The following is a 56,914-nucleotide window of genomic DNA, read 5'->3' as shown; positions in this document are numbered from 1 at the left end:
CGCAGAGCTGCCGGAAGTGAGGGCGATGGATGCGATTGTGCTGGCAGATGATTCCGGACTGGAAATCGATTATCTGAATAAAGAACCGGGAATCTATTCTGCACGCTATGCAGGAACCGATACTTCGTATGATATCAAGAACAGCCTCCTGCTCTCAAGAATGAAAGGCGTACCGGATAAGCAGCGTACAGCAAGGTTTGTCTGTGCGGTGGCAGCAGTATTTCCGAACGGGGACAAAGAGGTTGTCCGTGGAACGATGGAAGGATGTATTGGTTACGAAATCGCCGGAGCAAATGGATTTGGCTACGATCCGATCTTTTTCCTGCCGGAATACGGTTGTACCTCGGCAGAGCTTGCACCGGAAAAGAAGAATGAACTCAGCCACAGAGGAGAAGCGCTTCGGATGATGAGACAGATCATGGAGAAAAAGTTATGAGAGTATTGATTATTAGTGATACACATGGAAGACATACTGCATTTGACCGGGCAATCATGGAAGCTGGAAAGATTGATTATCTGGTGCATCTCGGGGATACAGAGGGCGGAGAAGATTATATTGAGGCATTCTGCGGATGTCCGGCGTATATACTGGCTGGGAATAATGATTTCTTCTCACGCAATCTTCGGGAGATGGAGATTTATTTTGGCAAGAAAAAAGCATTTATGGCACATGGACACCAGTATTCGGTGTCTCTTGGTGTAGAGCGAATCCTGGATGAGGGAAGATCGAGAAATGCAGATATCGTGATGTTTGGTCACACACACAGACCGTATCTGAAAAAGTTTGGTGATATTACAGTGCTGAATCCGGGCAGTCTGTCATTTCCACGGCAGGAAGGCAGAAAAGGCAGTTATATTATTATGGAGATGGATCGGGACGGGAATACGGAGTTTACGATTCATTATCTGGATTAGAGTAGGTGGCACGTATTTCTGCTAAAAAAGGGCAAAAATGCGTGTCTTTTACAAGAAAAAGAAAAATAAAAATTTCTTTAAAAAAATTCTTTAAAAAAATTTAAAAAACATGTTGACTTTTTGAAAACCTTGTAATATAATAACTTTTGTCGTCACGGAGATGACAAACAGATAAACAACGGGGTGTGGCTCAGCTTGGCTAGAGCGCCTGGTTTGGGACCAGGAGGTCGCAGGTTCGAATCCTGTCACCCCGATGTGATCTGCGGGTGTAGTTCAATGGTAGAACACCAGCCTTCCAAGCTGGATACGTGGGTTCGATTCCCATCACCCGCTTACACTGAGAATCCAGTGTTGTGTGTTTGTAGCTCAGTTGGATAGAGCAACGGCCTTCTAAGCCGTGGGTCGGGGGTTCGAATCCCTCCAAGCACGTTTATATGGTGGGTATAGCGCAGTTGGTTAGCGCGCCAGATTGTGGCTCTGGAGGCCCAGGGTTCGAATCCCTGTATCCACCCTTTAATCTATAATATTTGAAAGAAATGGCAAGCAGAAATGCTCGCATTTTTTTTATGATAGACATTGCAAGAATGGATATCATAAAAGTCTCCGGCAGGATATGAGAGCTTTGGCAGATTCGGGATGCTGTAAGTTAAGCGATTGTCGCAGGCGCGGGAATGTGCCATGGCGCATTCTATGTCAAGACATAAAGATAATGGGTCATCGCCAAGCGGTAAGGCACAGGACTTTGACTCCTGCACTCGCTGGTTCGAATCCAGCTGGCCCAGTTACGGGCGTGTAGCTCAGGTGGTAGAGCACTTGACTTTTAATCAAGTTGTCCGGGGTTCGAATCCCCGCACGCTCACTTATTTAGTCCCATGGTTTTCTGTGGGACTAAAAAAATGCGGATGTGGCGGAACTGGCAGACGCGCTAGACTTAGGATCTAGTCTCTACGAGGTGCAGGTTCAAGTCCTGTCATCCGCATTTAGTTAAACATAACAAAACCAGTTATATTATATATAGAAGTAATAGAGGAACCTTTACCAAAAAGGTTTCTTTTTTTGCTTTTTTTATGGATTTTAAGGAAAAAGCGGAAAAAGAAAAAGCAGTATTTAGATATTTCTGTTGAAAATATCCGGATCGAGATCGTCTCTTTTACAGATTCCAACTATATGTTAATATAATCATATGGTAACTGTTCAGAGCCAAGCAAAATTTCATAAAACAGGTGTAAAATGCTTGCATTTTTAAGACTGTTTTTGAAATTTTATTTGGCGGATACGCCACACCGACGAAATGCGTAGCATTTTGGAGGTTGGCTCTGAACAGTTACATCATATGAACATTCTCCTTTCGGAACATTTTCATCCAATGAAAGGAAGAACTTCTAAAAAAACAGATGAAAAAGAAACTGGAGAATAACTAAAGCATGGATAAATGATAAACGGTGAGTACCGCTTTTATTGATTACATTGCGGCAATAAATACATGTAACAGGGAAATTTTAACAAAGTAAGAGGGACGAAAGAATGAAAATATTAAGTGTCACAGCCCAGAAGCCGGACAGTACCGGAAGCGGTATCTATCTGACGGAACTGGTCAGAGGATTTAAAAAAAAGGGAATCACACAGTCAGTGATCGCGGGAGTTACAAAAGTTGATCAGGTATGTCTTCCGGAGGGGGTAAGCTTTTATCCGGTATATTTTGAATCGGAGCAGTTACCGTATCCGATCACGGGAATGTCGGACGAGATGCCGTATCCGAGTACCAGGTATTCAGACCTGACAGAGGAGATGACGGAAACGTTCCGGAACGCATTTGGCGAGGTACTGAAAAAAGCAGTGGAGGAGTTGGATCCGGACGTGATCCTGTGTCACCATCTGTATCTCCTTACAGCGATTGTAAGAGAGCTGTTTCCTGATAAAAAGGTATATGGAGTATCCCATGGATCCGACCTGCGGCAGATCCGCAAGACAGAACAGAACCGGGAATACATTTTACAGAGAATTCCTGCGCTGGATGGGATTTTTGCATTGCATGAGGAGCAGAAAGAGATGATCTGCGGAATTTACGGGGAGCATATCAGAGAGAAGGTACGGGTGATCGGAACCGGCTATAACAGTGATGTTTTCCGGCAGGAGATGGGGGCTTCACAGGGAGAAGAAAAAGAGTTGAGACTAATCTTTGCCGGAAAGATCTCAGAGAAAAAGGGTGTGAAAAGTCTGATCCGTTCGTTGGATTATCTGAAGGATTCCGGTCTTATTATTTCTCTGGAACTGGCAGGAGGTGCCGGAGATGAGGGCGAATATCAGGAAATCCGGGAGCTTGCTGAAAAGTGTCCGTTTGCAGTTGCCTTTGCCGGGAAGATCACACAGCAGGAGTTGGCGAAGAAGATGAATCAGAGTGATGTGTTTGTACTGCCATCTTTTTATGAAGGTCTTCCGCTTGTGATCATTGAGGCTCTGGCATGTGGTACCTATGTGATCTGTACAGATCTTCCGGGGATCAGGAATTGGATCGATCAGAATCTTCCGGATAATGGTGTGGTTTTTGTAGAGCCGCCAAAAAGAGTGAATGAAGATGAACCTGTGGAAGAAGAACTTCCGGTATTTGAAAAGAAACTTGCCGGAGCCATCGAAGGGATCGCAAAATATCCTGGATCAAAGCCGGAGAAGGAGCATCTGGAGCAGATTTCGTGGGACGGACTTTGTGCGCATCTTATGCAGATATTTGAGCAATAGAGTGTTTATCGGAAAACTCTATAATTGAATTTCTGCATGTAAATTATCAATTATTTTTTTGTAAAACAACATGTTAAAATGAAGAAAAGAGAAATGAAAAGGCATTTTAACAGGAGGTTATTAACAGTTGATAATTGATATGCATATGCATGAGATGCGTTATTCGGGGGATAGCTTTTTAAGATTGGAGAACATGGTAGAGATCGCAAAGCGCAGAGGACTTGATGGAATCTGTATTACGGATCATGACAGTATGGGACTGAAGGAATTTGCGGCAGAGTATTCGGAGAAAACAGGATTTCCGATTTTTGTTGGAATTGAATTTTATTCCCTGCAGGGAGACATTGTAGCATTTGGAATTGAGGATTATCCAAAAGAGAGAATCCCGGCACAGGAGTTTGTAGATCTGGTACAGGCACAGGGCGGTATGTGTTTCAGTGCCCATCCATTCCGCAATAATAACAGGGGACTGGAAGAGAACCTGAAGATTGTAAAGGGACTTGATGGAATCGAAGTGCTGAACGGCAGCACACTTTACGAGGCAAATCGAAAGGCGGCAGAATATGCGGCTGAGCTTGGAATTGCAACAGTTGGATCAAGTGATTGTCATGTGCCGGAGAAGCTGGGACTTTATGCAACGTATTTTCCAAGAGAGATCCGTTCGGTGCAGGAACTGATCCGGAGTGTAAAACGATGCGAGACTCTTCCGGTGTATTATAAAGAGGGTGGATATTATCTCTGGGATATGAAAAATCCGATTGATGCGCCGTTTCACATTTACGAGCAGGAACAGATGGTGTGTGCCGGTTAATGTAAAAAATGAGAACAGATATGAAAAAATTAAACGCTTTTTTTATTGAAAGTGTGTTATTTCCATAGTATTATTAAGAGTGGAAATTAAGGGGGCTGGAATGTAATATTTCCAGCTTTCTTATTTAACAGGAAATTCTGTAGGAACTTCCTGCCAAAAACATGAGTAAGTAGCCGTTTTTCAAAGAAAAATGAGCGGATTACGAATGTTTTTGAGGATTGCGAGAGTGCAAAGCACGTAGCAATTTGGTATCAAAGGGGTCAAAATACCTTTTGACCCAAACATCTTTTCAATCACCAATTACAAGGAGGAACTAACATGAAAGACATAGTAATTTCAGATGCAGTAAAATATATCGGAGCAGATGATAAGGATCTGGATCTCTTTGAGAGCCAGTACATCGTTCCAAACGGAGTATCCTACAACTCTTATGTGATCCTGGACGAGAAGATCGCAGTTATGGATACGATTGATACGAGAAAGACAGACGAATGGAAAAAGAATCTGGAGAGGGTGCTGGATGGAAGAACACCGGATTATCTGGTTGTATCTCATCTGGAACCGGATCATGCCGGAAGCATCAAAGAATTTGCAGATAAATATCCGGAAGCCAAGATCGTGGCAAGTGCAAAAGCTATTGCAATGCTTCCACAGTTCTTTGAAATCGCAGATCTGGCAGACCGTGCAGTTGCGGTAAAAGAAGGTGAAGAACTTTCCCTTGGAAGCCATACCCTTCAGTTCTTTATGGCTCCGATGGTTCACTGGCCGGAAGTTATGGTTGAATACGAAAAGTCTGAGAAGATTCTGTTCTCAGCAGATGGATTTGGTAAATTCGGTGCGCTGGATGCAGATGAGGACTGGACTTGTGAAGCAAGAAGATACTACTTCAATATCGTAGGCAAATACGGTGCACAGGTACAGGCGCTTCTGAAAAAAGCAGCGACTCTGGACATTCAGACGATTTGCCCGCTTCATGGACCGATCCTGAAAGAAAATCTGGGATACTATATCGGAAAATACATGACATGGAGCAGCTATGAACCGGAAGATGACGGGGTACTGGTTGCTTATGCATCGATCCATGGCAATACCAAGAAGGCAGCAGAGAAGATGAAAGAGATCCTGGAAGCCAAAGGTGCAAAGAAGGTAGCGATCACTGACCTTTCCAGAGATGACATGGCAGAGGCAATCGAGGATGCATTCCGCTATGGCAAGCTGGTTCTTGCAGCAGCTTCCTATGATGCAAGTGTGTTCCCGTGCATGGAGACTTTCCTGAACAAACTGACCAATAAGAACTACCAGAACCGTAAGATCGCAATTATCGAGAATGGTTCCTGGGCTCCGACAGCAGCACGTGTGATGAAAGGTTATGTAGAAAAGATGAAGAAGATCACTCTCTGCGAAAAGACGGTTACGATCAAATCTACGATGAAAGATGCAGATGTAACTGCAATGGAAGAACTTGCAGATGAACTGCTTGCGTAAGAAACGGAAAGAATGAGATGATAAAGTTAAAAGAGACTACAATGAGGAAAACCTGGGTGGTATGTCTTCTTGCAATGGTCTGCTGTGCGTTATGGGGAAGTGCTTTTCCTTGTATCAAGGTTGGCTACCGGCTGTTTCAGATCGATTCAGCCGATACCGCCACGCAGATTCTGTTTGCAGGATGCCGCTTTACGATTGCAGGCATTATGGTTATTTTGTTTGGATCGATCCTACAGGGACGTTTTCTGAAAGCGGGGAAGGGAGATCTTCCGAGAATCGGAAAAATCTGTCTTTTACAGACGGTGGTCCAGTATTTTTTCTTTTATGTAGGACTTGCACATACGACCGGAGTCAAAGGATCGATCGTTGAGGCATCCAATGTATTCCTTGCAATCCTTGTTTCAAGCCTGATCTTTCATCAGGAGAAACTGGATCAGAAAAAAGTGCTCGGATGTATCGTCGGATTTGCAGGGGTGGTTCTGATCAATCTGAGCGGAAGCAATGTGGATATGAGCTTTAATCTGACCGGAGATGGATTTATTTTTATCTCTGCGATCGCTTATGCATTATCTTCTGTACTGATCAAGAAGTATTCAGCCAAATCTGATCCGGTGATGTTAAGCGGATATCAGTTTACTGCAGGCGGGCTCGTGATGATCCTGATCGGATTCGTGATGGGTGGAAGAATCCATACGGCAAGTATGCCGGCAATGATTCTTCTGATCTATATGGCGCTGATTTCTGCAGTTGCATACACACTGTGGGGAATCCTGTTGAAATACAATCCGGTATCCAAGGTATCGATCTTCGGATTTACGAATCCGATATTTGGGGTGATCCTTTCCGCAATCATTTTGCGTGAGGGAAATGTATTCGGAATGAAAGACCTGATCGCACTGGTGCTGGTTTCTATCGGAATCCTGATTGTCAACTGGGCGAAGCCGGTGGGAGAAAAAGAAAAAGGAATGAACTAAGATGGAACCTGTTTTAAAGGAGGACACCTGCAGCTGATACCGATTTTTGAACAGGAAAAGAAATAACAGGAGGCAGGTTATGGCAAATACAGCGAGCTGTTGTGACACCTGTACATTTTATATTTACGATGATGAATATGAATGTTACACGTGTGACAGAGACCTGGATGAGGATGAGATGATGCGGTTTCTGACGGATAAGCATTATCAGTGCCCTTACTACAGATCTGGAGATGAATACAGAGTCGTCAGAAAACAGATGTAAATTGTAGATGATGGAGTAGAAGTATAAAAAACACAGAATTTTGTAATGCGTCAGGTAATAGATGAATTTGTACTTGTTCCAAGAGGAGAAGTTGCGGAGCGGATAAATGGAACGATGATACTAAGTGAGACAGCGGCATTTATATATGAACATCTGGAGGAGGCTATAAAGGTGAGAGATAAAAAGGCAAATACAGTGAATGAGCAGGACAATCCGCTTGGGTATGAAAAGGAATCAAAACTACTGGTTGGATTTGCGATTCCATGCATTATTTCCATGCTAGTAACAGCTCTTTACAATATTGTAGATCAGATTTTCATTGGCCAGGGTGTGGGAATGCTGGGAAATGCAGCAACGAATATTGCGTTTCCGCTTTCTACTTCCTGTACGGCAATCTCACTGCTGCTTGGAATCGGCAGTGCGACCAATTTTTCATTGAAGCTTGGTGCAGGAGAAGAAAAAGAATCTGCAGAGTATGCGGGAAATGGAATTTGCCTGATGGCAATTTTCGGGATTGCACTTTTTGCAGTAACGACGATTTTTCTGACTCCGATGCTGAAATTCTTCGGTGCCACATCGGAGGTACTTCCGTATGCACAGGAATATACACGGATCACGGCAATTGGCTTTCCATTTCTGATCGCAAATACGGGGATGAGTAAGCTGATCCTTGCGGATGGAAGTCCGCGGTATTCGATGACATCTATGCTGGTGGGTGCTATTGTAAATACAATTCTGGATCCGATTTTTATTTTTGGGCTGCATATGGGAATGAGGGGCGCAGCACTTGCTACGATCATAGGACAGATCGTTTCGTTCTGCATCAGTCTGCGGTATATGTTCCATTTTAAAACGATCCGGCTTACAAAGGAAAGTTTCCGTATGACGGGAAGACATATCGAGAATATTTTCAAATTCGGTGCCAGTGCCTGCTTTAACCAGATTGCAATGACGATCGTACAGATCGTACTGAATAATACATTATCGCATTATGGAGCACAGTCTGTATATGGCGGTGACATTCCGCTTGCCTGTGCCGGGATCATTACAAAAGTAAATATGATCTTTATGTCATTTGTTATCGGAATTTCCCAGGGAATCCAGCCGATTATCGGCTTTAACTATGGCGCAGAGAAGTATGAACGGGTACGGAAAAGCTACCTGCTCGCACTTGGAACTGCAACCGTTCTTTCCGGAATTGCATTTTTCTGTTTCCAGGTATTCCCGAGACAGATCATCAGTGTATTTGGATCAGGAAGTGAGCTGTATTTCAAATTTTCAGAGCGGTATTTCCGGATCTATATGTTCCTTACGATCGTAAATGGAATTCAGCCGGTCACATCAAACTTTTTCAACTCCATCGGGAAGTCTCAGCTGGGTGTGTTTATGTCCCTGACAAGGCAGATTATCTTTTTACTCCCACTGATCGTGATCTTTCCATTGTTTATGGGAATTGACGGGGTTATGTATGCCGGACCGATCGCAGATGCGGCAGCAGCAATCGTCTGCGGATATTTCATGGTGAGGGAGCTTAAGGAACTTTCCGCGATGGACAGGAAGAAAAAAGAAGAATATGCAGCATAATGGTTGTAAGTAAATCAGGATATAAGCTGGAAAAAAATTTGTATATACTGATTAGTAAGAAAAATGAAATGAGATGATGACTTGAATATTGAGATTGTTATTCCAGTCTTCCGACCAGATGGACGACTGAAAATGAGTATAGAGAGATTATTGAGACAGAGTGTAATGCCGGACAGAATTTTGCTTGAAGTTCTTTATGAGAATCCGATTGATAGGGAAATCCCGGAAATCTATATGGATAAAAGAATTGAGGTCCGATATACTCCAAAGGAGGAATATGACCGGGCAGGAAGCAGAGATGCGATCTTACGGGAACTGGATTCGGATATTGTGATTTTTATGGTACAGACGGCGATGCCACAGAACCGATATCTGGTAGAGAAGCTGACAGAACCGTTTAAAGAGGAGCGGACGGCGGTCGTGTATGGAAGGCATATGACAGATGATGAATGCAGTCCGATCGAGTGTTGTGTGAGACAGTTTAACTATCCGCCGAAAGGTATGACAAAGTCTTTGGAAGATACCGGAAAGCTTGGAATCCGGACATTTTTCAATTCTAATGTATGCGCAGCGTACAGAAGAAGTGCATATCTGGAGACAGAAGGCTTTGGAAAGAGGATGATCGCCGGAGAGGATATGCTTGCGGCGAGAAGACTTCTGGAAAAGGGCTGGCAGACGGTTTATGCGCCAGAGGCTGAGATTCTGTATTATCGCAATGACAATCTGCGCGAACTCTGGAAGCGTAGCTTTGATATCGGGGTTGCGCATGCGGAGCATCCGGAGATGATTGAAAATACAAAACCTGGAAAAGAAGGAATGCGGCTGGTCCGTGTGACTTCAGCGCTTCTGAAGCAGAATCATATGGAGGAATATTTAGGTGAAGTGGCGGCGCGAAGTGCGGTTCGGTATCTTGCCTATCATTTTGGAAAACATTATGCGCATTTACCGGAACATTTTGTCCGGAAATGTTCGGCAAATAAAGCGTACTGGGAGAAAGAATAATGGGACATTTTTATTTTACAAGACATGGACAGACTGTATGGAATGTGGAAAATAAAATCTGTGGTGCGACAGATATCGAGCTGACAGAGCTTGGACATGAGCAGGCAATGGAGCTTGGAAGAAAGATTAAGGAAGAGGGCGTAAAGATTGACGAGATCCTGTATTCGCCACTTGTCCGGGCGAAGGAGACCGCGCGCCATATTTCGGAGGTGACAGGGATTCCGATGCGTGAGGAGATGCGCCTGAAGGAGCAGAATTTTGGAAAATATGAGTCCACTCCGAGAAATGGGGAGGAGTTCAAAAAGGCAAAACAGAACTTTATCAATCATTTTGAAGGCGGGGAGACAATGCTTCATCTGTGCCAGAGGATTTACAATCTTCTGGATGACATTCGGAAAGAAGCGAATGATAAGGTTTATCTACTGGTTGCACATAATGGAATTTCCAGAGTAATCCAGTCTTATTTTTATGATATGACGAATGAAGAGTTTGCGGCATTTGGAATTAAGAACTGCGAATTGAGGAAGTATGAATTTCCGGAGTAGGAGTAGCGTATGAAATTACTTGTTAAGCAGAGAGTTTTTTCATGGACAGATTCATATGATGTTTATGATGAGAATGAAAATGCGAAGTATTTTGTAAAAGCAGAGTTTTTGTCGCTTGGACACCGGCTGCATGTATATGATATGGCAGGGAACGAACTCGGGTTGATTAAAGAAAAAGTGATGTCATTACTTCCAGTGTTTGAAATTGAAGTGAATGGGCAGACACTTGGACGGATTGAAAAGCGTTTTACATTGTTTCGACCGAAGTATGATGTTGAGTTTAATGGATGGCATGTAGAAGGAGATTTCATGGGATGGAATTATGATATCTATGAAGCATGCAGTCCTGTGGTACATATTACAAAAGAATTATTCCACTGGGGAGATACTTATGTACTGGATTTTGCAAATCCGGCAGATGAATTGATGGGACTTCTTCTGGTAATTACAATTGATGCGGCAAACTGCATTCAAAATAATTGATGTAATTTAATGAAATGTAAAAAAAGTCAAAAAAAACATAAAAAACACTTGCCAAACCGGTTGGTATGTGATAAGATTCTTTTTGTTGACGCGGAAGTGTCGGAATGGCAGACGAGCTAGATTCAGGTTCTAGTGCTCGCAAGGGCGTGTGGGTTCAAGTCCCATCTTCCGCATAATAAAAGAAACCTCAGGTGATTCGCCTGAGGTTTTCTTTTATTGTACCGAAGCGATCCCTGAACCCAGGGTCCAGGTCTTCGCTCCGCTACGGTCGGCGCAGAGCACTCGTCCACCGGACGAGTTGCGCCCCATCTTCCGCACAGATGTCTTGAATTAAATACATGAGAACATCGGATTGACAATCTCTTGTCAAGGTGCAATAATATCCGCGGAGGTAGTATTTGAAAACTACAAAACTATACTCTGACTGAATCACAACAATTTCATATCGAAATCGTTTCCGTCAACAGGTGACGGAGAAGGAGCTTATATTTATTAAGAGGTAAAATAAGACTCAGGGAATACGAAGAATAGCAGAAGCATTTGCAGGGAGAAGTATACCTTGATGATGCTTTTTTCATATAATAATTTGGAATTATGGAAAAAAGCATGGTTACACTCTATGTTTATGCTTATTTTTGTGTTTCCGGACAGAAAAGGAGTAAGACATGACAGTTGAGATGCTAAAAGGAAAGATTCATCGTGCTACGGTAGTACAGGCAGAATTAGATTACGTGGGAAGTATTACCGTTGATGAGGAACTGCTGGAGGCAGCAGGAATTATGGAATATGAGAAGGTTCAGATCGTGGACGTGAATAACGGAAGCCGATTTGAAACTTATACGATCTGTGGTAAGCGTGGAAGCGGAATGATCTGCTTAAATGGCGCTGCGGCAAGATGTGTAAGTACAGGTGATAAGGTTATTATCATGTGTTATGCAAATTATGAGGCAGAAGAAGCCAAAGAACATAAACCAAAAGTTGTTTTCGTGGATGATGAAAATAAGATCAGCCGTGTGACAAATTATGAAAAACATGGGTTGTTGAAAGACCAGGAAAAATAAGGAATCTAAAAACAAAATGAAATTTGTTGAATTCAGAACAAGAGGCTATCTCCGAATTTATTATAAAGAGGAGAATTATCATGCAGGTAACAACAACAGTCGAAGAGACAAGAAAATTAGTTAAGAACTGGAAAAAAGAAGGAAAAACCGTAGGTCTTGTACCGACCATGGGATTCTTACATGAAGGGCATGCAAGCCTGATAAGGAGATGCCGTGAGGAAAACGATATCGTTGTGGTATCCGATTTTGTCAATCCGACACAGTTCGGACCGACAGAAGACCTGGAAGCATACCCGAGAGATTTTAAACGTGACAGTGAGCTTTGTGAGAGCCTTGGAGCAGATCTGATCTTCCATCCGGAACCGAAGGATATGTATCATGATCCACATGCTTACGTAAGTATTGATACGTTATCTGATACCCTTTGCGGAAAGACAAGACCGATCCATTTTAAAGGGGTATGTACGGTTGTTTCCAAATTATTCAATATTGTAGCACCGGACAGAGCTTATTTTGGACAGAAGGATGCACAGCAGCTTGCAATCATCCGCAAGATGGTGCAGGATTTGAATTTTGATATCCAGATCGTAGGCTGCCCGATCATCCGTGAGGAAGACGGACTTGCCAAATCATCCAGAAATACCTATTTAAGCGCAGAAGAGAGAAAGGCTGCACTGTGCCTTTCAAGAGCCGTTAAAACCGGTCAGGAGGCGATCTGCAAAGGAATTAAGGCAGAAGAAGTCCTGTCAAAGATGCGCGCAGTGATCGAAGCAGAGCCGCTTGCAAAGATCGACTATGTATCCATGGTAGATGCACTGGATATGCAGCCGGTCGAGAGTGTGGAAAAAGATGTTCTGGTTGCCATGGCAGTCTATATTGGAAAAACAAGGCTGATCGACAATTTCAGCTATGAGGTATAGCCTATGGAAAGCAGAATGAAAAAAGTGGGAAAGGTCAGCTCTTTTCTTACAAAATATATCGGGATCATCATTATCTGTTTTTCCATCATTGCATTTTTCTGGCGTGACGGTTTTGCGTGGACAACGAGCTACACTTCTGTATTTCTCGGAGTTGCCATGTTCGGCATGGGGCTTACGATCAAGATGGACGATTTCAAAAGAGTCTTTTCCAGACCAAAAGAAATCCTGATCGGATTCGTCGCACAGTACACGATCATGCCGGTGATCGCGTGGATCCTGTGTCAGCTGATGCAGCTGCCGACAGATCTGGCGCTTGGCGTGATTCTGGTTGGTTGCTGTCCGGGTGGAACGGCAAGCAATGTGATCACCTATATTGCCGGAGGTGATGTGGCGCTTTCTGTCGGAATGACGATCACATCAACTCTTGCGGCACCGATTGTAACACCACTTCTGGTGTATGTACTCGCCGGAGCCTGGGTAGAGGTATCCTTCTGGGCAATGGTAATTTCTGTAGTAAAGGTTGTTCTGGTTCCGGTACTTCTGGGAATTCTGATCAACTGGGTCTGGGGAAAACAGATCCAGAAAATATCAGAGGTTCTGCCACTGATCTCAGTTGTATCGATCGTAATGATCATCAGCGGAATCGTAGCCGTCAATGCAGAAAAAATCTTAAGCTGCGGACTTCTGGTTCTTGGAGTTGTGATGCTTCACAATCTCTGCGGAATGGGAATCGGACTTGGTGCAGCGAAAATTTTACATATTGAGTACGATAAGGCAACCGCTATTGCCATCGAAGTCGGAATGCAGAACAGTGGACTTGCAATTTCCCTTGCGACTGCCAATTTCGCGGCAAATCCACTGGCAACCCTTCCGGGGGCGATCTTCAGTGTATGGCATAATATATCCGGATCTTTGTTTGCAGGGATCCGCCGGAGCGGAGAACAGACGAAAGAGGCATATCAGGAAGTTATAGAATAAGAAAAATCCTGCGATTTTGAATTGGCAAAACCGCAGGATTTTTTGTACTCAGAACAGAAAATACAGAGACTAAAGCACGTCATTTTTGTACCGATTTGAATGGCAGATGAATGGGAAAGAAGAGAACAGGAACTCTTCTTTTCCATTCATTTGCCCCTCGCGTCAAACAAAAAAATTTCCCTCTTGTCAAATCATTCCGATTATGTTATATTATCAAATAGTTTGAATATAAAAATATTTTAGACGAAAAAGATTTTAAAACAAAAATAAATGGAGAGAACAACCATGAGAGGAAGGATATGCGGTACCGGTTCTTATATACCGGAGCATTATTACGACAACAATGATCTCGCGAAGTTTGTGGAGACGAATGATGAATGGATCCGTGAACGGACCGGAATTGTGCGCAGACATATTGCAGAAGAAGATACAACAGTCAGCATGGCGATAAAAGCGGCAAAAAATGCACTTACAGATGCAAAATTAAATGCAGACGATCTGGATCTGATCCTGGTATCTACAATCACGCCAAACACCGTGATTCCAAGCACTGCCTGCGAAGTCCAGAAAGAGCTGGGAGCAGTAAATGCAACCTGTTTCGACATCAGTGCCGCATGCAGCGGTTTTGTGTATGCCTACAATACTGCGCAGGCTTACATAGCAGCCGGAATGTATCAGAACATTCTGGTGATCGGAAGTGAAACCCTATCCGGAATTGTCAACTGGAAAGACAGAGGAAGCTGCATTCTTTTTGGTGACGGGGCAGGAGCAGCCGTGATCTGTGCAGAAGAAGGTGAAATCTTTCCGGCAGTTACCCATTCTGACGGAGCAAAAGGACAGGTACTTGCCTGCGAAAGCCGTCAGCAGAAAAACTGGCAGGACAAAGAAAATGAAAAACAGACTTATGTATCCATGGATGGACAGGCAGTTTTCAAATTTGCCGTAAAAAAAGTGCCGGAAGTCATTGGAGAACTTCTGCAAAAAGCAGATCTGACCGAGAAAGATATTGATCTTTTCGTTCTGCATCAGGCAAACTTACGGATCATCGAATCTGTGGCAAAACGGATGAAAACAGACCTTGCAAAATTCCCGGTCAACATTGAAGAATACGGTAATACATCATCCGCCAGCATCCCAATCCTCCTGGATGAACTGAACAAAACCGGTCGCTTCCACAAAGGACAGAAGATTGTTCTCTGCGGCTTCGGTGCCGGACTCACCTGGGGAGCCACACTCATAGAGTGGTAAATATAAAAATAATCAAACAATAAGGAGACTAAGAACATGTTAGAAAAAGTAAAAGAAATCGTAGCAGAAGGACTTGACGTAAACGCAGCAGACCTCACAGAGGAGACAACTTTTGAATCTCTTGGAGCAGATTCCCTTGATCTGATGGATATGGTTATGACATTTGAAGATGAATTTGGTGTGGAAATCGATACGGAAGCAATCGGTGATCTCAAGACAATCGGAAGTGTTGTAACATACATCGAAGGACTGAAAAAATAAGAATCGCAAAAACACAGACAGAAAGAGGTTGTAATATGAAAACAGAAGTAACCGAATTACTTGGAATCGAGTATCCGATCATCCAGGGCGGAATGGCCTGGGTTGCTGAGTATCATCTTGCGGCCGGCGTATCAAATGCCGGCGGGCTTGGGCTCATCGGGGCTGCAAGCGCCCCGGCTGAGTGGGTACGTGAACAGATCAGAGAAGCAAAAAAGCTGACTGATAAACCATTTGGAGTAAATATCATGCTGATGAGTCCTTATGCAGAGGACGTGGCAAAAGTAGTAGCGGAAGAAGGCGTAAAGGTTGTAACGACAGGCGCCGGAAGCCCGGAAAAATATATGAAAATGTGGAAAGAAGCAGGAATTAAAGTCATTCCGGTGGTTGCATCCGTTGCACTTGCAAGAAGAATGGAACGGTGCGGGGCAGATGCAGTTGTTGCGGAAGGATGTGAATCCGGAGGACACATCGGAGAAAATACGACTATGGTACTGGTTCCACAGATTGTAGACGCAGTGAAGATTCCGGTAATCGCAGCCGGAGGAATCGCAGATGGAAGAGGAATTGCGGCAGCATTTATGCTGGGAGCAAAAGCCGTACAGATGGGAACCCATTTTGTTGCGACCGAAGAATCTATCGTACATGAAAATTATAAAAATGCGATCATCAAAGCGAAGGACATTGATTCCAGAGTAACCGGAAGAAGCACAGGACATCCGGTAAGAGCACTTCGCAACCAAATGACGAAAAAATATCTGGACCTTGAGAAAAACGGTGCATCCTTTGAAGAACTTGAACACCTTACACTTGGAGGCTTAAGAAAGGCCGTTGTAGACGGAGATGTGACAAACGGAAGCGTAATGGCGGGACAGAGTGCAGCCATGGTAAAAGAGATCATGAGCTGTAAAGACCTGATCCAAAAGCTGGTAAGTGAGACGGATGCACTGATCGGAGGCAAAGGATTTTATGAATAAAACAGCATTCATTTTCCCGGGACAGGGCGCGCAGAAGTGCGGTATGGGAAAAGATTTTTATGAAAACAGTGAACTTGCAAAAGAGATTTTTGATACAGCAACAGCAGAGCTGGGACTTGATATGACAAAGCTTTGCTTTGAAGAAAATGAGCAGCTGGATCAGACAGAATACACTCAGGCAGCCATGGTAACAGCCTGTCTTGCAATGACAGCCGAGATTGAAAAGAGAGGTCTTACACCGGATGTGACAGCCGGGCTCAGCCTTGGAGAGTACTGTGCGATCAGCGCAGCGGGAGGCATGCAGCCGAAAGACGCCATTTCTCTTGTGAGAAAAAGAGGGATTCTGATGCAGAATACTGTTCCGGCAGGTGAAGGAGCCATGGCGGCAATCCTGGGAGTGGATGGAGAAACGGTTGAAAAAGTGACGGAAGAAATTCCGGGTGCGTCTGTGGCAAATTATAACTGTCCGGGACAGATTGTAATTACAGGAAAGACCGCAGCGGTAGAAAAGGCAGCAGAGTCTTTAAAAGCAGCCGGAGCAAAAAGGGCGGTTCTGTTAAATGTAAGTGGTCCGTTCCACTCAAAGATGCTGGAAAGTGCAGGCGAAGAGCTTGCGAAGGAAATGGAGAAGAGAAATTTTGAACCACTTGCCATTCCTTATGTGACGAATGTTACGGCAAAATATGTGACGGATATCAAAGAGACAAAGGCACTTCTTGCAAAACAGATTTCTTCACCGGTACGATGGGAGGAAAGTGTGAGAACTATGATTGAAGATGGTGTAGACACTTTTGTGGAAATCGGACCGGGAAAAACACTCGCCGGATTTATGCGGCGTATCGACAAAGGTGTCAAAGTATATAATATCGAAACCTGGGAAGATATGGAAAAAGTAATTGCTGAACTGGTGTAAAAAACAGGCAATGGAAAGGAAAAGCATATGACAGACAGAGCAAATTTGGAAGGACAGATCGCGGTGGTTACCGGCGCGTCCCGTGGAATTGGAAAGGCAATTGCGAAGGAGCTGGCTGCACAAGGAGCAACAGTTGTGATCAATTACAATGGTTCTGAAGCAAAAGCAGATGAAGTAAAACATGAAATTGTAGAAAAGGGTGGATGTGCCCAGTGTATGCAGTGCAATGTGGCAGATTACGAGGGATGTGAAGCATTTATAAAAGCAGTGATCGAGCAGTTTGGAAGAATCGATATTCTGGTAAATAATGCAGGGATCACAAAGGATGGTCTGCTGATGCGTATGAGTGAAGAAGATTTCTCCGATGTCATTGATGTCAATCTGAAAGGAACTTTCCATTGCATCCGTTTTGCATCCAGACAGATGATGAAGCAGAGAAGCGGAAAGATCATCAATCTTGCATCTGTAGTTGGAATCAGCGGAAATGCCGGTCAGGTAAACTATGCTGCATCTAAAGCAGGAATTATTGGAATGACCAAATCTGCGGCAAAAGAACTGGCATCCCGCGGAATCACGGTTAATGCGGTTGCACCGGGCTTCATTGAAACGGAGATGACAGAAGTTCTTTCCGATAAGCTCAAAGAAGAAATGAGAGGTCAGATCCCTCTTGCCAGAATGGGACACCCAGAAGATGTCGCGAAGGCAGTGGCGTTTCTGGCGTCTGATCATGCGAGTTACATTACGGGGCAGGTTCTGCAAGTCGATGGGGGGATGGTGATGTAAAAATGGTTGCAGAGAAGGTTGAGGGACAAATTGTACAAAAGATGTCCTTCAAATTCAGACTCGCAAACCATTCCGATGAGCCTCCTAAAACAAGGATCGTGTCAGCAAAGGCTTCCACAATCCTTTGAGTCTCATCTCCATTGCTCGAAAAATGAATTTGAATGACATCTTTTGTACAGTTTGTCATTCAACTTAACCTAAAAATACTTATAAGATGATAAATTTTATCAAAAAGTGAAACAGTCAACAACACACCAAAGGAGGCAATATGAAGCGCAGAGTTGTTATTACGGGGCTTGGAGCGATTACCCCGATTGGTAATACAGTAGAAGAATTCTGGAACGGTATCAAAAATGGAACCGTAGGAATCGGTCCGATCACAAAATTTGATACAACCGAGTATAAAGTGAAGATCGCAGCGGAAGTCAAGGACTTTGTTGCAAAGGAACGGATGGATTTCAAGGCATCGAAGAGAATGGAAACATTTTCCCAGTATGCGGTTGCAGCGGCGAAGGAAGCGTGTGCGGATGCGGGATTTGAAATTGAAAAAGAGGATCCATACCGTTGTGGCGTGATCATCGGTTCGGGAATCGGAAGTTTGCAGCAGATTGAGAAGCAGTACACGACGATTCAGGAAAAGGGACCGGGAAGGGTGGCACCACTGATGGTTCCGATGATGATTTCCAATATGGCAGCCGGAAATGTATCGATTCAGCTTGGGCTTAAAGGAAAGTGCACCAATGTCGTTACAGCGTGTGCAACGGGAACCAATTGTATCGGGGATGCGCTTCGTGCCATTCAGTACGGAGATGCGGATGTAATGTTTGCAGGTGGTACGGAAAGCTGTATCTGTCCGACGGGGATTGCCGGATTTACCGCACTTACCGCACTTACTACCAGTGAAGATCCACTACGTGCATCGATTCCATTTGACAAAGACAGAAGTGGATTTGTTCTTGGAGAAGGAGCCGGTGTGGTGGTTCTGGAAGAGCTGGAGCATGCGAGAGCAAGAGGCGCAAAAATTTACGCAGAGCTTGCAGGTTACGGGGCAACCGGAGATGCTTACCATATCACTTCCCCGGCAGAAGACGGAAGCGGTGCGGCAAAGGCGATGGAGCTTGCGATGGAAGAGGGCAGCGTGACACCGGAAGAAGTACAGTACATTAATGCACACGGAACCAGCACGCACCATAATGATCTGTTTGAAACCTATGCGATCAAGAAAGCATTCGGCGATGCGGCAAAGGATGTGGTTGTGAATTCAACGAAATCCATGATCGGTCATCTTCTTGGTGCGGCAGGTGCGGTAGAGTGTATCGTTACTGTAAAATCTATTCAGGATGGATTTATCCATCAGACCGTTGGAACCAGGGAATGTGATGAAGAATGTGATCTGAACTATGCAGTTGGCGCACCGGTCGAAAAAGAGATCAAATGTGCGCTCACCAATTCCCTTGGATTTGGCGGGCACAATGCAACCCTTCTTTTGAAGAAGTATGAAGGATAGAGGTAGAAGGATGGAATTAGAAAATCTGGTAAAACTGATTCAGACCGTTTCAGATTCGGACCTGACAGGATTTCAGTATGAAGAAAACGGTGTGAAATTGAAAATACAGAAAGAAAAAGAACAGATGGTTGTCAGTACAGGGGCAGCACAGCTGACGACAGTACAAAACGTGCCAGGAGCGCAGAGTAATGCAGTATCGGCACTGAAATCGGAGGATGGACCGGAAAAAGGAAAAGAAGCAGAAGGGCAGCTGATCAAATCCCCCCTGGTTGGAACCTTTTATGCAGCACCGTCGGAAGAGGCAGCACCATTTGTGGCAGTTGGCGATCATGTGGCAAAAGGACAGACGGTTGCCATCGTAGAGGCGATGAAGCTGATGAATGATATTGAGTGTGATTTTGACGGTGTGGTATCGGAAGTACTCGTGAAAAATGGAGAAACTGTGGAATACGGACAGCCATTATTCCGAATCGCATAGCTGGATGGGGGGCGAAAAGCATGAAACATTTGGGAATCAAGGAAATTCAGAAAATCATTCCGCACAGACATCCGTTTTTGCTGGTAGATTATATCGAAGATTACGAGCCGGGGGAATATGCAGTTGGCTATAAATGTGTGACTTACAGAGAGGACTTTTTTGCCGGACATTTTCCACAGGAGCCGGTGATGCCGGGAGTGCTGATCGTAGAAGCACTGGCACAGGTCGGTGCAGTAGCGGTTCTGATGCAGGAAGAAAATAAAGGAAAGCTCGGTTATTTTGGTGGGATTAAGAACTGCAAGTTCCGCAGAAAAGTTGTTCCGGGTGACAAGTTAAAACTGGAAGCAAGAATTATCCGTCAGAAGGGACCACTGGTAATCGGAGAAGCTGTTGCATCAGTGGATGGAGAAGTTGCAGTAAAGGCAGAGTTGTCTCTGATGATCGGGAAGGCGGAAACAGATGATTAAGAAAGTATTGATCGCAAACCGTGGAGAGATCGCAGTTCGGATCATCCGTGCCTGCCGGGAAATGGGGATCGAGACGGTTGCAGTTTATTCAGAAGCAGATAAAGAAGCATTGCATACACAGCTTGCAGATGAAGCGATCTGTATTGGACCTGCACCATCTTCGGAAAGCTATCTGAATATGGAGCAGATCATCAGCGCGACCATCGTGTCGGGAGCAGATGCGATCCATCCGGGATTTGGTTTCCTTTCTGAAAATACGAAATTTGCAGAGCTTTGTGAGAAGTGCAACATCATTTTTATTGGACCGGATTCGAAAGTGATCAGCAGGCTTGGAAATAAATCCGAGGCGAGAAATACCATGGCAAATGCCGGGGTTCCGATCATTCCGGGAAGCCGGGAAGCGATTTATGATGCAGCAAAAGGAAAAGAAGTTGCAAGAGAGATCGGCTATCCGGTGATCGTAAAGGCGGCTCTCGGCGGAGGCGGAAAAGGAATGCGTGTGGCGGAAAATGAAGCCGGATTTGACATGGCATTCCGTACTGCACAGAAAGAGACCAAGGCAGCTTTTGGAGATGACACTATGTACATCGAGCATTTTGTGCAGCATCCGAAGCACATTGAATTTCAGATTATGGCGGATAAGTATGGAAATGTGGTGCATTTAGGAGAACGGGACTGTTCGGTGCAGAGAAATCATCAGAAGATGATCGAAGAATCCCCATGTGCCGTGATTTCGGATGAGCTTCGCCGGAGAATGGGCGAAGCAGCGGTAAAAGCGGCAAAGGCAGCGCATTACGAAAATGCAGGAACCATTGAATTTCTGCTGGAAAAGAGTGGAAAATTTTATTTTATGGAAATGAATACCAGAATCCAGGTGGAGCATCCGGTCACAGAATGGGTGACAGGGATCGATCTGATCAAGGAACAGATCCGGATCGCAGACGGTCAGCGGCTTTCCTTTACACAGGAAGATGTAAAACTGACCGGTCATGCCATTGAGTGCAGGATCAATGCGGAAAATCCGGAAAAGAATTTCCGTCCGTGTCCGGGAACGATCACCGATATGTACCTTCCGGGAGGAAAGGGTGTGCGGATTGATTCAGCAATTTACAGTGGATACACCGTACCGCCATATTATGATAATATGCTGGCAAAGCTGATCGTATTTGCAAAAAACCGTACCGAGGCGATCCGGAAGATGCAGAGTGCACTTGGTGAGGTAATTATAGAAGGTATTGATACTAATGTGGATTATCAATATGATATTTTGCATGATCCAAAGTATCAGGCAGGAGATTTTGATATTGAATTTATTGCCGAAAGAGAAGCAAAAAATCGGCAAGATTAGCTCTACAAAAGCGGAGGTAAAGCAATTTGAAACTGTCAAATATGTTCAAGAAAACAAGCAGAAGAGGGTATATATCTCTTGGCGAAGGAAAGCCTGCCCATATGGCACCGGAGGTTCCGGAGGGACTTCTGAAAAAATGTAACGTTTGCAAATCTGCCATTCTGACAGAGGATGTGAAGAAGGGGTATTATATCTGTCCAAAATGTCAAAATTATTTCCGTGTGCATGCGATGCGCCGGATTGAAATGGTAGCAGATGCGGATACCTTTGAAGAGTGGGACAAGGGACTTACTTCGGGAAATCCGCTGCATTATAAAGGCTATGAAGAAAAGGTAGAAGCACTGCAGGAAAAGACCGGGCTTGATGAGGCGGTTGTAACCGGAAAAGCGAGGATCGCGGGAAATGAAGTAGTTCTTGCAGTCTGTGACGGGCGGTTTATGATGGCGAGCATGGGAAAGGTGGTTGGCGAAAAAATTACCCGTGCAGTAGAAAAGGCAACCGGTGAGAGACTTCCGATTATCATATTTGCCTGTTCCGGAGGTGCCAGAATGCAGGAGGGAATCCACTCTCTGATGCAGATGGCAAAGACTTCGGCGGCACTGAAAAGACACCATGATGCAGGCTGTTTATATGTAAGTGTGCTGACCGATCCGACAACCGGTGGGGTAACGGCAAGTTTTGCCATGCTTGGAGATATCATTCTTGCCGAGCCGGGGGCGCTGATCGGTTTTGCAGGTCCTCGTGTGATTGAACAGACCATAGGGCAGAAGCTTCCGAAAGGATTCCAGAGGGCAGAATTTCTTCAGGAGCACGGATTTGTGGATCAGATTGTGGAGCGTCCGCGTCTTAGGGAAACACTGGCGGAAATTGTAGCAATGCATAAGCCGGGTACATACGATTTGCCAGAAGTAGAAGAAAAGGAAACACAGGCGGTACAGAGGAATCTGACACCATGGGAACGGGTGCAGTTATCCAGAGACAAGGCTCGTCCGGTCGGTGCGGAGTACATTGAAGAATTATTTACAGATTTTATGGAATTTCATGGAGACCGTTATTACCAGGATGATAAGGCGATCATTGGCGGGATTGCAAGATTTCACGGAATGCCGGTGACGGTGATCGCGCAGGCAAAGGGGCGCACGACAAAAGAAAATATCGAGCGTAACTTTGGGATGCCGTCACCGGACGGATACCGCAAAGCCCTTCGTCTGATGAAACAGGCAGAGAAATTTAACCGTCCGGTCATCTGTTTTGTAGATACGCCGGGAGCGTTCTGCGGGCTGGAAGCAGAAGAGAGAGGACAGGGTGAGGCAATCGCAAGAAATTTATTTGAGATGTCAAATCTTCAGGTTCCGATCCTGTCAGTTGTGATCGGAGAAGGTGGAAGCGGGGGAGCTCTTGCGATGGCAACTTCAGATGAAGTGTGGCTTCTTGAAAATTCGATTTACTCCATTCTTTCGCCGGAAGGATTTGCAAGTATCCTGTGGAAGGACAGCAGCCGCGCAAAAGAGGCGGCAGGTGTGATGAAGCTGACAGCAGATCATCTCCTGAAAGCCGGTATCGTGGAACGGGTGATTCCGGAGCCGGAAGACTTCAATCTGGAAACATTTACAGAAGTGACAGATCCGATGGATGATTATATCAGTATTTTTTTAAAAAAATATGGAGCAATGACAAAGGAAGAACTTACCGAAAAGCGGTATGACAGATTCCGCAGGATGTAGTAGAGGAGAAGAAAAATGAAAGGATTACCGGAACTTGTGATTGGTGATTTGAAAGTAAAAAGACCGGTCATTCAAGGGGGAATGGGAGTCGGTGTAAGCCTTGGGCAGCTTGCCGGAGCGGTTGCAAAAGAAGGTGGAGTCGGGATCATCTCAACCGCACAGATCGGATTTCGTGAACCGGATTTTGAAACGAATACAAGGGCGGCAAATATCCGCGCAATTGGATCTGAATTCCAAAGAGCAAGAGAGACGGCTCCGGATGGTGTGATCGGATTTAATATCATGGTTGCGCTGAAGGATTATGATGAACATGTGAAAGCAGCAGTGGATGCCGGAGCAGATCTGATCGTATCCGGGGCAGGGCTTCCGATCGAGCTGCCGGGACTTGTGGAGAGTAGCAGTACCAAGATCGCTCCGATCGTATCGACCGAAAGATCGGCTAAAGTTATTTTAAAATACTGGGATAAAAAATTTTCCAGGACCGCAGACCTGGTTGTGATCGAGGGACCCAAAGCCGGAGGACATCTGGGGTTCGACCGGGAGCAGCTGGAAACTTACACACAGGAAAGTTATGATAATGAAATCGAGAGGATCATGGCAGTGGTCAGAAAGTACGCCCAAAAATATCAGGTGCATATCCCGGTGGCAGTAGCCGGAGGAATTTCGGATAAAGATGCGGCAGAGCATGCCTTTTCATTAGGAGCAGATGCGGTCCAGGTGGCAACAAGATTTGTCACGACCTGGGAGTGCGATGCAGATCTCAGTTATAAGCAGAGTTATCTGAATGCGAAGAAAGAGGATGTCATTCTGGTGAAAAGTCCGGTTGGAATGCCGGGAAGGGCAATTAAGAATCCATTTATCAGTCATGTAATGGCAGGAGAGAGGGTGAAGCCTAAGAGATGTCTTGGGTGTCTGAAAAACTGTAACCCGGCGGAAGTGCCATACTGTATCACGGAAGCACTAATCAAAGCGGCAAAAGGTGAGATTGGGGAGGCACTTCTGTTCTGCGGAGCGGATGTGTGGAAAGCAGAAAAAATAGAAACTGTGAAAGAAGTGATTGATTCTTTGTTAGGTGACTGTGTATAATTGAACTAGAAAAAGACACAGCAAGGAGAAGAAGGGGAATTGGACGCATACGAAAGCATCAATAAGATATTGGTACATCTTTTTAATGATATATGGGGACTGGAAGAAAAAGCAGTGATCACAGAAGAGTTTAAGGATCTGACGAACAATGATATGCATATCATTGAGGCGGTCGGTCTTGGTGACGGGAATAATATGTCTACGATCGCAAAGAAGCTTGGGATTACCGTAGGATCTCTGACGACTTCGATGAACAGTCTGGTCAATAAAAAGTATGCGGTCCGCCACCGGAGTGAGGAAGACCGCCGGATCGTCAATATCAAGCTAACGGAAAAAGGTGAGAAGGCGTACTACCATCACGCAGAGTTTCACAGGAAGATGGTGGAAGCGGTCGTTGAGACCTTAGATGAAGAAGAAATCCCGGTGCTGACGAAAGCACTGGACAATCTGTATCATTTTTTTAAGACGTATAACGGTTAAAATGAAAAATCCTCTGTCACTCTTTTGATAGAAAGAGCTGGCAGAGGATTTTTGGACTGCATGAAAATGGTATGTTGTCCGGAAAATTACAGATTACGGGTATAGCGGATATTTCCTGGATTCTCCGGCTATACATGGATCCGGTCTAATACTTCTCCGATCGGCTCATGGATCGTCAGAGTTGCGCCTACATCACGGGCAGTTGCATCCTTGTTGATGAGTACCAGATATTTGCCGTGGAAATAATCGATAAATCCGGCAGCAGGGTAGACTACAAGAGAAGTACCGCCGATGATCAGCATATCTGCTTCTGAGATGGCGAGGATACTTTTCTGGATAATCTGATTATCCAGTCCTTCTTCGTAGAGAACTACATCCGGGCGGATAGTTCCGCCGCAATCGCAGGTTGGGATTCCTTTCGATTCTTTTACAAAACGTGCACTGTACTGCTTTTTGCAACGCATGCAGTAATTGCGGTGGATACTTCCATGAAGCTCCAGTACATTTTTGCTTCCGGCAGCCTGGTGGAGTCCGTCGATATTCTGTGTGATAACGGCGGTCAGCTTTCCGGCGGCTTCCAGCTCGGCAAGCTTCAGATGTGCTTTATTTGGTTTCGCATCAAGGAACATCATTTTCTCTTTATAAAAATCATAAAATTCTTCCGTATGCTGCATGAAAAAGCTGTGGCTTACAATCTGCTCCGGTGAGTAGCGGTACTTTTGTTTGTAGAGTCCGTCTGCACTCCTGAAGTCCGGAATATTACTCTCGGTAGAGACGCCGGCACCGCCGAAAAAGACGATTCGGTTGCTCTCGTTAATCATGTCCTGTAACTGTCTGATCTTGTCCATAACTTGCTAACCTCTTTTCCTGGAAAATCAAAACCTGTCTTTTTAATCACAGTATACCAAATGAAACGAAAAAAGAGAATAAAATAAAAAAATTCCTTGTCCACAAAACATGCACCGAGTATACTATAAAGTATTGGGTTGCGGAAAATTGGGGAAATCCGCAGACAAAATACATATGTCAAGGAGAGCGTAATATGAAAATGTCAAATATGAGGAATCTGTGTCTGATTTTATTGGGGAATACAGTATATGCACTTGCAATTGTAATGTTTATCCTGCCGAATGATATCATTACCGGAGGGACCACGGGGCTTGGAATTGCCGTAAATCATTATTTTGGATTACAGATCCATACATTTGTACTGATCTTCAACACACTGATGTTTCTTCTGGGGGCGGCAGTGCTTGGTATGAAATTTGCACTTACTACACTGGTCAGTACGTTTTATTATCCGATCATTCTGGGAATACTGGAGAATGTTCCGATATTACAGAACGTCACAGACGATAAGATGCTTTCGACGATCTGTGGAGGTCTGATGATCGGACTTGGAATCGGAGTTGTTATAAGATGCGGAGCATCAACAGGAGGTATGGATATCCCACCGCTGGTATTGAATAAGAAATTCGGGCTTCCGGTATCTGTTATGCTTTATGTATTTGATTTTGCGATTCTGATCTTCCAGATGGTATTTACCAATAAAGAAGAGGTCATCTATGGTATCCTTCTGGTACTGATTTACACGGTGATGCTGGATAAAGTGCTTCTGATGGGATCGACCAGAACACAGGTCAAGATCATTTCCGGAGAGTATGAGAAGCTGAACCATCTGATCCAGGAGAAGCTTGACCGAGGAACTACACTGGTCTACACGCAGACCGGTTATTTGAGAAAGGATCAGCCGATGATCCTTACCGTTGTATCTAACCGTGAACTGATGCGGCTGAACCAGATCGTGCAGGAGATAGATCCGCACGCATTTATGATCATTGGCAATGTAAATGAGGTCAGAGGACGGGGATTTTCAACACAGAAAGTATATAAAAACGAAGTGGGCATGAATGAATAAACAAGAGCTTGAGAATGAGGAAGTAAGACAGGAAGAGAAAAAAGCAAAGAAGAAAAAGGTCCGGAAAAAGAAGACCATGCTTGGACATATCCGCAGTATCATCAGTATTCTACTGGTTGTGGGAATCATCGGAGGAAGCTACTGGTATTACGCATTCCAGTACAGAACCGAGATGGAGCCGGAAACTAACCGGAAGGTGACGAATACGGATTCCGTTTACACGATGGAGCAGTATCTGAAAACGCTGAAGCGTAACCAGACTGTTTATAAGTACGCCTGCGATGAAGCTGAAGTAGATAATTACTACGGGACTTATGTTGTGCCTGGTCTGAAGTCAACAAGAACGCTGAAAGTAAAAGGGGACGGAGAAGCAGAAGTTTGCACATCCATGACACCACAGGGACTTGCAATTACAGAGGATTATATTCTGGTCAGTGCTTATTGTAAGACAAAGGCACATGATTCGGTGATCTATGTGATCGACAAAGAAAGCAGACGGTTTGTGAAAGAGATTGTGCTGAACACCAAAGCACATGTGGGCGGAATGGCATACGATACGATGAACCAGATCCTGTGGGTGACAGGACAGGGTTCCACTTGGGCGCAGGCAAATGCGATCACGCTGTCCCATCTGGAGAACTATTCCTTTGATGATGGGTATCATCCGATTGAATTCGATATGTCTTACAATCTTTACAAGATCAAGCGGGCATCATTTATGACGTATCATGACGGTGCATTGTTTGTCGGATTCTTTACACAGGATAATGCCAGTGTCATTGAAAAATATCTGATCAATGCAGACGGTACCTTGTATGAAAAAGAAGATATGAACCTGAAACGGACGGTCGGCGTGACGGATCCGGTTGCCTATGCGGTCAGTATGCAGGTAATTTCTGGTAAGGTGCAGGGAATGGCATTTTACAACAATAAGATCCTGCTTACCAGATCCTGGGGAATCCTGCCATCGGAGGTACAGATCTTCAACTATTCCAGATATGGAATCTTGTCAACTTCCGAAGCTTATAAGACGATCAAGTTTCCAGAGAGACTGGAACAGATCTATCAGGATGGTGGCAGCATTTATGCACTTTTTGAGTCGGGGGCTTATGCCTACCGGATGTCATCCATTAACCGGATTGACCGGGTTGTGAAGCTGAAAGGAAGCAAACTGGTAAAATAAAGACTGAAATCCATGAAATTTGCTTGAATCGGAAGTAGATTTATGGTAAAATATATGAGTGGTTCAAACATCAGGAGGTGTGATTAGTAATGGAAATTTTAAAAACAGTACTTTTAATTTTATTTGCAATAGATTGTATCGCATTGACAGTAATCGTATTGATGCAGGAAGGTAAGTCAGCAGGTCTTGGAACAATCGCAGGTATGGCAGATTCTTATTGGGGACAGAACAAAGGACGTTCTATGGAAGGCGCACTTGTTAAGTCTACCAAGTTTTTAGCAATTCTGTTTATCGTACTTGCAGCAGTCCTGAACCTGAAAGTTTTTGCATAAAGAATGATTGAAAGAAGATGAGGAACACTCTATAGTATCTATAGGGTGTTCCTTTTTTGACAGGAGAAGAGATGGACGAATTATTTGAAAAAAGAAAGAAAATTATTTATGAATTTATCTGTGATGAATTTTATGTGCCGATGAAGCTGAAAGAGCTGTCGATGCTGCTTCAGGTTCCGAAAGATCAGAAAGGGGAACTCAAAGCTGTCATGGACAGCCTGGAAAAGGAAGGCAGGGTACATGTCACACAGAAAGGAAAATACATCAAAGGTGAGGCAAAGCAGCTGCGGGGAATGTTCCAGGCAAATGCGAGAGGCTTCGGCTTTGTTACTGTGGAAGGTGAGAGTGAAGATATCTTTATCTCTGAAGATGATATGAACGGTGCCATGCAGGGAGATGAGGTAGAGGTTGTCATCACCAAAGCACCGGAAGGAAAGCGAAGAGAAGGAAAGATCACGAAGATCGTACAGAGGGGAATCCAGCGGATCGTCGGCTATTATCAGAGCCGGAAGAATTTCGGATTCGTTGTGCCGGATAATGAGCGTTTCCTGCAGGATATCTTCGTACCGGCAGAGCGTTCTAAAGGAGCTGTGACCGGGCATAAGGTTGTGGTCGAGTTGACCTCTTATGGGGAGAATGGAAAGAAGCCGGAAGGAAAGATCGTAGAGATCCTGGGGCATATGACCGATCCGGGAGTTGATATTTTGTCGATAGTCAAAGGATATGATCTGCCAACCGAATTTCCGGAGAAGGTACTGAATCAGGCAGAGCGTGTGGCAAAGGCAGTGACGACCGCTGATATGGCAGGACGTAAGGACGTGCGGAGCTGGCAGACCGTGACGATCGACGGCGAGGATGCGAAGGATCTGGATGATGCGATCACTCTGACAAAAGAGGGAGACCGTTATATTCTGGGCGTGCATATCGCTGATGTGACCAATTATGTGCAGGAGAACAGCGCTCTTGACCGGGAAGCACTGAAAAGAGGTACCAGTGTCTATCTGGCAGACCGTGTGATCCCGATGCTGCCAAGAGTTCTGTCTAATGGAATGTGTTCATTAAACGCAGGCGAGGACCGGCTGGCACTGAGCTGTATCATGACTATTGATGCGAAGGGAAATGTAATCGATCACCAGATTGCAGAAACTGTGGTAAATGTGGATGAACGCATGAGCTATACCAGTGTGAAAAAGATTCTTGAGGATCGGGATGAGGCAGAATGCGAACGATATCATGATCTGATCCCGATGTTTGAACTGATGAAAGAACTGTCACACATTTTGAGAGAAAGACGCCACAGAAGAGGGGCAATCGACTTTGATTTTCCGGAGGCAAAGATTATTTTAAATGAAAGCGGTGAGCCGGTGGATATTAAGGCTTACGACCGCAACGTGGCAACGAAGATCATCGAGGATTTTATGCTTGTTGCAAATGAGACGGTTGCAGAGGATTATTTCTGGCAGGAGATTCCATTCTTATACCGTGTGCATGAAACACCGGATGATGATAAGATGAAGAAACTTGTGACATTTTTGCAGAATTTCGGATATACCATGCATATGCAGGGAGGACAGGAGATCCGTCCAAAGGAAGTCCAGAAGCTTCTGGATAAGATCGAGGGGACTCCGGAAGAAGCCATGATCTCAAGGCTTGCACTCCGTTCGATGAAGCAGGCAAGATATTCGCCGGATAATGACGGACATTTCGGACTTGCGACCCAGTATTATACGCATTTTACTTCACCGATTCGGCGCTATCCGGATCTGCAGATCCACCGGATCATCAAAGATAATCTTCGAGGCAGGATGAACGATGCAAAGAGGAATCATTATGAAAAAATCCTGCCGGAGGTGGCGATGGAGACAAGCTCCTTAGAGCGCCGTGCGGATGAGGCAGAGAGAGAGACGCTGAAGCTGAAGAAGGTACAGTATATGCGGAATTTCTTCGGACAGGAATTTGAAGGAGTTATTTCGGGTATCACAAAGTGGGGAATCTATGTAGAGCTTCCGAATACCGTAGAAGGGCTGGTACATGTTACCAATATGACGGACGATCATTATGATTACGACGAAGAACATTATCAGATGATCGGTTCCCATCTCAGAAAGACCTATAAGCTGGGGCAGAAGGTGCGTGTGAAGATGATCGATTGTGATGAGATATCAAGAACCATTGATTTTAGACTTGTAAAGGAAAGAAAAGAGGAGAGAGAAGATGGCTAAGGCAAAAGCGCAGGGCAAGATGATTGCGAACAATAAAAAAGCGTATCATGACTATTTTATCCTGGATACTTATGAGGCGGGAATTGCACTTGCAGGTACGGAAGTAAAATCCCTCCGCATGGGAAAATGCAGCATCAAAGAATCCTTTATCCGTATTGAGGATGGGGAAGTGTTCATCTATGGAATGCATATCAGCCCATACGAAAAGGGAAATATTTTCAATAAAGATCCTCTGCGTGTGAGAAAGCTCCTTCTTCACAAATCGGAGATCAACAAACTGATCGGTAAGACCAAGGAAAAAGGAATGGCGATCGTGCCACTGAAGGTGTATTTCAGCAAGAGTCTTGTCAAAGTAGAGATCGGACTGGCAAAAGGTAAAAAACTATACGATAAGCGTGATGATATCGCGAAAAAAGACCAGAAGCGTGAGGCAGAAAGAGAATTCAAGATCCGCAATTTCGGATAAAACAAAACTGTCCCCTTGAAAAAAGTGAAAATTGTATATTTTTACAGAGACAGTGACGCGGTACAATGTTCAATAACCTGATGAATCAATGTACTATAGTGTTTCACAAGGAATAAGAAAGGATGAGACAGACTATGAAAACAAATTCAACCGTTATGAAAATTGCACAGACAGCGCTGTTTGCTGCACTTTGCTACGTAATCTTTACGTATCTGCAGATTAAAATACCGATGCCGGGAGGAGATGCAACATCAATCCACCTTGGAAATGCGTTCTGTGTGCTTGCCGCACTTCTTTTGGGCGGCTGGTACGGCGGACTTGCAGGAGCGATCGGAATGGGAATCGCGGATGTGATGGATCCGATCTATATTACCGGAGCACCGAAGACATTTATCCTGAAGCTCTGCATCGGACTGATCACAGGACTTGTAGCGCATAAGATCGCAAAGATCAATGAAAGTACCGATAAGAAATACATTTTCAAATGGAGCCTGCTGGCATCTGTAGCCGGACTTGCATTTAATGTCATTGCAGATCCGATCGTCGGATACTTTTACAAACAGTACATTCTGGGACAGCCGCAGCAGATGGCAGAGGTTCTTGCAAAATGGAGCGCAGCTGCTACCTTTGTAAATGCAGTCCTTTCTACAATCGTTGTAGTGATCATCTACAATGCACTGCGACCGGCACTTGCAAAGAGCGGAATGCTGGAAGTGGGGAAGACAAAAGAAGCGTAAAATGATAGATTGAGTAAATTATATGCGGAGATGCCTTGACATGAGCCTGGATGTCCGCATATAATATATAGAGCAAATGGGAGGGCAGAAGGTTGACTTCTGAACGGATCTTGTTTGCAGAAGCGTATTTTTGATGATACGGCTTCCAAGAACCAGGGCTTGTACTGGTTTCGACGGGGGCACGGAAGTCAAGGAAGCCATCCGTAGCGGGACACTACGTTAAAAGTTCCAACTAAATATAAACGCAGACGAAAATTTAGCGTACGCTGCCTAGTTGCAGCAGTCGGTCTTGAGTCTCTCATCGCTTAAGTAACCGGCTTCGACCAGATGAGGCACTTCGTTTCCAAAGCTTTGAGGGAATGGAAGAATTTATGAAGCTACTAAAGTAAGCAGCCTGTTGTTCGGCGGCTTATGGAGGGAATGTCAAAAGAATGACTGTGATGGGAGATGCCTTTATGGAAGAGCTTTCGGACAGGGGTTCGATTCCCCTCAGGTCCATACCTGTAAAACCGCTGAAAATGAGATGATTCAGCGGTTTTTGAATATGATGAGTCAAAATGAGGAGAGAGCTTTTCGCTTTCTCCTCATTTATCATACACTCTACATTTAACAATATCGGTCTCTCTTTTTCTGCAACTGATTTTCCAATGGAACGATGTTTACATATTCCGCATGATTCTCTTCGATGCATGTCCTGACTGCATCAATGTCATCCGGATGGATCAGAAGCGCCATCCCGCAGGCTGCTTTGCCGTCAGTGTCACGTGGGGCAGGTGCAATCCGGTTAGGAAGACCTTGCTTATCCAGAAGCTCATGGAGCATCATGCCCTGTGTGTGATTGTCAAAGAGAATATAATAGCGGATATGTTTATTTTTTTCTTCCATTTTACTGATTCAGCATCTCCACAAATGCTCCGATTCTTGTACGAAGCTGTTCAGCATCTTTATCGGTGTAATCTGTTTCCAGAGAGAGTACCGGAATATTTTTCGCCTTCAGTGCTTCAGAAACTGCAAGCTTTTCTGTGTCGTACAGGCAGCAGAACATCAGACTGCAGTCGATGACGCCGTCCACCTGATATTCGTCGACCATACGGAGAATATCGTCGATACGTCCCGTATTTGGTGTGAAGCATGCACAGTTTGTCTTCATGTAACGTTTGGACAGATTCATGAACTGTTCATCCAGTGTTTCACCGGATTCGTCTACAAGATTTTCAAAATATCTTGTTCCTGTACACATCTCTTCACAGACAACAGCAGCGCCGCTTGTCTCGATGATGTTATGTAATTTCCAGTTCGGAACTGCAAGAGGCGTTCCTGTGATCAGGATACGTTTTGTGCCTTCTGGTACAACAGATACACCATCCTTGATTCGTTGTTCCAGTTCGTCAGCCAGACGGTTACACATCTGGGCGCAACGTACCGGATCATCGAAGAAAGAAATCTGGGTCATGAGCAGAGCATCTCGTCCGGAAATTGGCAGACATTTTGATTTTCTGCAGTCATAAACTCTCTGAAGAGCTTTACGCTTTTCATTGCAGATACTGATCGCTTCTGCAAGCTTTTCCGGTGTAATTTCGTTTCCGGTGAATTCTTCTACAATCTTTGCAAAATCTGTAATTTCTTCTTTCCATTTGATAATATCTTTCTCACGCTTCATCTGTGGAACGTCCATAATATGCATTGGAACGTCTTTCCCGAGAATCTCGTAAGCTTTCTTCTTGCCATCGCAGGTAGTTTCCCCGACATACATATCTGCGATACGGAAGAACGGACAGGTACGTCCAAGTCTTGCTCCTACAGAAGCTTTTACAAGTGGACAGACATTTTTCGGAAGGACTTTTTCGCCGTCCGGAACCCAGAACTGTGATCCACCGCAAAGTCCTGTTACGATACCATTTGCAGCGATAATTACTTCATCCGGTACATATACGCAGAAGGTTCCGAATACCTTGCGTCCTTTTTTCTGCTCTTCAATGAGTTCAGCCGGGCGGATACCGTGCACCTCAGCGATGACCATATCCCAGAAGTCCATTGCCTTCGGGCGGTTTTCCTGTGTCATAAATACATCCCCAACTGCTGTCGGAAGAACCTGACAGAGATTGTCATGATTTTTGACATCCATCCCAAGGTCTTCCCACATTTTTTCATAATCAGCCATTTTCATTTCCTCCTTTTATACAATGACGATTTGTTAGTATCCATATATTTTGTCGCTATCCATATAAAATATTGTACAAAATGACGAATGAGTTAGTCAATACATATGGTGAAATGTGTAAAATAACTATAAATAGGACGATATATAGAAAAAATGAATTATTGAAATACGTTTTACGTATAACCATGCAAATGTGGAATGTTGAAACTATAAAATCCTTATGATATACTGAGAAAACAGATTAACGTATAGAATAGAATTTGAAGAAAACAAATTTATTAAAAATTTAAATATAAAGACTGAGGTGGAAGAGTATGCTGGAGACCGAAAGATTAATACTGAGAAAATGGACAGAGGAAGATGCGGAAAGTCTGTTTGAATACGCAAAAGATCCGGAGATCGGACCTGCTGCAGGATGGCCGCCGCATAAGAGTGTGGAGGAAAGCAGAGCTGTCATCAAAAATGTATTTGATGGAGCAGAGTGCTACGCAATCTGTGAAAAGGAAAAGAATATTGCGATAGGTGCTGTGGAACTGAAACTGAATGGACACACGAATACAACAAAGCGCGACGATGAGTGCGAGCTTGGATATTGGCTTGGACAGCCATTCTGGGGAAGAGGCTATATGCCGGAAGCTTCCAGAGAGTTATTGAGACATGGATTTGAAGATCTTGGCATGACAACAATCTGGTGCGCTTATTATGATGGCAATCTGAAATCAAAAAGAGTGCAGGAAAAGCTGGGATTTGTTTATCATCATACCTGTAATGAAGTTCCTGTGCCGCTTTTACATGAGGTGCGGGTTGAACATACGAATGTTATGACAAAAGAGCATTGGGAAGAAATCTACAGGTAATGGTCTGGAAAGCAGGAAGTAAGGGGAGATATGCTGACGGAAAAAGAGAAAATCTGTAAAAAAACTGAAAAAAGTATTGACATTTGTAGAAAATAATAGTAGACTAAACAAGTCGCATAAATGTGATGAGGGATCATAGCTCAGCTGGGAGAGCATCTGCCTTACAAGCAGAGGGTCATAGGTTCGAGCCCTATTGGTCCCACTACAACATAAGTTGTAAATTTCATATGGCGGGATAGCTCAGTTGGCTAGAGCACGCGGTTCATACCCGCGGTGTCGCTGGTTCAAATCCAGTTCCCGCTACTAAAGAAGGAGTCCTTGTGTGGGACTTCTTTTTGCATGGAAAAACGGTATGTTTACATTGTCCAATGTCTTGAAACTTTTACATATATGATAGCTAATGGCTCCCGCACATCACATCCCTGCAACAAATAAGTTTGAGTGCCAGTTGTATGAAGACGGGTGTCACAACAGTATTTGTCAATAACTTTTATCTATCTCCTCATGTCATTGTTTTTCTTGCACGCTCTCACAAAATGAATTATCCTAAAATAGAATATAAACTTCGAAAATAGGAGGATATAGAATATGGCAAAGATCGATCATGCAGCAATCAGAACGGCATCTTACGAGGATGCACAGAAATTTTTTGAAGATGTATTTGAAATGCATATGTGGAGAGAGATCGGTGAAAAACCGGGAAGAAAATGCTGGTACGAAGAAGGAATCCAGCTCTGCGAAATGGAAGAAATTAACACAGAGGGAGAAAATGGCTACGACCACATTTCAATCGCGGTGGATTCCGTGGAAGAAACGATGGAAAAGATCAAGGCTTATCCGGTAAAAGCAATCAACGACCACTGGTTCTCACTGCCGAATGGAACGAAAATAGAATTAAAACTTCTGGAAAACTGGAAAGTAAATAAGTAAGATCCGGAAGAGATTATTTTCGGGCAGGTGAAACAATATGCGAAAGATCAGTGAAAAAGAACTAAAAAAGATAGAGTACGTTTATAAGAAAGAAGATTCTTTAAGACGTATTCTATCTTTTTGCTTATGCCTTTAATAAAGTGTCAATCAGCCGAGATGCTTCACTGCGTGTGATCGTATCCGGATTCCATTCCGGTACTTTTTTCTTCTGGCTGCACAGTCTCTGCAAAAGTGCAATCTGTTTTACTGTGGCAGGCTGCACTTTTTTTATTTTGTATGTAAGCTGCTGTGGCTTAAAAAGAGAAGGATCCTCATTCTCGAAATAGTGTGCCAGTGTCTGATACAGTTTTGCTGTGGCAAGCGCATCATAGTAGGCACGGTGCGCAGCTTTGTTTTCAATCTGATAGTATTCGCACAGACTGGAAAGACTCTTGGACGGAAGAGATTTTAAGGTGCGCTGGGCGATCTTAAATGTGTCGATTCCAAATTTTTCAAAAGTAAGTCCTAAATTGGAAGCACCTGATTTCATGAAGCTGTAATCAAAGCCTACATTGTGACCGATCAGGACATCATCTTCACTGAATTCAAGAAAATCACTGATCACAGCATCGGCAGGTCTGGCATTTGCAACCATTTCATTCGTAATGCCGGTGAGATTCGTGATCATCGGGGAAATCTCTTCCTGTGGATGAATGAATTCCATAAAACGTTCGGCAACCTTTCCGTCACGGACTTTCAGTGCTCCGATTTCAATAATTTCATTATATAGTGGGTCAAGCCCGGTTGTTTCCAGGTCAAAACAGACATAGGATTTTAGCATTTCAAAACCTCCGTTTCTGAAATCCTATTTTAACAGATGCGAGGAGAAAGTGCCATAGTTTTCTTGATACAAATCTCTCCGGATGGTAAGATACAGGTATATTTGCCGGTGTAAAAGAATTTTGACAGGCAAAAATGCCATTTGTAAAAGATGTTTGATAGACTTTTGGTGTTCTATATGGAATGATGTACGTGAAAGGAAGAAACAGGAATTATGGAAATAGGAAAGAAACTAAAAAATGCACGGATAGAAGCCGGGCTTACCCAGGAGAAGGCTGCAGAGAAAATCGATGTTTCCCGCCAGACTATTTCCAATTGGGAAAATGAAAAATCGTATCCAGATATTATCAGTGTCATTGCACTTAGTGATCTCTATTCCGTAAGTCTTGATGAACTGTTGAAAGGAGATCAGAAGATGGCAGAACATCTGGAAGAGAGTACAAATGTTGTAAAAAGCAACAAAAAACTGACTGGAGCAATTCTTTTAAATATTATACTGATGATACTGTTGATTGCGCTGAACATGCTGTTGCCGGAAGGAACCTATTATCTGGTAATTGTATTTTGTGTGGTAATCATGAGTTCATCGGTATTGCTTTATCAGATTATCAAACGGATTTAGGAGGCAGATTATTATGGGATGGAATCAAATAGCAGCAGTAGCAAGCGGAGCAATTGCGTTGGTAGGAGCAATCTGCACCGCATGGCAGATTTATCAGATGACGGTATCAGATGCAAAAGCAAGAGGCTTAAAGCACCCGAAATTCTGGGGATTTTGGGCGATGAATGGAAATAATTCAAGTGGACTGATTCTTTATCTGATCGGTAGAAGAAAATATCCGGTCCAGAATATGAGCATCGAAGATCAGGAAAAGATTGAAACAAGAAAAAAGGCAGCAGGAGCTGCGCTTGTGTTTATGACACTTGGGGCGATTGGATTTGTGATCAATATCATGCGGATTTATATTTAATGAAGAATACGAATACGAAGAGCGGTATAGACGTTAAAAATCTATACCGCTTTTTCCAGTTCTTTTTGCATATCGATAACTTTTTCATAGATTGCATTAGCAAGTGCAGCGTGACCGGCTGCATCCAGATGCTCGCGGTCGGTTGTACTCGGAGATGCGAAAGCAGAGGCATCCAGAAATGCTGCATGATGCAGAAGTGCCACTTTGTGATACTCTTCAGCAAGCTTTTTTGAAACTTCTACGGATTTTTCATCAAATTCCGGATCAAAGCCAGGATCGCCAACACCTTCACCCAGATGAATCGGTGAAATGACGAGGAGATTAAAAGGCTGGGAAACGTTTTTTCGAGCTTTTTGGATGACTTGAGCCAATCCTTTGGCAATGGTTCCTGCGGACGCATTGTATCTTGTTTTGCAGTCGTTGGTTCCGAGCATAACGATAAGGAGATCGATAGGGTTATGCATTTCCAGCGTGACACCGATCAGATCAAGTCCACGGCGTCCCTCACGAAGATCATCCTGAAATACAGTGGTTCTTCCACAAAGACCTTCTTCGATCACACGGTGGTCAGCACCCAGCTTCTTCTGAAGCAGACTGGTCCATCGGGTGTCGGTGTCAAATCTGCCGGTTCCGTCCGGTTTGTAGCCATATGTGTTTGAGTCGCCAAAGCATAAGATGTTCATTCTGTGTCACTCCTTTATAAACCTACTAAATTGATATGCTATATATGATAAATGAGATTGTTGGAAAAGTCAAGAGGTAAAATTGTATTGGAAAGGTTTTGAAATTTACCTGGATTTTAATTTACATCTGTATAAAGCAAAGATATACTAATGGGTGGAGGATAAAAATTATGAAGAATAAAAGAGAAGTGTTGGTTAAACTTTTTCTATCTACATTATATCTAAGTGCATTTACATTTGGCGGCGGTTATGTGATCGTTACGCTGATGAAGAAAAAGTTTGTGGATGATTATCATTGGATTGAAGAAAATGAAATGCTGGATCTGGTGGCAATCGCGCAGTCAGCACCGGGACCGATTGCGGTAAATGGGGCAATCGTGGTTGGGTATAAGCTTGCCGGTCTTGCAGGAACACTGGTTGCAATTATTGGAACGATTATTCCACCGTTTGTGATCATTTCTTTGATCTCTGCTTTTTATCATGCATTTCGGGATAATTATCTGGTGAGTCAGATGCTGGAAGGGATGCAGGCAGGTGTCGGAGCTGTGATTGCCTCGGTCACTTATGAAATGGGATGTGGAATTATAAAAAAGAAAGATAATGTGGCAACGATTGTTATGATTGCAGCCTTTATAGCAGCCTGTGTATTGGGAATCAATGTGATTTATATTGTGATTGCAAGTGGAGCTTTTGGTGTAATCCGGACAATCTGGAACAGACGGAGGAAAAGAGTATGATGTATATACAATTATTTTTAAGCTTTTTTCAGATCAGCTTGTTCAGCTTTGGAGGGGGATATGCGGCACTTCCACTGATCCAGGGGCAGGTCGTAAATGTGCATCACTGGCTCAGCATGACGGAATTTACGGATCTGATCACCATTTCCCAGATGACTCCGGGACCGATTGCGATCAATGCAGCAACCTTTGTTGGGATGAAACTGACCGGAATGCCGGGAGCGGTTGTGGCTACACTTGGATATATCACACCATCTTGCATTATCGTGACGATCATTGCAAAATTGTACTTAAAATACCGGGAAATGGACATGCTGCAGGGAATACTTGGAGGGATCAGACCGGCGGTGGTTGCACTGATCGGATCGGCGGGAATTTCCATTTTGCAGACAGCATTCTGGGAAGCTTCCGGGAAAATGGTGATATCTGATACCAGTTGGCTGATGGTTGGAATATTTGTGGTATGTGTGATCTTGCTCAGGAAGGTGAAGATGAATCCAATCTGGGTGATGGTGCTTGCCGGGGTGATGAAAGTTGGCGTGGAGCTGGTTTGGAAGATGTAAATGGGTGCTGTTTAATTGTGAAAAAGAATAAGATGGAAGACTGAAAGCTATTGTGGAGAGGTATCTTTCAGTCTTTTTCTATGCAGAATACAGAGGATGAATGAGTACCATATTTTTTGAAGGTATGGTATACTTTCACTATGATTAGAAAGTAGCCCATTGCGGCGAAATAACAGAAGACGGAGGAGTATAAAATGGCTGAAATGGAGAACAGCAGGGATTTAAACAGCGTGTTATGGAGTGGGGCGGATGTTTTGCGTTCAAAAATGGATGCAAATGAGTATAAAGATTATTTGCTGGGGATTGTTTTCTACAAGTACTTATCCGATTCTTTTCTGATAAAAGTATATGATATGATTTGTGATGGAAAACCAGAGAGCTTGAAAGAGGCACTGGATGCATATGTGGAAGTTCTTAATGGAGAAGATGGAGAAGCGTTAAAGACGGAAATGAAAAGTGTATGCCATTATGTGATTGAACCGGAGCTTACCTACACTTATTTTGCGGATGCAGCGAGAAATAATTCTTTTAGCCGTGAGCAGTTACAGAAGGCATTTAATAATATTGAGCAAAGTGATGAATTGTTCGTGGATTTGTTTACGGATATTGATTTGTATTCCAATCGTTTAGGAGTGGGAGATCAAAAGCAGAGTGATACGATTGCAAGTTTGATTAAAGTAATTGATAATGCAGACTTGTTGAATTCGGATGTAGAAATACTTGGAAATGCATATGAAACTTTGATTGGATGGTTTGCATCGGAGACAGGAAAAAAAGCAGGAGAATTCTATACTCCACAGGCAGTATCAAAAATTTTAACCAGAATTGCAATCAAGGGACAGGAAGAAAAGCAAGGTCTGTCAGTATATGATCCATGTATGGGATCAGGTTCGCTTCTTTTGAATGCAAAAAAATATGCAAAGCATCCAGAATATATTAAATACTATGGACAGGAATTGAATACATCTACTTACAATTTGGCAAGAATGAATATGTTCCTTCATGGAATTGTGGCAGAAAACCAGAAACTTCGTAACGGAGATACACTTGACGGAGACTGGCCGACAGGAGAAGAAACAGATTTCAATATGGTACTTATGAATCCACCGTATTCAGCAAAATGGAGTGCAGCTGCCGGATTTTTACAAGATGAAAGATTCAGTGATTATGGTGTACTGGCACCGAAGTCGAAAGCAGATTATGCATTTCTGCTTCATGGATTGTATCATTTGAAAAGTAATGGAACTATGGCAATTGTTTTACCACATGGTGTTCTTTTTCGCGGCGCAGCTGAAGGAAAAATCAGAGAAAAACTGCTTCGTTCAGGAAATATTTATGCGGTAATAGGATTACCTGCAAATCTTTTCTATAACACGTCCATTCCGACTTGCATCATTGTATTGAAAAAGCATAGAGATGGCAGAGATGTATTATTTATTGATGCTTCCAAGAAGTTCAATAAAGGGAAAAAGCAAAATGAAATGACAGATGAACATATTGAAGAGATTATCAATCTGTACAGTAAGAGAGAAACTGTAGAAAAAGAGGCATTCCTTGCCAACTTTGAAGATATAGAAAAAAATGACTTTAACCTCAATATACCACGATATGTTGATAATTTTGAGAAAGAAGAAGAGGTTGATCTACCGGCACTTTTAGGTGAAATGAAGAAAACGGATGAAGAAATCGAAAAAGTGCAGGGAGAATTCCTTTCAATGCTCAAAGAATTAACATCAGATGATGCGTCAATAATGGCATCTTTGAATGATTTGATCGGGAAAATGGAGGGGTAGAGATGGGAAAACCTAAAATTAGATTTGAAGGGTATAGTGAAGATTGGGAACAGCGTAAGGTTTGTAATATTACAACTTCATATTCAGGTGGGACACCTAAATCGGGTTCTACAGAGTACTATGATGGTGATATACCTTTCATTCGTTCAGGTGAAATTTACAGTGACAAAACAGAACTTTTTATTACTGAATTAGGTATGAAAAATTCATCAGCAAAAATGGTTCATGAAGGGGATATTTTATATGCATTGTATGGCGCTACAAGCGGAGAGGTAAGCCGGGCAAAGCTTGATGGTGCAATAAATCAAGCGATTTTAGCAATAATACCAAACGATGATATAAATGCAAATTTTTTAGTGGAATGGTTCAGAAAAGAGAAGGATAAAATCACAGATACATATCTTCAAGGTGGGCAAGGAAATTTATCTGCTCAGATAATAAAAGAGCTTGAAGTAACTATTCCATCCTATGATGAACAGAATAAGATTGGATTATATTTCGAGCAGTTAAATACCCTCATCACTCTTCACCAGCGAAAGTGCGAAGAGACGAAAACCTTGAAAAAATATATGCTTCAAAAGATGTTTCCACAAAATGGTCATTCAGTTCCAGAAATTAGATTTTCCGGGTTTACTGAAGATTGGGAACAGCGTAAGTTGGGGGATTTAATAGAAGATAATATAATTATAGAGCAAAGTGATGGCAATCATGGTGAATTATATCCTCGTTCAGATGAATTTACTGATGCTGGGATTCCATATATAGCAGCATCTGCTATTTCATCATCTGGAGATGATATAGACTTTAATTTAGTTAAATATTTACCATTAAAAAGGGCAGAACAGTTTAGGAAAGGTGTTGCTCAAAATGGGGATATATTGTTGGCGCATAATGCTACAGTAGGTCCATGTTTACAGCTTTCAATGGAGTATGATTTTGCTATTTTGAGCACATCATTAACCTTATTTAGAATTAATGAGAATAAAATGAATTCTAAATTTTTCTTACAAATGTTGCGGTCAGATTTGTTCCAAAATCAACTTTTCAAATATATGAAACAGACTACCCGTAGTCAGGTACCTATATTGACACAACGAAAATTAGAGGTTTGCTATCCAAATAATACACAGGATCAAGAACTAATAGGTACTTATTTAAGTAACCTTGACCACCTCATCACTCTTCACCAACGAAAGTGTAATGAACTAAAAGAAATAAAAAAATATATGCTACAGAACATGTTTGTATAAAGAAAAGGGTGAAACAATGAAAAAAATAACGTTATTTCATGGAACTTCTGAAAAAATTGTAGTGCCGACATATGGACTTGGTGAAAAAAAGCATGATTATGGAATGGGCTTTTATTTAACTGGAAATATAGATCTTGCAAAAGAATGGGCGGTTTGTAAACCGAATGTTACGAATGGCTGGGTTCATCAATATGAATTGGATACGGATGATTTGAAAATTCTGAATTTTCAAGAAAAAGATGTACTTTCATGGCTAGCAGAGTTGATGAAGCATAGAGATGCAGCAGATTCCAAACGTTATCGAATGTTATCTAAGAGATTTATTGACAAATATGGAATTGATACAAGTGGATATGATGTTATAAAAGGCTGGAGAGCTAATGCGTCATACTTTTATATTGCAAAAGAATTTGTGAGAGATAATATTGACATTGATATTTTGGAAGAACTTTTATCTTTAGGAGGTTTGGGAATTCAATATTGTATTAAATCTGAATTAGCATATTCAAAATTGCAGGAAGTAAAAGAAGGATTATTGTCTGTTGATTATACAGAGTTTAGAGAAAAATATAATCAGCGAGATATATCAGCAAGACAAAGAATGCGGGAATTGGTAGATTCTGATGCAAACAAGGTAACAAAAGTATTCAGTACATTGCTTTAGAACGGGAGAGATGATGATGAGAGCATATGCAGAAGATTATTTAAGTGATGTCGTGGAAACACAGGGAAAGTTGTTTGACTTTGTAGCACAGGAATTCCCAGATAAAGATACGGAAGAATTTATTAAGACTTACATGAAAAGTAACACAAGAAAAAGTATTGATGAAGCACAGGCTTATGTAAATACTATGGATTGCAAAGAATTGTGGGAATATTTTTTGAAAACGGAACAATATACGCTAAAGAATGGTGAGGGACTGAAAGGTTTTATGCCAGATTGGATTGGCGAGTTTTATGCTTATTACCAATGGTATTACAATATCCCAAGTGCAGAAGTGGTTCAGAAAGTACCGATAGACTTTTTGAAAAAAGCGTATTATGGATTACATGATCTGGAACTTGATTTGGCAGTAAAAAAAGTAGGTGAAGAATAATGCAAATTATTTGTTTTCATAATCCATATGAGGAAAACGGATATTTGAGTAATTGGTATCCGGTGCAGTTTAGTGTAAATGGAATAGATTTTTCTTCTATGGAACAATTTATGATGTATCGGAAAGCACAGTGTTTTCAAGACAAAAAGATAGCAGATAAGATTTTGCAGACAGAAGATGTGGCACAGATTAAGAAGTTAGGAAGAGATGTTAAAGGATATGATGAAAATTTTTGGAATGGAGTAAGGCAGATTGTTGTTTATGAAGGACTTCTTGCAAAATTTTCTCAAAACCATGATTTAAAAGAGAAACTTATAGGAACTGATAATGCGATTTTGGTAGAGTGTGCTGTTAAAGATCAGATTTGGGGAATTGGATTATCTATGAAGGATGAAAATAGATATAATCGGAGTAAATGGAGAGGACAAAATTTACTGGGATATGCGTTGATGATGGTAAGAGAACAATTATAAAAAGTGCACTCTTGGGAACAGCGTAAGTTTGGAGAAATAGTAGAAAAATACGAAGATCCAGTAGAAACTCCGACAGAGGGCTATACAAGACTTGGAATTAGAAGCCATGCCAAAGGAACATTTCATAGTTATGTTGAAAAAGGAAAAGAACTTGAGACAGCTAAAATGTTCCGAGTAGCAGCGGATAAGTTCATTGTGAATATTACATTTGGATGGGAACATGCAGTAGCAATTACTGACGAAAATGACGCTGGAAAGCTTGTTTCTCATAGGTTTCCACAATATAGCTTTAATGCGGGGATGGATCCGAAATTTTTTAGATATCTGATTCTTGACGAAAATTTCAAACATCATTTGGAATTATCATCACCAGGAGGAGCCGGAAGAAATAGAGTTCTGAAATTAAGCGATATGCTTGAATACAAAATGATTTTTCCATCTGAAGCTGAGCAGAGAAAAATAGCTACGTATTTTGATGATTTAGATCACCTCATCACTCTTCACCAGCGTAAGTGTGATGAATTGCGAAGTGTTAAGAAATTTATGTTACAAAATATGTTTATATAGAAAATCAGACGTCATATTATGATTAGAACAATAATAGGTGACAGATAGACCTGGTTTTATGCCGAAAGGAAGTGGTTTTGATGAGTGAACAGAAAAGAAAAATTGGTTTTACTATTGCATGTGTAAATGAATTTGCCCGTAAGTATCAGATAAGTAGCAAAGAGGCATTTCAGTATCTTTTCAAGTTTAAAGGAATTGCTTTTATCAAAGAAAATTATGATGTGGAACATACGCTGGATTTTGAAACAATATTAGAAGATTTGGGAATTTTATGTAAAAAAAATGGAGGTACATTATGAGATTGTATCATGGGAGCGATATAGCGATTGATAATATAAATCTGGCAATGTGCAGACCATACAAGGATTTTGGACAGGGATTTTATTTGACAGATATTGAAGAACAGGCTGAAAAAATGGCAATAAGAGTAGCAAGAATTTATGGGGAAAAGCTGATTGTAAATATATATGAGATAGAGGATAATTTTAAAGATTTAAAGAATCTTAAAATTAAAGATTTCGGGATACAGACAACAGAAGAATATATAAACAGCTTCCAAATGCCAAAAACAGGAAGAACCAGAAAGTATAATTTCCAATAACAATCATAAAGGAGAAGAAAATCATGCCAGAGTTGGAGTCAATGATAGAACAAAAACTGATCGATCAGCTGATTTACGGTGAGTCACAGTGGACATACAGGGAGGATTTGAAAACAGAGGCAGATTTATGGGCGAATTTCAGATATATCCTTGAACAGAATAACAAAGACAGGCTGAATGGGGAACCTTTGTCAGACTCAGAATTTGAGCAGGTAAAGAACCAGTTGCAGTTTTCTTCATTTTATAAAGCAGGTGAATGGCTGGTTGGAGAGAATGGGAAAGTGCAGGTTCATGTTCAAAGAGATACGGAAAGACTTCACCTGGTAGTGATGAATCATGAACATATTGCCGGTGGCAGCAGTGTTTATGAAGTAATCAATCAGTACAGTGCGTTAAAAACAGATGATGAAAATACCAGTTTGACAAGAGAACGGCGTTTTGATGTAACGCTGATGATTAATGGACTTCCAATGATACATATTGAATTGAAGAATAAGCAGCATTCTTACATGGAGGCGTTTAATCAAATTAAAAAATACATCAGCGAAGGAAAATTTGCTGGAATTTTTTCGGCTGTTCAGATGTTCGTTGTAAGTAATGGTGCTGATACCAGATATTTTGCAGCAGCCAGTGATACAGAGTTAAATTCGAAGTTTATGAGTGGCTGGGTGGATAAAGACAATAATCAGGTGGCAAATTATCTTGATTTTGCAAAAAGTGTTCTTCGGATTCCGGAAGCGCATGAAATGATTGCGAGATATACAGTGCTGGATGAGGATGCAAAACGTCTGATTTTGCTTCGCCCATATCAGATTCATGCAATTGAGTCGATCCGAGAGGCATCGAAGACGGGAAAATCCGGTTATGTATGGCACACAACCGGTTCTGGAAAGACATTGACTTCCTATAAAGCAACAAGAAATCTTTTGATGGATATTCCGGCAATTGATAAAGCGATTTTCCTGATTGACAGAAAAGATCTGGATACGCAGACTACAATGGCATTTCAGGCGTATGCAAATAATGACCTTGTAGATGTTGATGAGACAGATAATGTAAATGATCTTAAGAAAAAACTCAGGTCTGATGACAGACAGGTGATTGTTACAACGATTCAGAAGATGCAGATTCTTGTAAGCAAGAGACTTCAGGAAGGAACGCCAGAATATAATAAAATTAAAAATTTGAAAATTGCTTTTGTAGTAGATGAGTGCCATAGAGCAGTTACACCAAAAACAAAAAGAGAACTGGAACGATTTTTTGGCAGATCTTTATGGTATGGATTTACCGGCACACCGAGATTTGCTGAAAATCCTTATCCACAGATGGGAGATTTGCCGAGAACTACCGAAGAATTATATGGTGAACGTCTTCACCGTTATACAATACAGAATGCGATTCATGACAAAGCTGTCTTAGGATTCCAGGTAGAACATAATGGTCCGAAAAATATTGCAGATGAAACAGATAGTAGTGCATATGATAACGAAACACATATGTTAAGTGTATTAGATATCATTTTGAATAAATCTTATCACAAGCTTGGCTTTCAAAATGGAAAAGGGCAAACCTATGAAGGACTCCTTACTACGAGTTCTATTCAGATGGCACAGAAATATTATGATTTGCTGACAAAAGTAAAAAATGGAGAAACTTCACTTGTGATTGATGAGAAAATCAAACAGGTATTACCGGATTTCCCTAAATTTGCAATTACTTATTCGGTAACAGAAAACGAAGAGGGATCACATGTAAACCAGGAGAAAATGCAGCAGTCTCTTGATGATTACAATGGAATGTTTGGCACTAAGTTTGAAATTTCACAGATTCAGGGATACAATAGCAATTTAAATAAACGGCTGGCAAGAAAAGATGCCAAATTCAAGAGCAGAAATGAACAACTGGATCTGGTTATTGTGGTTGATCGTCTTTTGACAGGATTCGATGCACCATGTATGTCGACTATTTTTATAGATCGTCAACCAATGGGACCACATGATTTGATTCAGGCATTTTCAAGGACAAATCGTATTTACGATAAAAACAAAACCTACGGACAGATTGTGACTTTTCAGGCACCAAAGCTTTTTAAGAAATGTGTGGATGATGCGGTGAAGCTGTATTCAGCAGGAAGTACAGGAACAGCACTTCTGGCAGAATGGGAAGAAATAGAACCGGCATTTCGTAAGGCGCTTGCAGCTTTAAAAGTATGTGCAGAAAATCCTTCAGACATTCCGAAAATGTCTATGAAGGAAAAGAAAGTATTTGCAAAAATGTTCCAGTCTTTTGACAGTCTGTTTGCACAGCTGAAATCATTTACCAAATATGATGACACCATGCTTGAAGAATATGGATTTACGGAAGAAGAATATGATGAGTATGTAGGTCATTATAAAAATGTTATGGAAGAAATTCATGAAGAAACTCCGGACGGTGGCGGCTCAGAAGAGGAATCAGGTGAAGAAATTGATCAGGACTATGAATTGATGGCGTACAGTAATACAAAGATTGATTATGAATATATTATCAATTTGATCCAGAATATTGTTACGCCAGCAGAAGAGGAAGAAGAAATATCGCCGGAGGAGAAACAAAGAAAAATTGCGGAAGTTCTGCAGTATGTTGAAGAACTGCGAAAGAGTAATGGCAAGGTAGCAGAAATTATGTGTGATCTGATTGGAGATATTGAAGAAGATGATACAAAGTACAGAGGAAAGTCAATCCTTAATATTGTAGAGAACATGAAAAGAGATTGTATAAATACGGTTATCACAGATTTTTGCAGTACATGGTGTGCTTCAAAAGATGATGTTATGTATGCGGCAATGCATTACAGAAATGGTGAGATCCCGAATGAAAGTGCAATTAAAGCAACGGTTGATTACACAAAATATAAAGCGGGACAGGAAAAGCCACTTCCGAAGTTTAAATATTTTTCACAGATGATGGCAGATTTAAGGATGATTCTGGAAGAGGAAATTAAGCCATTGCTGATAACTGTATAGGTGTTTGGAAATTTATAGATGTTTGCATCAGCGTAAGTAATTTCAAGAAATGGAGGGAACTTATGCGAAGTGATACAAACAATCTGCTTTTTTGTGAATATTATGCTCAGTGGATAGAAATCTATAAAAGAGGTGCGATCCGGGAAGCAACGATGGCGAAATATTTAATGACGCAAAAATGGGTAGAAAAATTGATACCAGAGTTGAAAGTTTCAGAATTGACAAGAACGGCATATCAGAAACTTTTGAATGATTATGCAAAAGAGCATGAAAGGCAGACAACTTTAGACTTCCATCATCAGTTGAAAGGTGCGATTCTGGATGCTGTTGATGAAGGAATGATTGAAAGAGATCCAACCAGAAAAGCAATCATTAAAGGAAAAAAACCAAGAGTAAAAAAGATAAAGTATCTGAATCAGTTTGAACTTCATACGCTGATTAATGATCTTGATATCGGAGAAGAACCAAACTGGGACTGGTTCATTCTTCTGGTAGCAAAGACTGGCATGCGTTTTTCAGAGGCACTTGCTATTACACCTGCGGATTTTGATTTTTCCAGACAGACATTATCGATAAACAAAACATGGGATTATAAAGGCAATGGTGGATTTTTACCTACCAAAAATAAATCCTCGGTAAGAAAACTTCAGATTGACTGGCAAATCGTAGTTAAATTTTCAGAGTTGACAAAAAGACTTCCTGAAGATAAACCTATTTTTGTAGGAAAATCAAAAATTTATAATTCTACTGTAAATGATGCACTTACCAGACATTGCAAAAAATGTGGTATTTCTGAAATTTCAATTCATGGACTTCGCCATACACATGCGTCGTTATTGCTGTTTGCAGGTGTATCAATTGCCAGTGTTGCCCGCCGGTTAGGACATGCAAGTATGACGACAACACAGAAAACATATCTTCATATTATTCAGGAGCTGGAAAACAAAGATGTGGATCTGGTAATGAGAACTTTATCAGGATTGTAAAATGAAACAAATTATGAAAATACTTACGCTGTGAAATTAGAATGTTTTAACGGACTTTTCTTACCCAAATCATTGCGGGTTAGTCAAAGATATGGTATATTTAAAGTATATTTTTGTTAAAATGTACAAAAATAAGAACAAATTATAGTAGGGAGTGGTCAAGATGTATCAGGAAGAGTACAAACGTTGGCTGGAAGCAGATCTGGAAGATGCCGATCTGAGTCCGGAATTAGCGAGAATTGAAGGAAATGACGAAGAGATAAAAGATCGTTTCGCTGTAGCTCTGAAGTTTGGAACAGCCGGACTTCGTGGAGTTCTCGGAGCAGGAACGAATCGTATGAATATTTATGTAGTACGTCAGGCAACACAGGGACTGGCGAACTGGGTTAAGACACAGGGTGGCACACAGACTGTGGCAATCAGCTACGACAGCCGTCTGAAGAGTGATGTATTTGCAAAGACAGCAGCAGGTGTTCTGGCAGCAAACGGAATCAATGTCAGAATCTATGACGCGCTGATGCCAGTGCCGGCACTTTCATTTGCGACACGTTATTATAACTGCAATGCAGGTGTTATGGTAACTGCATCCCACAACCCGGCAAAATACAATGGTTATAAAGCATATGGACCGGACGGATGCCAGATGACAGATGATGCTGCAGCAATCGTATATGCTGAGATCCAGAAGACAGATGTCCTCACAGGTGCAAAATACATATCCTTCGCAGAAGGTGTAGAAAAAGGGCTGATTCGTTTTGTAGGAGATGACTGCAAGAAGGCGCTTTATGAAGCGATCGAATCACGTCAGGTAAGACCGGGACTTTGCAAGACAGCAGGACTGAAGCTGGTATACAGCCCGCTCAATGGTTCAGGACTTGTTCCGGTAACACAGGTATTAAAAGACATTGGAATCACAGATATCACAATCGTTCCGGAACAGGAATATCCAAACGGATACTTCACGACCTGCAGTTATCCGAACCCGGAAATTTTTGCAGCTCTGGAGCTTGGACTTAACCTTGCAAAAGAGACAGATGCAGATCTGATGCTTGCAACAGACCCGGATGCAGACCGTGTAGGTATTGCAATGAAGTGCCCGGATGGTTCTTACGAACTGGTAAGTGGTAACGAAGTCGGTGTTCTGCTTCTCGATTACATCTGCGCAGGACGTATTGAAAAAGGAACCATGCCTGAGAAAGCAGTTGCTGTAAAATCAATCGTATCTACTCCGCTTGCAGATGCAGTTGCAGAGCATTACGGTGTAGAACTCAGAAGCGTACTTACCGGATTCAAGTGGATCGGTGACCAGATCGCACAGCTTGAAGAAGCCGGAGAAGTAGACCGTTTCATCTTTGGATTTGAAGAGAGCTACGGATACCTTGCAGGACCGTATGTACGTGATAAAGATGCTGTTATCGGATCTATGCTGATCTGTGAAATGGCAGCTTACTACAGAAGCATCGGAAGCTCACTGAAGCAGAGACTGGAAGAAATCTACGCGCAGTACGGACGTTATCTGAACAAAGTAGACAGCTTTGAATTCCCGGGACTTAGCGGAATGGACAAGATGGCAGGTATTATGGAAGGCCTTCGTAAGAATCCGCTCACAGAAGTAGCCGGAATCAAGGTTGCATCTGTTACAGATTACACCAAACCGGAAGAAACCGGACTTCCTTCTGCGAATGTACTGATCTACAAACTGGAAGATGGCGAGACTGTTATTGTTCGTCCTTCAGGAACAGAGCCGAAGATTAAGATCTATTACACAACACTTGGAAAAGATCTGGAAGAAGCACAGGCAAAGAAAGACAAATTTGCAGAAGCATTAAAGCCGATCATGGCGTAGCAGTCAAAAGTTGATTTTGGAGAATGAGTCTGATCTGAATTTGGAGAGAATCAGGCTTGACAGAAAAGAACCTGCCCGATATAATAATTTTTATCGATAAGGGAGTAGTTGGCGCGATGACGTAGCTTTGTCAACATACTGACAGCAATGGCTGTCTGGCATAGCTTTAAATAATGAGACTTATTCGTAGTATTTTATGCTACGAATAAGTCTTTTTTTGTGCATACGATGAGCCAAGTGCAGATTTGTGCTTGCACAAGTATCTGCATTTGGCGAATGTACATCATCAAGCTGTTAAGCGAGATGGTGTACAAAGTATACAAATCGAGTAGGAGTCAGCCTGCTCGATTATATACGATGAGCCAAGTGCAGGCAAAGCATTGCCGCAGACAAAGCATTGCCGCAGACAATTATTTTCACATTGGATAAGATGATTAGCTTTAAAAAGGAGAAAAATTATGGGTTTAATTGAATTGTTTTTGATTGCAGTAGGGCTGTCCATGGATGCATTTGCAGTTTCTGTCTGTAAAGGACTTGCTATGCCGAAGTGCACTTTCAAAAAGGCGGCTATCGTTGGCTTATGGTTTGGTGGATTTCAGGCATTGATGCCGGCAATTGGTTATATTTTAGGAGCGCAGTTCCAGGAAGCCATTGCTTCTATAGATCACTGGATCGCATTTGTATTACTTGCGCTGATTGGTGGAAATATGATTCACGAAGCATTGGACAATGACGAAGAGGAAGCCGATGCAAGCCTGGATGTGAAGACCATGTTCCTTCTCGCAGTAGCAACCAGCATTGATGCACTCGCTATAGGAATTACCTTTGCATTTCTTAAGGTAAATATTATTCCGGCGGTCTGTTTTATCGGAATCGTGACCTTCATCATTTCCTTTGCCGGAGTAAAGATTGGTAACGTCTTTGGAGCCCGCTATAAGAACAAAGCCGAAATTGTCGGTGGGGTCATCCTTATTCTGCTTGGTCTGAAGATTTTGTTAGAGCATCTTGGCTTTTTAGGATAAAAATAAATACGAAACTACGATCCTGTTGTTCTTCTTTCACATAAAGAACACAATTATCTGCTATTCTGGTGTATAATTAGAAATAAAGTGATAAAAGGAGCCCGTGAGAGTTATGGATAAACTGAAAATTCTTGTAGTAGATGATGAAAGCCGTATGCGCAAATTGGTGCGCGATTTCCTGGAAAGAGAAGGATATGCTGTACTCGAAGCCGGAGACGGTATGGAAGCAATGGACATTTTTTATGAGGAAAAAGATATTGCACTGATCATCCTGGATGTCATGATGCCGCATATGGATGGCTGGCAGACCTGCCGTGAGATCCGTAAAGAATCAAAGGTTCCGATCATTATGCTGACCGCAAGAAGTGAAGAGAGGGACGAGCTTCAGGGGTTTGAACTCGGTGTGGATGAGTACATTTCCAAACCGTTCAGCCCGAAGATCCTGGTTGCAAGAGTTACTGCGATTCTGCGCAGAACCAATGCGCTTGCTTCGGATGATCTGCTTCATGCGGACGGGATCGAGATTGATAAAGCAGCACATATGGTGAAGATCGATGGAAAACCGATCGAACTCAGTTACAAAGAGTTTGAACTTCTGACATATTTTGTGGAGAATCAGGGGATCGCTTTATCGAGAGAGAAGATTCTTAATAATGTATGGAATTACGATTATTTCGGGGATGCCAGAACCATTGATACCCATGTAAAGAAGCTGAGAAGTAAACTTGGTGATAAAGGAGATTATATTAAGACTATCTGGGGTATGGGGTATAAATTCGAGGTACAGTCATGAAATATTCAATAAAAAGACAGATGATGACTGTTTTTGTAGGTCTGATTCTGTTTATGATCGTTGTATTTATGATCGTCAACGGAAGTTTTCTGGAGAAGTATTATATTTCCAATAAGAAATCAGAATTTATAAAGGCCTATACAATGGTGCAGGAAGGTGTGGAGAACGGTACAATCGATTCTGAGACACCGGAAAAAGACCTGGGAAGATTTACAGAGAAAAATAATATTTCCATTGCAGTCATCGATTCAGAATACAATGTGGTTTATACTAATGTAAGAGAAAAACAGATGATGGTCGTACAGCTTTTCGGATATCTGTACGATAAGAATCATCAGGAGGTTCTGGAAAAAACGGACAGTTATGATATCTGCAAGTCGGTTGATCCGCAAAATAATACAGAGTACCTGACCATGTGGGGAAACTTTGACAATGGTGATATCTTTATCATGCGAAGCCCGCTGGAGAGTATTCGTTCGGCAGTCACGATTTTTAACAGATTTATCGGAGTCGTCGGCGGATGTGTGATTCTTGTGAGTGTATTGCTTGCGTGGTATTTCTCAAAAAGGATCACGGAGCCGATCATGGAGCTCGCAACACTTTCACAGAAGATGGCCGATCTGGATTTTGATGCAAAATATACCAGCGGCGGAAGCAACGAAATCGGTGTACTGGGAGAGAACTTTAACCGGATGTCAGAAAGACTTGAGCAGACGATTTCCAATCTGAAAGAAGCCAACTATAAATTGCAGAAAGACATTGAGCAGAAAGAAAAACGAGAAAATATGCGAAGCGAATTTCTGGGGAATGTTTCCCATGAACTGAAGACGCCGATTGCCCTGATCCAGGGATATGCAGAAGGCCTGAAAGAAGGAGTCAATGATGATCCGGAGAGCCGGGAGTTCTACTGTGAAGTCATTATGGACGAGGCAGGAAAGATGAACCGGATGGTGAAGAATCTACTTGCTCTGAACCAGCTGGAATTTGGTGAGGATGATGTACAGTTTGAACGGTTTGATATTACTTCATTGATTTCGGGTGTCCTGCAGAGTCTGGATATTCTGATCGAGCAGAAAGAAGCACAAGTGATTTTCCGCCACAAGAACCCTGTTTATGTCTGGGCAGATGAGTTTAAGGTTGAGCAGGTTGTCCGGAACTATGTCAACAATGCACTGAACCATGTCGATGGTGAGAAGGTGATCGAGATCAAGATCACCCAGGAAAATGATATGGCAAAAATTACCGTATTCAATACCGGAACGCCGATTCCGGAGGAAGATCTGCCACATATCTGGGAGAAATTCTATAAGGTTGATAAGGCAAGAACCAGAGAATACGGTGGAAATGGTATCGGGCTTTCCATTGTGAAGGCGATCATGGACTCCTTTGGAAAAGGATACGGTGCGATCAATCATACCAATGGTGTTGAGTTCTGGTTTGAACTGGACATGAAATAAACGCGAATCTTGCAATTCGCACTGTAACGTGGTACATTATAAAAGAGCTTATTACTGATTGACACAGGGAAGAAGATTGTGACATGAGCGGAAAAAGTTCTTTTGAATAACTACAAGAATATAAAAATCGTGAGGATATGCGGATGATAGCGATTATTGATTATGATGCAGGAAACATTAAAAGTGTAGAAAAAGCGTTAAAATATCTTGGTGAGGATGCGGTTATCACAAGAGACAGAGAAGAGATACTTTCTGCCGATAAAGTGATCCTTCCGGGAGTCGGTGCATTTGGCGATGCCATGTACAATTTGAAAAAATATGGATTGGATGAAGTGCTTCGTGAAGTAACAAAGAGACAAATCCCGCTTCTTGGAATCTGTCTTGGGCTTCAGCTTTTGTTTGAAAGAAGTGACGAGACGCCAGGTGTGGAGGGGCTTGGTATTCTAAAAGGAGAGATCCTTAGAATTCCGGACTGTCCGGGACTTAAGATCCCGCATATGGGATGGAACTCTCTGAAGCTTCAGAATGACGGCAGATTGTTTAAAGATTTACCTGAAGAGCCGTATGTATATTTTGTTCATTCCTACTATTTGAAAGCAACAGATGAAAGTATTGTAAAAGCGACAACCGAGTACAGCACGCACATTCATGCTTCGGTTGAACAGGGAAATGTATTTGCCTGCCAGTTCCATCCGGAAAAGAGCAGTGATACAGGACTTCAGATACTGAAAAATTTTGTAGAATTGTAGGAGGGCAGACAGTGTTTACAAAGAGAATTATCCCATGTCTTGATGTGAAGAACGGACGGGTTGTAAAAGGTGTGAATTTTGTGGATCTCAAAGATGCAGGAGATCCGGTTGAGATTGCGAAGGCTTATGATAAGGCAGGTGCGGATGAACTGGTATTTCTGGATATCACGGCATCTTCGGACGACAGAAGCACGGTGATTGACATGGTGCGTAAAGTTGCTGAGTGTGTGTTTATTCCATTTACGGTAGGTGGTGGAATCCGGACCGTTGACGATTTTAAGGCATTGCTCCGGGAAGGTGCAGACAAGATTTCCATCAATTCTTCTGCAATCAATCGACCGGAACTGATCCGGGAAGCAGCTGAGAAGTTTGGAAGCCAGTGCGTGGTTGTCGCGATTGATGCGAAAAGAAGGGCAGACGGCAGCGGTTGGAATATTTATAAAAATGGCGGACGCATTGATATGGGGATTGATGCGGTCGAGTGGGCGAAGAAAGTAGAAGCGCTTGGTGCAGGAGAGATTCTTTTGACCAGTATGGACTGTGACGGCACGAAGGCCGGATATGATCTGGAGCTGACAAGGACGATCGCAGAAAATGTATCAATTCCGGTGATCGCATCTGGAGGAGCAGGTAATCTAGAGCATTTCTACGAAGCACTTGGTGAAGAGGGGAAGGCAGACGCGGCGCTTGCGGCATCCCTGTTCCACTATAAAGAGCTGGAGATCAGAGAAGTAAAAGAATATTTGAGAGAAAAAGGCGTATCGGTACGTCTGTAGAGAAAAGGTGGGGAATATGGCAGCAATTAACAATGACTGGCTGGATGCACTGAAAGGTGAATTTTCCAAGCCATACTATAAGAAACTATTTGAGACAGTGAATCAGGAATACCGGACACACCGGATATATCCTCCGGCAGATGACATTTTCAATGCATTTCATCTGACACCGCTTAAGGATGTCAAGGTTGTGATCCTTGGTCAGGATCCATATCATGGAGATGGACAGGCAGAGGGGTTAAGCTTTTCTGTGAAACCAGGGGTTGATATTCCACCGTCACTGGTGAATATTTATCAGGAACTGCATGATGATTTGGGATGTACGATCCCAAGCCACGGCAATCTGGTGAAATGGGCGGAGCAGGGAGTACTTCTTCTCAACACGGTTCTTACGGTAAGAGCACATCAGGCTAATTCACATCGTGGAATTGGCTGGGAAGAATTTACAGATGCAGCAATCCGTGTACTCAATACCCAGGACAGGCCGATTGTATTTATTCTGTGGGGAAGACCGGCACAGATGAAAAAGAGAATGCTGACCAATCCGAACCATTTGATCCTGGAAGCACCGCATCCGAGTCCGCTTTCTGCGTATCGTGGATTTTTCGGAAGCAAACCGTTCAGCCAGACAAATAAATTCCTTGAGGCGCATGGTGTAGAGCCAATCGACTGGCAGATTGATGAATTGTAAAGAATAAAAAATAGAGATTTCGGGCAGACTGTGAAGATTTATTTGCAGTCTGTTTTTCCTTTTTTATTTCATAGGAACTTCCTATGAAACAAAAGGCACTACGTGTCGGAGATGCACATTCTTTTTGTTACTGTTCACAGTACAATGTCATGATGCCAGGGTCAAAAGCCCCAAAATAGAACCTTGAAAATTTAATATTTT

60 protein-coding genes, 10 tRNA genes and 1 other RNA gene (1 of these 71 cut by a window edge) are annotated in these 56,914 nt (G+C 42.6%); 66 read left to right on the top strand and 5 right to left on the bottom strand.

The features are described 5' to 3' along the window. The 34 genes from rdgB to PGU50_RS09365 form a co-directional block, all read left to right on the top strand. Positions 1-436, top strand: the 3' portion of a protein-coding gene (gene rdgB / locus PGU50_RS09530; protein ID WP_117823402.1) for an RdgB/HAM1 family non-canonical purine NTP pyrophosphatase. The gene continues 170 nt to the left of window position 1, outside the view; only the last 436 of its 606 coding nucleotides appear in the window; its start codon lies off the left edge, out of view; its stop codon occupies positions 434-436. Continuing rightward, positions 433-915, top strand: a complete 483-nt coding sequence (locus PGU50_RS09525) for a metallophosphoesterase family protein (protein ID WP_117823404.1) — start codon at positions 433-435, stop codon at positions 913-915. Before rdgB ends, PGU50_RS09525 begins: the two co-directional genes overlap by 4 nt. 179 nt (positions 916-1,094) lie before the next feature. Continuing rightward, positions 1,095-1,169 (top strand) — tRNA-Pro (locus PGU50_RS09520). Between the two features lie 8 nt (positions 1,170-1,177). Then, positions 1,178-1,248: transfer RNA gene (locus PGU50_RS09515), tRNA-Gly, on the top strand. Positions 1,249-1,270: 22 nt separating this feature from the next. Beyond that, positions 1,271-1,344: transfer RNA gene (locus tag PGU50_RS09510), tRNA-Arg, on the top strand. 8 nt (positions 1,345-1,352) lie between these two features. Beyond that, positions 1,353-1,426: transfer RNA gene (locus PGU50_RS09505), tRNA-His, on the top strand. A 199-nt stretch (positions 1,427-1,625) separates the two neighbouring features. Beyond that, positions 1,626-1,697: transfer RNA gene (locus PGU50_RS09500), tRNA-Gln, on the top strand. A gap of 4 nt (positions 1,698-1,701) precedes the next feature. Beyond that, positions 1,702-1,774: transfer RNA gene (locus PGU50_RS09495), tRNA-Lys, on the top strand. A gap of 39 nt (positions 1,775-1,813) precedes the next feature. After that, positions 1,814-1,894, top strand: a tRNA-Leu gene (locus PGU50_RS09490). Between the two features lie 545 nt (positions 1,895-2,439). Next, positions 2,440-3,651, top strand: a complete 1,212-nt coding sequence (locus PGU50_RS09485) for a glycosyltransferase family 4 protein (RefSeq protein WP_270246808.1) — start codon at positions 2,440-2,442, stop codon at positions 3,649-3,651. 127 nt (positions 3,652-3,778) lie between these two features. Further along, positions 3,779-4,462, top strand: coding sequence for a PHP domain-containing protein (locus tag PGU50_RS09480; protein WP_117558582.1), 684 nt, complete (start codon positions 3,779-3,781; stop codon positions 4,460-4,462). 318 nt (positions 4,463-4,780) lie between these two features. Continuing rightward, on the top strand, positions 4,781-5,947 hold the full coding sequence (locus tag PGU50_RS09475) for an FprA family A-type flavoprotein (protein ID WP_270246807.1): 1,167 nt from the start codon (positions 4,781-4,783) through the stop codon (positions 5,945-5,947). A gap of 41 nt (positions 5,948-5,988) precedes the next feature. Beyond that, complete coding sequence (locus tag PGU50_RS09470; protein ID WP_330672484.1) at positions 5,989-6,921, top strand: DMT family transporter; 933 nt, start codon at positions 5,989-5,991, stop codon at positions 6,919-6,921. A gap of 79 nt (positions 6,922-7,000) precedes the next feature. Then, positions 7,001-7,186 carry a DUF6472 family protein gene (locus tag PGU50_RS09465; RefSeq protein WP_117557673.1) on the top strand — a complete coding sequence of 62 codons (186 nt, stop codon included), beginning with the start codon at positions 7,001-7,003 and terminating at the stop codon, positions 7,184-7,186. 45 nt (positions 7,187-7,231) lie between these two features. Next, positions 7,232-8,770: an MATE family efflux transporter gene (locus PGU50_RS09460; protein WP_270246804.1), complete on the top strand. Its 1,539-nt coding sequence runs from the start codon at positions 7,232-7,234 to the stop codon at positions 8,768-8,770. An 81-nt stretch (positions 8,771-8,851) separates the two neighbouring features. Continuing rightward, positions 8,852-9,772, top strand: coding sequence for a glycosyltransferase (locus PGU50_RS09455; RefSeq protein ID WP_270246803.1), 921 nt, complete (start codon positions 8,852-8,854; stop codon positions 9,770-9,772). After that, on the top strand, positions 9,772-10,317 hold the full coding sequence (locus PGU50_RS09450; RefSeq protein ID WP_270246802.1) for a histidine phosphatase family protein: 546 nt from the start codon (positions 9,772-9,774) through the stop codon (positions 10,315-10,317). The genes PGU50_RS09455 and PGU50_RS09450 overlap by 1 nt, the downstream gene beginning before the upstream one ends. A gap of 9 nt (positions 10,318-10,326) precedes the next feature. Further along, complete coding sequence (locus PGU50_RS09445; protein WP_117823453.1) at positions 10,327-10,800, top strand: LURP-one-related/scramblase family protein; 474 nt, start codon at positions 10,327-10,329, stop codon at positions 10,798-10,800. A gap of 90 nt (positions 10,801-10,890) precedes the next feature. Then, a tRNA-Leu gene (locus tag PGU50_RS09440) sits at positions 10,891-10,973 on the top strand. A gap of 492 nt (positions 10,974-11,465) precedes the next feature. Further along, positions 11,466-11,861: an aspartate 1-decarboxylase gene (panD, locus tag PGU50_RS09435; RefSeq protein WP_055156306.1), complete on the top strand. Its 396-nt coding sequence runs from the start codon at positions 11,466-11,468 to the stop codon at positions 11,859-11,861. Positions 11,862-11,941: 80 nt separating this feature from the next. After that, positions 11,942-12,781 carry a pantoate--beta-alanine ligase gene (gene panC / locus PGU50_RS09430; RefSeq protein ID WP_117557676.1) on the top strand — a complete coding sequence of 280 codons (840 nt, stop codon included), beginning with the start codon at positions 11,942-11,944 and terminating at the stop codon, positions 12,779-12,781. Positions 12,782-12,784: 3 nt separating this feature from the next. Next, entirely contained in the window at positions 12,785-13,759 is a 975-nt protein-coding gene (locus PGU50_RS09425; RefSeq protein WP_270246801.1) for a bile acid:sodium symporter family protein, read from the top strand. Positions 13,760-14,044: 285 nt separating this feature from the next. Next, entirely contained in the window at positions 14,045-15,007 is a 963-nt protein-coding gene (locus PGU50_RS09420) for a beta-ketoacyl-ACP synthase III (RefSeq protein WP_022220152.1), read from the top strand. A 36-nt stretch (positions 15,008-15,043) separates the two neighbouring features. After that, the gene (locus PGU50_RS09415; protein WP_008372743.1) at positions 15,044-15,268 is read left to right on the top strand and encodes an acyl carrier protein; all 225 of its coding nucleotides are present in this window, start codon (positions 15,044-15,046) and stop codon (positions 15,266-15,268) included. Positions 15,269-15,303: 35 nt separating this feature from the next. Next, positions 15,304-16,242 carry an enoyl-[acyl-carrier-protein] reductase FabK gene (gene fabK, locus PGU50_RS09410; protein WP_055249162.1) on the top strand — a complete coding sequence of 313 codons (939 nt, stop codon included), beginning with the start codon at positions 15,304-15,306 and terminating at the stop codon, positions 16,240-16,242. After that, on the top strand, positions 16,235-17,155 hold the full coding sequence (gene fabD, locus PGU50_RS09405; RefSeq protein WP_270246799.1) for an ACP S-malonyltransferase: 921 nt from the start codon (positions 16,235-16,237) through the stop codon (positions 17,153-17,155). Before fabK ends, fabD begins: the two co-directional genes overlap by 8 nt. Positions 17,156-17,182: 27 nt before the next feature. Then, on the top strand, positions 17,183-17,938 hold the full coding sequence (gene fabG, locus PGU50_RS09400) for a 3-oxoacyl-[acyl-carrier-protein] reductase (protein ID WP_270246798.1): 756 nt from the start codon (positions 17,183-17,185) through the stop codon (positions 17,936-17,938). A gap of 268 nt (positions 17,939-18,206) precedes the next feature. Continuing rightward, a complete protein-coding gene (gene fabF, locus PGU50_RS09395) occupies positions 18,207-19,445 on the top strand; it encodes a beta-ketoacyl-ACP synthase II (protein ID WP_117557682.1) in 1,239 nt (412 codons plus the stop codon). Between the two features lie 10 nt (positions 19,446-19,455). Further along, a complete protein-coding gene (gene accB / locus PGU50_RS09390) occupies positions 19,456-19,923 on the top strand; it encodes an acetyl-CoA carboxylase biotin carboxyl carrier protein (RefSeq protein WP_117557683.1) in 468 nt (155 codons plus the stop codon). A 20-nt stretch (positions 19,924-19,943) separates the two neighbouring features. Beyond that, the gene (gene fabZ / locus PGU50_RS09385; RefSeq protein WP_008372752.1) at positions 19,944-20,390 is read left to right on the top strand and encodes a 3-hydroxyacyl-ACP dehydratase FabZ; all 447 of its coding nucleotides are present in this window, start codon (positions 19,944-19,946) and stop codon (positions 20,388-20,390) included. Further along, positions 20,383-21,738 carry an acetyl-CoA carboxylase biotin carboxylase subunit gene (locus tag PGU50_RS09380; RefSeq protein WP_270246797.1) on the top strand — a complete coding sequence of 452 codons (1,356 nt, stop codon included), beginning with the start codon at positions 20,383-20,385 and terminating at the stop codon, positions 21,736-21,738. Before fabZ ends, PGU50_RS09380 begins: the two co-directional genes overlap by 8 nt. Before the next feature lie 26 nt (positions 21,739-21,764). Beyond that, entirely contained in the window at positions 21,765-23,462 is a 1,698-nt protein-coding gene (locus tag PGU50_RS09375) for an acetyl-CoA carboxylase carboxyltransferase subunit alpha (RefSeq protein WP_270246795.1), read from the top strand. A 15-nt stretch (positions 23,463-23,477) separates the two neighbouring features. Continuing rightward, on the top strand, positions 23,478-24,548 hold the full coding sequence (locus PGU50_RS09370; protein ID WP_270246794.1) for an NAD(P)H-dependent flavin oxidoreductase: 1,071 nt from the start codon (positions 23,478-23,480) through the stop codon (positions 24,546-24,548). A gap of 39 nt (positions 24,549-24,587) precedes the next feature. Next, complete coding sequence (locus PGU50_RS09365; RefSeq protein WP_118217666.1) at positions 24,588-25,028, top strand: MarR family winged helix-turn-helix transcriptional regulator; 441 nt, start codon at positions 24,588-24,590, stop codon at positions 25,026-25,028. 128 nt (positions 25,029-25,156) lie between these two features. On the opposite strand, the gene PGU50_RS09360 is transcribed toward PGU50_RS09365, so the two are convergent. Then, on the bottom strand, positions 25,157-25,876 hold the full coding sequence (locus PGU50_RS09360) for an NAD-dependent protein deacylase (protein ID WP_270246793.1): 720 nt from the start codon (positions 25,874-25,876) through the stop codon (positions 25,157-25,159). A 194-nt stretch (positions 25,877-26,070) separates the two neighbouring features. On the opposite strand from PGU50_RS09360, the gene PGU50_RS09355 reads away from it, so the two are divergent. The 7 genes from PGU50_RS09355 to ssrA all read left to right on the top strand — a co-directional run bounded on the left by PGU50_RS09355 (position 26,071) and on the right by ssrA (position 32,387). Continuing rightward, positions 26,071-26,946, top strand: coding sequence for a YitT family protein (locus tag PGU50_RS09355; protein ID WP_270246792.1), 876 nt, complete (start codon positions 26,071-26,073; stop codon positions 26,944-26,946). After that, complete coding sequence (locus PGU50_RS09350) at positions 26,939-28,129, top strand: YncE family protein (protein WP_117823475.1); 1,191 nt, start codon at positions 26,939-26,941, stop codon at positions 28,127-28,129. Before PGU50_RS09355 ends, PGU50_RS09350 begins: the two co-directional genes overlap by 8 nt. A gap of 89 nt (positions 28,130-28,218) precedes the next feature. Next, positions 28,219-28,461, top strand: coding sequence for a preprotein translocase subunit SecG (gene secG, locus PGU50_RS09345; protein WP_008372776.1), 243 nt, complete (start codon positions 28,219-28,221; stop codon positions 28,459-28,461). A gap of 71 nt (positions 28,462-28,532) precedes the next feature. Continuing rightward, positions 28,533-30,683, top strand: a complete 2,151-nt coding sequence (gene rnr, locus PGU50_RS09340) for a ribonuclease R (protein WP_270246791.1) — start codon at positions 28,533-28,535, stop codon at positions 30,681-30,683. Next, complete coding sequence (smpB, locus tag PGU50_RS09335; RefSeq protein WP_055156322.1) at positions 30,676-31,149, top strand: SsrA-binding protein SmpB; 474 nt, start codon at positions 30,676-30,678, stop codon at positions 31,147-31,149. The genes rnr and smpB overlap by 8 nt, the downstream gene beginning before the upstream one ends. A 134-nt stretch (positions 31,150-31,283) precedes the next feature. Further along, on the top strand, positions 31,284-31,886 hold the full coding sequence (locus PGU50_RS09330; protein WP_118199683.1) for an ECF transporter S component: 603 nt from the start codon (positions 31,284-31,286) through the stop codon (positions 31,884-31,886). A 155-nt stretch (positions 31,887-32,041) separates the two neighbouring features. After that, positions 32,042-32,387: a transfer-messenger RNA gene (gene ssrA / locus PGU50_RS09325) on the top strand. Positions 32,388-32,492: 105 nt separating this feature from the next. On the opposite strand, the gene PGU50_RS09320 is transcribed toward ssrA, so the two are convergent. Further along, entirely contained in the window at positions 32,493-32,771 is a 279-nt protein-coding gene (locus PGU50_RS09320; protein ID WP_055156326.1) for a DUF3343 domain-containing protein, read from the bottom strand. Position 32,772: 1 nt separating this feature from the next. Then, entirely contained in the window at positions 32,773-34,047 is a 1,275-nt protein-coding gene (locus PGU50_RS09315) for a double-cubane-cluster-containing anaerobic reductase (protein WP_117557690.1), read from the bottom strand. Between the two features lie 314 nt (positions 34,048-34,361). Here PGU50_RS09315 and PGU50_RS09310 point away from each other — a divergent pair, with 314 nt between their 5' ends. From PGU50_RS09310 to PGU50_RS09295, 4 genes are all read left to right on the top strand, one after another. After that, positions 34,362-34,904, top strand: a complete 543-nt coding sequence (locus tag PGU50_RS09310) for a GNAT family N-acetyltransferase (protein ID WP_270246790.1) — start codon at positions 34,362-34,364, stop codon at positions 34,902-34,904. Positions 34,905-35,033: 129 nt separating this feature from the next. Further along, positions 35,034-35,106, top strand: a tRNA-Val gene (locus PGU50_RS09305). A gap of 27 nt (positions 35,107-35,133) precedes the next feature. Then, positions 35,134-35,207: transfer RNA gene (locus PGU50_RS09300), tRNA-Met, on the top strand. Between the two features lie 285 nt (positions 35,208-35,492). After that, on the top strand, positions 35,493-35,834 hold the full coding sequence (locus tag PGU50_RS09295; RefSeq protein WP_173687381.1) for a VOC family protein: 342 nt from the start codon (positions 35,493-35,495) through the stop codon (positions 35,832-35,834). A 124-nt stretch (positions 35,835-35,958) separates the two neighbouring features. Here PGU50_RS09295 and PGU50_RS09290 read toward each other — a convergent pair whose 3' ends face one another. Further along, complete coding sequence (locus tag PGU50_RS09290; protein WP_270246789.1) at positions 35,959-36,654, bottom strand: 3'-5' exonuclease; 696 nt, start codon at positions 36,652-36,654, stop codon at positions 35,959-35,961. A gap of 213 nt (positions 36,655-36,867) precedes the next feature. Between PGU50_RS09290 and PGU50_RS09285 the strand changes: the two genes are divergently transcribed. Together PGU50_RS09285 and PGU50_RS09280 are read left to right on the top strand one after the other, a co-directional pair. Continuing rightward, on the top strand, positions 36,868-37,275 hold the full coding sequence (locus PGU50_RS09285) for a helix-turn-helix domain-containing protein (RefSeq protein WP_117557698.1): 408 nt from the start codon (positions 36,868-36,870) through the stop codon (positions 37,273-37,275). Positions 37,276-37,288: 13 nt separating this feature from the next. Next, a complete protein-coding gene (locus tag PGU50_RS09280) occupies positions 37,289-37,624 on the top strand; it encodes a hypothetical protein (protein ID WP_055261784.1) in 336 nt (111 codons plus the stop codon). A 41-nt stretch (positions 37,625-37,665) separates the two neighbouring features. Here the strand turns inward: PGU50_RS09280 and PGU50_RS09275 are convergent, their stop codons facing one another. Then, on the bottom strand, positions 37,666-38,307 hold the full coding sequence (locus tag PGU50_RS09275; protein ID WP_270246787.1) for a GDSL-type esterase/lipase family protein: 642 nt from the start codon (positions 38,305-38,307) through the stop codon (positions 37,666-37,668). Positions 38,308-38,477: 170 nt separating this feature from the next. Between PGU50_RS09275 and PGU50_RS09270 the strand changes: the two genes are divergently transcribed. From PGU50_RS09270 to PGU50_RS09180, 19 genes are all read left to right on the top strand, one after another. Next, positions 38,478-39,044, top strand: a complete 567-nt coding sequence (locus PGU50_RS09270; protein ID WP_117557700.1) for a chromate transporter — start codon at positions 38,478-38,480, stop codon at positions 39,042-39,044. Further along, positions 39,041-39,607: a chromate transporter gene (locus tag PGU50_RS09265; protein ID WP_270246785.1), complete on the top strand. Its 567-nt coding sequence runs from the start codon at positions 39,041-39,043 to the stop codon at positions 39,605-39,607. The genes PGU50_RS09270 and PGU50_RS09265 overlap by 4 nt, the downstream gene beginning before the upstream one ends. Positions 39,608-39,801: 194 nt before the next feature. Beyond that, positions 39,802-41,400, top strand: a complete 1,599-nt coding sequence (locus tag PGU50_RS09260) for a type I restriction-modification system subunit M (RefSeq protein WP_270246784.1) — start codon at positions 39,802-39,804, stop codon at positions 41,398-41,400. Between the two features lie 2 nt (positions 41,401-41,402). Beyond that, on the top strand, positions 41,403-42,650 hold the full coding sequence (locus PGU50_RS09255) for a restriction endonuclease subunit S (protein WP_270246783.1): 1,248 nt from the start codon (positions 41,403-41,405) through the stop codon (positions 42,648-42,650). 16 nt (positions 42,651-42,666) lie between these two features. Further along, positions 42,667-43,314: a DUF3990 domain-containing protein gene (locus PGU50_RS09250; RefSeq protein ID WP_270246782.1), complete on the top strand. Its 648-nt coding sequence runs from the start codon at positions 42,667-42,669 to the stop codon at positions 43,312-43,314. A 13-nt stretch (positions 43,315-43,327) separates the two neighbouring features. After that, a complete protein-coding gene (locus PGU50_RS09245) occupies positions 43,328-43,747 on the top strand; it encodes a hypothetical protein (protein WP_334291831.1) in 420 nt (139 codons plus the stop codon). Next, a complete protein-coding gene (locus PGU50_RS09240; protein WP_270223668.1) occupies positions 43,747-44,220 on the top strand; it encodes an NADAR family protein in 474 nt (157 codons plus the stop codon). Before PGU50_RS09245 ends, PGU50_RS09240 begins: the two co-directional genes overlap by 1 nt. Positions 44,221-44,223: 3 nt before the next feature. After that, positions 44,224-44,787, top strand: a complete 564-nt coding sequence (locus tag PGU50_RS09235; protein WP_270246781.1) for a restriction endonuclease subunit S — start codon at positions 44,224-44,226, stop codon at positions 44,785-44,787. Positions 44,788-44,867: 80 nt separating this feature from the next. Then, positions 44,868-45,086, top strand: a complete 219-nt coding sequence (locus PGU50_RS09230) for a DUF3791 domain-containing protein (RefSeq protein WP_195370734.1) — start codon at positions 44,868-44,870, stop codon at positions 45,084-45,086. Beyond that, positions 45,083-45,388 carry a DUF3990 domain-containing protein gene (locus PGU50_RS09225; RefSeq protein ID WP_270246779.1) on the top strand — a complete coding sequence of 102 codons (306 nt, stop codon included), beginning with the start codon at positions 45,083-45,085 and terminating at the stop codon, positions 45,386-45,388. Before PGU50_RS09230 ends, PGU50_RS09225 begins: the two co-directional genes overlap by 4 nt. Before the next feature lie 23 nt (positions 45,389-45,411). Continuing rightward, complete coding sequence (locus tag PGU50_RS09220) at positions 45,412-48,393, top strand: type I restriction endonuclease subunit R, EcoR124 family (RefSeq protein WP_117557714.1); 2,982 nt, start codon at positions 45,412-45,414, stop codon at positions 48,391-48,393. A 62-nt stretch (positions 48,394-48,455) separates the two neighbouring features. Beyond that, complete coding sequence (locus PGU50_RS09215; protein ID WP_270246777.1) at positions 48,456-49,379, top strand: site-specific integrase; 924 nt, start codon at positions 48,456-48,458, stop codon at positions 49,377-49,379. 163 nt (positions 49,380-49,542) lie between these two features. Continuing rightward, positions 49,543-51,225 (top strand): phospho-sugar mutase, encoded by a 1,683-nt coding sequence (locus tag PGU50_RS09210; RefSeq protein WP_055261806.1) that lies wholly within the window; start codon positions 49,543-49,545, stop codon positions 51,223-51,225. A 458-nt stretch (positions 51,226-51,683) separates the two neighbouring features. Continuing rightward, positions 51,684-52,247 carry a manganese efflux pump MntP gene (locus tag PGU50_RS09205; RefSeq protein WP_055249194.1) on the top strand — a complete coding sequence of 188 codons (564 nt, stop codon included), beginning with the start codon at positions 51,684-51,686 and terminating at the stop codon, positions 52,245-52,247. 112 nt (positions 52,248-52,359) lie between these two features. After that, on the top strand, positions 52,360-53,040 hold the full coding sequence (locus tag PGU50_RS09200) for a response regulator transcription factor (RefSeq protein ID WP_022220129.1): 681 nt from the start codon (positions 52,360-52,362) through the stop codon (positions 53,038-53,040). Further along, entirely contained in the window at positions 53,037-54,497 is a 1,461-nt protein-coding gene (locus tag PGU50_RS09195) for a sensor histidine kinase (RefSeq protein WP_270246776.1), read from the top strand. The genes PGU50_RS09200 and PGU50_RS09195 overlap by 4 nt, the downstream gene beginning before the upstream one ends. Before the next feature lie 143 nt (positions 54,498-54,640). Further along, positions 54,641-55,246, top strand: coding sequence for an imidazole glycerol phosphate synthase subunit HisH (gene hisH / locus PGU50_RS09190; RefSeq protein ID WP_270246775.1), 606 nt, complete (start codon positions 54,641-54,643; stop codon positions 55,244-55,246). An 11-nt stretch (positions 55,247-55,257) separates the two neighbouring features. After that, on the top strand, positions 55,258-56,022 hold the full coding sequence (gene hisF / locus PGU50_RS09185; RefSeq protein WP_270202888.1) for an imidazole glycerol phosphate synthase subunit HisF: 765 nt from the start codon (positions 55,258-55,260) through the stop codon (positions 56,020-56,022). Positions 56,023-56,038: 16 nt separating this feature from the next. Further along, positions 56,039-56,713: a uracil-DNA glycosylase gene (locus tag PGU50_RS09180; RefSeq protein WP_270246774.1), complete on the top strand. Its 675-nt coding sequence runs from the start codon at positions 56,039-56,041 to the stop codon at positions 56,711-56,713. Positions 56,714-56,914 lie beyond the last annotated feature (201 nt).

This window comes from Coprococcus sp. AM11-30B (assembly GCF_027674365.1).
GTDB classification, from domain to species: Bacteria; Bacillota; Clostridia; order Lachnospirales; family Lachnospiraceae; genus Allocoprococcus; species Allocoprococcus comes.
The sequence above is the reverse complement of the archived record's forward strand: the minus strand, read 5'-3'. Positions and strand labels throughout refer to the sequence as shown.

Coding starts and splice junctions, on each gene's coding strand:
- PGU50_RS09525 (WP_117823404.1), top strand. CDS start 433: ATGAGAGTATTGATTATTAGTGATACACATGGAAGACATACTGCATTT.
- PGU50_RS09485 (WP_270246808.1), top strand. CDS start 2,440: ATGAAAATATTAAGTGTCACAGCCCAGAAGCCGGACAGTACCGGAAGC.
- PGU50_RS09475 (WP_270246807.1), top strand. CDS start 4,781: ATGAAAGACATAGTAATTTCAGATGCAGTAAAATATATCGGAGCAGAT.
- PGU50_RS09470 (WP_330672484.1), top strand. CDS start 5,989: ATGAGGAAAACCTGGGTGGTATGTCTTCTTGCAATGGTCTGCTGTGCG.
- PGU50_RS09465 (WP_117557673.1), top strand. CDS start 7,001: ATGGCAAATACAGCGAGCTGTTGTGACACCTGTACATTTTATATTTAC.
- PGU50_RS09460 (WP_270246804.1), top strand. CDS start 7,232: ATGCGTCAGGTAATAGATGAATTTGTACTTGTTCCAAGAGGAGAAGTT.
- PGU50_RS09450 (WP_270246802.1), top strand. CDS start 9,772: ATGGGACATTTTTATTTTACAAGACATGGACAGACTGTATGGAATGTG.
- PGU50_RS09445 (WP_117823453.1), top strand. CDS start 10,327: ATGAAATTACTTGTTAAGCAGAGAGTTTTTTCATGGACAGATTCATAT.
- panD (WP_055156306.1), top strand. CDS start 11,466: ATGACAGTTGAGATGCTAAAAGGAAAGATTCATCGTGCTACGGTAGTA.
- panC (WP_117557676.1), top strand. CDS start 11,942: ATGCAGGTAACAACAACAGTCGAAGAGACAAGAAAATTAGTTAAGAAC.
- PGU50_RS09425 (WP_270246801.1), top strand. CDS start 12,785: ATGGAAAGCAGAATGAAAAAAGTGGGAAAGGTCAGCTCTTTTCTTACA.
- PGU50_RS09420 (WP_022220152.1), top strand. CDS start 14,045: ATGAGAGGAAGGATATGCGGTACCGGTTCTTATATACCGGAGCATTAT.
- PGU50_RS09415 (WP_008372743.1), top strand. CDS start 15,044: ATGTTAGAAAAAGTAAAAGAAATCGTAGCAGAAGGACTTGACGTAAAC.
- fabK (WP_055249162.1), top strand. CDS start 15,304: ATGAAAACAGAAGTAACCGAATTACTTGGAATCGAGTATCCGATCATC.
- fabD (WP_270246799.1), top strand. CDS start 16,235: ATGAATAAAACAGCATTCATTTTCCCGGGACAGGGCGCGCAGAAGTGC.
- fabG (WP_270246798.1), top strand. CDS start 17,183: ATGACAGACAGAGCAAATTTGGAAGGACAGATCGCGGTGGTTACCGGC.
- fabF (WP_117557682.1), top strand. CDS start 18,207: ATGAAGCGCAGAGTTGTTATTACGGGGCTTGGAGCGATTACCCCGATT.
- accB (WP_117557683.1), top strand. CDS start 19,456: ATGGAATTAGAAAATCTGGTAAAACTGATTCAGACCGTTTCAGATTCG.
- fabZ (WP_008372752.1), top strand. CDS start 19,944: ATGAAACATTTGGGAATCAAGGAAATTCAGAAAATCATTCCGCACAGA.
- PGU50_RS09380 (WP_270246797.1), top strand. CDS start 20,383: ATGATTAAGAAAGTATTGATCGCAAACCGTGGAGAGATCGCAGTTCGG.
- PGU50_RS09370 (WP_270246794.1), top strand. CDS start 23,478: ATGAAAGGATTACCGGAACTTGTGATTGGTGATTTGAAAGTAAAAAGA.
- PGU50_RS09360 (WP_270246793.1), bottom strand. CDS start 25,876: ATGGACAAGATCAGACAGTTACAGGACATGATTAACGAGAGCAACCGA.
- PGU50_RS09355 (WP_270246792.1), top strand. CDS start 26,071: ATGAAAATGTCAAATATGAGGAATCTGTGTCTGATTTTATTGGGGAAT.
- PGU50_RS09350 (WP_117823475.1), top strand. CDS start 26,939: ATGAATAAACAAGAGCTTGAGAATGAGGAAGTAAGACAGGAAGAGAAA.
- secG (WP_008372776.1), top strand. CDS start 28,219: ATGGAAATTTTAAAAACAGTACTTTTAATTTTATTTGCAATAGATTGT.
- rnr (WP_270246791.1), top strand. CDS start 28,533: ATGGACGAATTATTTGAAAAAAGAAAGAAAATTATTTATGAATTTATC.
- smpB (WP_055156322.1), top strand. CDS start 30,676: ATGGCTAAGGCAAAAGCGCAGGGCAAGATGATTGCGAACAATAAAAAA.
- PGU50_RS09330 (WP_118199683.1), top strand. CDS start 31,284: ATGAAAACAAATTCAACCGTTATGAAAATTGCACAGACAGCGCTGTTT.
- PGU50_RS09320 (WP_055156326.1), bottom strand. CDS start 32,771: ATGGAAGAAAAAAATAAACATATCCGCTATTATATTCTCTTTGACAAT.
- PGU50_RS09315 (WP_117557690.1), bottom strand. CDS start 34,047: ATGGCTGATTATGAAAAAATGTGGGAAGACCTTGGGATGGATGTCAAA.
- PGU50_RS09310 (WP_270246790.1), top strand. CDS start 34,362: ATGCTGGAGACCGAAAGATTAATACTGAGAAAATGGACAGAGGAAGAT.
- PGU50_RS09295 (WP_173687381.1), top strand. CDS start 35,493: ATGGCAAAGATCGATCATGCAGCAATCAGAACGGCATCTTACGAGGAT.
- PGU50_RS09290 (WP_270246789.1), bottom strand. CDS start 36,654: ATGCTAAAATCCTATGTCTGTTTTGACCTGGAAACAACCGGGCTTGAC.
- PGU50_RS09285 (WP_117557698.1), top strand. CDS start 36,868: ATGGAAATAGGAAAGAAACTAAAAAATGCACGGATAGAAGCCGGGCTT.
- PGU50_RS09280 (WP_055261784.1), top strand. CDS start 37,289: ATGGGATGGAATCAAATAGCAGCAGTAGCAAGCGGAGCAATTGCGTTG.
- PGU50_RS09275 (WP_270246787.1), bottom strand. CDS start 38,307: ATGAACATCTTATGCTTTGGCGACTCAAACACATATGGCTACAAACCG.
- PGU50_RS09270 (WP_117557700.1), top strand. CDS start 38,478: ATGAAGAATAAAAGAGAAGTGTTGGTTAAACTTTTTCTATCTACATTA.
- PGU50_RS09265 (WP_270246785.1), top strand. CDS start 39,041: ATGATGTATATACAATTATTTTTAAGCTTTTTTCAGATCAGCTTGTTC.
- PGU50_RS09260 (WP_270246784.1), top strand. CDS start 39,802: ATGGCTGAAATGGAGAACAGCAGGGATTTAAACAGCGTGTTATGGAGT.
- PGU50_RS09255 (WP_270246783.1), top strand. CDS start 41,403: ATGGGAAAACCTAAAATTAGATTTGAAGGGTATAGTGAAGATTGGGAA.
- PGU50_RS09250 (WP_270246782.1), top strand. CDS start 42,667: ATGAAAAAAATAACGTTATTTCATGGAACTTCTGAAAAAATTGTAGTG.
- PGU50_RS09245 (WP_334291831.1), top strand. CDS start 43,328: ATGATGAGAGCATATGCAGAAGATTATTTAAGTGATGTCGTGGAAACA.
- PGU50_RS09240 (WP_270223668.1), top strand. CDS start 43,747: ATGCAAATTATTTGTTTTCATAATCCATATGAGGAAAACGGATATTTG.
- PGU50_RS09230 (WP_195370734.1), top strand. CDS start 44,868: ATGAGTGAACAGAAAAGAAAAATTGGTTTTACTATTGCATGTGTAAAT.
- PGU50_RS09225 (WP_270246779.1), top strand. CDS start 45,083: ATGAGATTGTATCATGGGAGCGATATAGCGATTGATAATATAAATCTG.
- PGU50_RS09220 (WP_117557714.1), top strand. CDS start 45,412: ATGCCAGAGTTGGAGTCAATGATAGAACAAAAACTGATCGATCAGCTG.
- PGU50_RS09215 (WP_270246777.1), top strand. CDS start 48,456: ATGCGAAGTGATACAAACAATCTGCTTTTTTGTGAATATTATGCTCAG.
- PGU50_RS09210 (WP_055261806.1), top strand. CDS start 49,543: ATGTATCAGGAAGAGTACAAACGTTGGCTGGAAGCAGATCTGGAAGAT.
- PGU50_RS09205 (WP_055249194.1), top strand. CDS start 51,684: ATGGGTTTAATTGAATTGTTTTTGATTGCAGTAGGGCTGTCCATGGAT.
- PGU50_RS09200 (WP_022220129.1), top strand. CDS start 52,360: ATGGATAAACTGAAAATTCTTGTAGTAGATGATGAAAGCCGTATGCGC.
- PGU50_RS09195 (WP_270246776.1), top strand. CDS start 53,037: ATGAAATATTCAATAAAAAGACAGATGATGACTGTTTTTGTAGGTCTG.
- hisH (WP_270246775.1), top strand. CDS start 54,641: ATGATAGCGATTATTGATTATGATGCAGGAAACATTAAAAGTGTAGAA.
- PGU50_RS09180 (WP_270246774.1), top strand. CDS start 56,039: ATGGCAGCAATTAACAATGACTGGCTGGATGCACTGAAAGGTGAATTT.